Here is a 57,358-nt window from a genome sequence, read left to right as displayed (position 1 = left end):
GCGGCGGCAGCGGGCTCCTGGGGAGCGGCGGCGTCGCCGGGCGCGTCGGCCGGCTGTGCGGCCGTCACGCCGGAGGCGGCGGCCCCTCCCACCGGCGGCCCCGCGGGCCGGGACGCCGCACGGCGCCTGCGGCGCGGCGGCAGGGTGTCACTCGGTGTGCTGTTGTCGGAGCGGCTGTTCGCCGGCTCCGCGGATTCCGTGGGCTCAATGGGTTCGAGCATGCGGGCGGTTCTCCCGTCACGCTCCCGGGCGCCGCGTCCGGTTCCGGCCGCGGCCCGCATGTAAAGCGGTGCCGCGGTCCGGGGCGCGGGCGCCACACGGGAGCTCTAGTCTCGCTCGCCGGGCCCTGTTGTCCGGGACCGGCGAAAGTCTTCAGGTCAGTTCGTTCGCCGGACCGGGGTGGCTCCCTGGCTGATCGGCGACGCGACGACGGCAGTCCTACGCTGCGCCGTCCGCCGCTCCACCGCCTGCGGGCGGTGCCTGCGTCGCGGCAGTCAGCCCGGCGGCCGTGGGTGGGGCGGCCATGGCTGCGTCGCGGTCGGGCGCGAGCGGGTCGGTCACCGCGCCGGTCTCCTCATCGAGCAGCCCCTGCGCCAGCCTGGTCACCGCTGCGGGGACCGGCGGCGCCAGGTCGGCCGTAGCTCGGAGGCCGGACAGGACGTCGTCGGGTCGTACGGCAGGTGTCAGATGCCGAACAACCAGCCGCAGTATCGCACAGGCATCAGCTCCGGGCCTATCGGCCTCGCACGCACCCGCCTGGAGATCCGCGACCGCCGCACGCGCGTCGAAGGTGCGGATGCCCTTCTTCGTCGCCCGCTCGACGGGCACTTCCTCCGCCGCGAGGAACGCCGCGACGGCCCGCTCCGCGTCCGCGACGGACACGCCGTCCAGCCGCAGCTCCCACACCGATGCCTGCAGCCGGTCGGCGAGCCCGCTGGTGTGGGCCTCCACGGCGTCGATCACATCGAGATCGTCCGGCAGCGACTCGTCCAGCAGCGCGCGCAGCGCCGCCGGGTCCCGTCGCTCGGTGAGGGCGATCTCCAGGTACTCGGCCTCGCTGCCGGTGCCCGTGGGCGCGGCATTGGCGTACGACACCTTGGGATGCGGGGTGAAGCCCGCGGAGTACGCCATGGGCACCTCGGCACGGCGCAGCGCCCGCTCGAAAGCGCGCTGGAAGTCACGGTGGCTGGTGAACCGGAGGCGGCCGCGCTTGGTGTAGCGCAGTCGGATGCGCTGCACCGCCGGTGCGGGCGGCGGGCCTTCGGGCTGTCGCTTGCCCAGTGTCGTCAGTCCTTCGTCAGTGGGGTCGTACTGCTACCTAGAGTACGTGCCCGGCGGGCCGACGGTTCCCGCCGGGGTGCGCTCTGTCACCCGAAGAGCGCGAGCCGCACCTCGCGCGCCGCGGTGCGCGCGGCGGACAGCGCGGCCCGCACCGGCGGCCAGAGGACCGCCCGGATCGCGTGCCCCACGGGGGTGAGGATCCAGCGGTACGTCCAGCGCAGCGGCGCGACGACCAGCCACCGCCACAGGGCGGCAATGCCCCGGCCGACCGCCCGGGAAACGTACCCGGCGATCCGCCAGGCCCACGCGACGGCCGCGCCGACCGCCCGCAGGACGGGCCACAGCACGTACTCCCACACGGCCACGGCCGGGACGACGAGCAGGTAGTGCGCGAGCCACGCCAGCGCCCGTCCGATCGGCGCGAGCACCCACTGGTAGCACCACCGGACCGGCACCACCAGCAGGTAGTACGCCAGCCGGGCGAGGGCGTGCCCGATGGGCGTGAGGATCCAGCGGTACAGCCAGATCGCCGGTATCACCAGCAGATACCGGATCAGGAAGGTCAACGGGACGACGATCAGGTACTGGACCAGCCAGGCGATCGCCCGCCCGACCGGGGCGAGGATCCACCGGTACACCCAGCGCCCGACGGGCGCCAGCACATGGCGGCCGATCCAGCACAGCGCGTCCCAGAACAGCCGCAACGGGACGACGACGATCAGCACCGGGATCTTGATGACCTGGGCGAGGCAGCAGCCGCCGCCCGGCTCCCGCTCCCGTGCCAGGTGGTGGCCGCCGTACTGACTGCCACCGTCATGCTTGCCGCCGTACTGATTGCCGCCGTACGCCATGCCGCGCCGCTCCCCCGAGTACCGCTACGTTCTGTCGCTCACGTCTCCGCCCGCGTCGGCACCCAGTAGCGCAGCTTTCCGCCGCGCTCGTCCTCGAGGGTCCCGCCACAGGCCTCGATGACCTTACGTGACGCGGTGTTGGCGATGTCGCACGTGACCAGCGCCGACCTGATGCCGAGCGCGTGGGCCAGCGGCAGCGCGGCACGCAGCATGGCGGTGGCGTGCCCGCGGCGCCGGGCGGTGGGGCGCACGTCGTAGCCGATGTGGCCGCCGAGCTCCAGCAGGAATTCGTTCAGCTCGTGGCGCAGGCCGAGGCGGCCGAGGAAGGTGTCGCCGTCGACGTACCAGAGGTTGGTGCACGGCACCCAGCCCAGCGGCCGCACGATCTCTTCGCAGGTCATCGAGCGCAGCCAGTCGGTGTACCGGGAGAAGACGACCGGGTCGTCCCACCCCGCCGCGAACTCCCGGATCTCCCGGCCGACGGCCGAGTCGTCGCCGGCCTCGCCCCGGCCCTCGGCCCGGAGCTCCTTCATCGCCTCCAGAAACGAAGCCTGGACACGCAGGGTGGGTGCGATCAGCTGTGGCATCGCAACAGTGTGCGGCGTCCCCGCGGCCCCGGCCACCGATTTGCGGTGACCGGGCCGAACTGCCGCAGGTCTACTTCACGACCGTGAGCGGAAGCAGCTTCTTGCCGGTCGGGCCGATCTGGATCTCGGTGTCCATCTGCGGGCACACCCCGCAATCGAAGCAGGGCGTCCAGCGGCAGTCGTCGACCTCGGTTTCGTCGAGGGCGTCCTGCCAGTCCTCCCAGAGCCAGTCCTTGTCCAGGCCGGAGTCCAGGTGGTCCCAGGGGAGGACCTCTTCGTAGGTGCGCTCGCGGGTGGTGTACCAGGCGACGTCGACGCCGAAGTCGGGGAGCGTCTTCTCGGCGGCCTGCATCCAGCGGTCGTAGGAGAAGTGCTCGCGCCAGCCGTCGAAGCGGCCGCCGTCCTCGTAGACCGCGCGGATCACGGCGCCGATGCGGCGGTCGCCGCGGGAGAGCAGGCCCTCGACGATGCCGGGCTTGCCGTCGTGGTAGCGGAAGCCGATCGAGCGGCCGTACTTCTTGTCGCCGCGGATCTTGTCGCGGAGCTTGGTGAGCCGGGCGTCGGTCTCCTCGGCGCTCAGCTGCGGCGCCCACTGGAAGGGGGTGTGCGGCTTGGGCACGAAGCCGCCGATGGAGACCGTGCAGCGGATGTCGTTCTGGCCGGAGACCCGGCGGCCCTCGGCGATGACGTTGACCGCCATGTCGCCGATCTGCAGCACGTCCTCGTCGGTCTCGGTCGGCAGGCCGCACATGAAGTACAGCTTCACCTGCCGCCAGCCGTTGCCGTAGGCCGTGGAGACCGTACGGATCAGGTCCTCCTCCGAGACCATCTTGTTGATGACCTTGCGGATGCGCTCGCTGCCGCCCTCGGGCGCGAACGTCAGGCCCGAGCGACGGCCGTTGCGGGTCAGCTCGTTGGCCAGGTCGATGTTGAACGCGTCGACGCGGGTGGAGGGGAGGGAGAGGCCGATCTTGTCCTCTTCGTACCGGTCGGCGAGGCCCTTCGCGATGTCGCCGATCTCGGTGTGGTCCGCGGAGGACAGCGACAGCAGGCCGACCTCCTCGAATCCCGTGGCCTTCAGGCCCTTGTCCACCATGTCGCCGATGCCGGTGATGCTTCGCTCCCGTACGGGACGCGTGATCATGCCGGCCTGGCAGAAACGGCAGCCGCGGGTGCAGCCACGGAAGATCTCGACCGACATCCGTTCGTGGACGGTCTCGGCCAGGGGGACGAGCGGCTGCTTCGGGTACGGCCACTCGTCCAGGTCCATGACGGTGTGCTTGGACACGCGCCACGGGACGCCGGAGCGGTTCGGCACGACGCGGCTGATGCGCCCGTCGGCGAGGTACTCCACGTCGTAGAACCTGGGAACGTAGACGCTGCCGGTCTTCGCGAGGCGGAACAGCAGCTCGTCGCGGCCGCCGGGGCGGCCCTCGTCCTTCCAGGCCCGGATGATCTCGGTGATCTCCAGTACGGCCTGCTCGCCGTCGCCGACCACCGCGCAGTCCAGGAAGTCCGCGATCGGCTCGGGATTGAAGGCGGCGTGGCCGCCCGCGAGGATCAGCGGGTGGTCCTCCGTGCGGTCCTTGGCGTACATGGGGATGCCGGCCAGGTCCAGCGCGGTGAGCAGGTTGGTGTAGCCCAGCTCGGTGGAGAAGGAGACGCCGAGCACGTCGAACGCGTCGACGGGGCGGTGCGCGTCGACCGTGAACTGCGGCACACCGTGCTCGCGCATCAGCGCCTCGAGGTCGGGCCAGACGCTGTAGGTGCGCTCGGCGAGCACGCCCTCGCGCTCGTTCAGGACCTCGTACAGGATCTGGACGCCCTGGTTGGGCAGCCCTACCTCGTACGCGTCGGGGTACATGAGCGCCCAGCGCACGTCGCACGCGTCCCAGTCCTTGACGGTGGAGTTGAGCTCTCCACCGACGTACTGGATGGGCTTCTGGACATGCGGGAGAAGCGCTTCCAGGCGCGGGAAGACCGTCTCGACAGGCATCGCGGCGTTCTCTCTCAGATCGGGACAGCGTGAGCTGGGAAGGGTGACCCTCAAGCCTAACGCGCTCCCCGGGCGGTCCCCGAATCCGTGCTGACGCCGCTGGTCACCGCCGTGTGGAGGTCCGGTACGGCGATCGTGGCCCACAGGGTCGGCAGCTCGTGTTCGCGGGCGGTGGCGCGGGACTCCTCGCGGGCGTACAGGACGCCGTACGCGAAGGCGTTCTCGCCCGCCGCGTGGGCCTGGGCGGCCAGCTCGCGCAGCGCCTCGCGGGCCAGCACGCCGTCCTGGTGGTCGCCGAGCAGCTCCTGCAGCTCCGTCATCCGGGCGGCGAGCTCCTTGGCGGGGCGGCCCAGTTCCGGGCGGGCCGCCTCCGCCGCGTACCGGGTCCGCTTGGCGGCCTTGCGGGCCTCGTGGAGCGCCAGGTCGCGGTCGCGTCCGGGCGGCGCGGCCAGCGCGGTCGCCACGTGTCCGGCCAGCCGCCGGAAGTCCCGCTCGACCGCCTTCGGCAGTACCTGCGCGGCCGGGCGGGCGGCGGCCCGGGCCCGGGGCGGGTCGGTGAGCAGCGCGTCGAGGGACTCCAGCAGCGCGAGGTAGCGCGTGCCGTCCAGGACGGCGGTCAGGTGCCGGCGGGTACCGGAGCGGTGGGCCTGTGACCAGGTGCGCAGCCGGGTGCGTACCGGTCCGGGCCGCAGTTCCTTGGGGAGCGCGGCCAGTGCCTCCTGGAGGCGGGCGGTGAGCACCTCGGCGTCGCGGCCGACGCCCAGCTCCGTGGCGAGCCATTTCAGCTCGGCGCCGACGGGGTCGGTCGCGGAGCGGTCCAGGACGGTGGCGTACGAGCGCAGGGCGCTGCGCAGGCGGCGGGTGGCCACCCGCATCTGGTGCACGGCGTCGGGCAGGTCGCGGCGGACGGCGGGGTCGAGCTCGACGACGGCGCGGACCTGGCGGGCGAGGTAGCGGAGGACGACCTGCTCGGCGGAGGGCTCGCCGCCGCCGTCCGCTTCGGGGACCCTGGTGGGCGCCTTTCGCGCGCTTTTCGGTCCGGCTTCCTTCCGTTCGCCCTTGGGTGCCGTGTCGCGCAGTGCCCGGGCCGCTTTGGAGGCTGTGGAGGCGGGGCGCAGCCCGGCGTCCAGGAGACGGGCCTCGACGGCGTCGAGGAGGGTCACGTCGCCGTCCGGGGTGAGTTCGACTTCGGTCTCGGCCCATTCGGCGGTGCGGCCGGGGCCCGCCGGGCGGGTGGCGCGTACCTGGTCGGCGGCCACTTCGGCGAGGACCGTGCCGTCGGCGGCCAGCAGTTGCCGGGTCTCGCGGCGGGTCTCGATCCGTACGAGGGGGGCCAGTGCGGCGTCGCGGACGCGGGAGCGCAGCAGGCCGCGCAGGGCGCGCGGGACGGTGTCGGTGAGCGGGGCGCGGATCTCGTCGCGTACGTGCGTGGCGACGGGCAGTTTCAGGTGCCAGCCGGCGTCGTCGCCGCCGGTGCGGCGGCGCAGGGTGATGCCGTCGCGGGCCAGCCGCCGGTCGGCGGTGTCGTAGTAGGTGGCGTCCAGGGTGACCGCGTCCCGTTCCGTGACGGAGGCGATGCGGTCGACGCCGGTCAGGTCGGGGAGGCCGCCGGGCGGCAGGCCCGCGCCGTCGGCTTCGTACTTCCGCTCGATCTCGCGCACGGTGTCCGCCATGGGGCGAACGTACTGTCCTGTCCCGCTTTTGGGGAGCCCTCGCGCGGCCGGGAAGCGGCCCGGCAGGCGGCGCGGTGCGCGGCCCGGTGCGCGGCGGGCCGGGAAGCCTGCCGCGCACCGGGCCGGTGCTCAGAGCCTGTGTCTCACTCCACGACGATGAGCAGGTCGCCGCCCTCGACCTGGGCGACCGGGGAGATGGCGATGCGGGTGACCGTGCCGCCGGTGGGCGCGGTGATCGCCGCCTCCATCTTCATGGCCTCGATGGTGCCGATGGTGGCGCCCGCCTCGACCTGCTCGCCCTCCTCGACGGCGAGGGTGACCACGCCGGCGAACGGGGCGGGGAGGTGGCCGGGGTGGGTCTTGTCGGCCTTCTCCGCCGTCGGCACCTCGCTGGCCACCGCGCGGTCGCGGACCTGGATGGGCCGCAGCTGGCCGTTGAGGATGCACATCACGGTGCGCATGCCGCGCTCGTCGGCCTCGGAGATCGCCTCCAGGCCGATGAGCAGCTGGACGCCGGGGGCGAGCCGGACGACGTTCTCCTCACCGTGGTGCAGCCCGTAGAAGAACAGGTCGCTGGAGAGCGGGGAGGTGTCGCCGTAGCGCTCGCGGTGCGCCCGGAACTCCTTGTCCGGGCCGGGGAAGAGGAGTTCGTTCAGTACCTCTTGGCGTTCGGCGGAGGTGCCGGAGAGCCGCTTGCTCTCGGTGGCGCTCAGCTCGGTGATGCCGGGGGCCTCGGCGCGGCCTTCCAGAGCGCGGCTGCGCAGCGGCTCGGGCCAGCCGCCGGCCGGTTCGCCCAGCTCGCCGCGGAGGAAGCCGATGACCGAGCCGGGGATGTCGAAGCGGGCCGGGTCGGCGGCGAACTCCTCGGTGGAGACCCCGGCGCCGACCAGCGCCAGCGCGAGGTCGCCGACCACCTTGGAGCTGGGGGTGACCTTGACCAGGCGGCCGAGCAGCCGGTCGGCGCCCGCGTAGGCCTGCTCGATCTGCTCGAAGCGGTCGCCGAGGCCGAGCGCGATGGCCTGCTGGCGGAGGTTGGAGAGCTGGCCGCCGGGGATCTCGTGCGCGTAGACGCGTCCGGTGGGTGCCGGCAGGCCCGCCTCGAAGGGTGCGTAGACCTTGCGTACGGCTTCCCAGTACGGCTCCAGGGCGCAGACCGCGCCGAGGTCGATGCCGGTGTCGCGGTCGGTGTGCGCGGCGGCGGCCACGATCGCGGAGAGCGCGGGCTGGCTGGTGGTGCCGGCCAGGGCTGCCGAGGCGCCGTCCACCGCGTCCGCGCCGGCCTCCCAGCCCGCGAGGTAGGTGGCGAGCTGGCCGCCGGGGGTGTCGTGGGTGTGGATGTGGACGGGCAGGTCGAAGTTCTCGCGGAGCGCGGTGACCAGCTTCCTCGCGGCGGGGGCGCGGAGCAGTCCGGCCATGTCCTTGATGGCGAGGACATGGGCGCCGGCGTCCACCATCTGCTCGGCGAGGCGGAGGTAGTAGTCGAGGGTGTAGAGCTTCTCGCCGGGGCTGGCGAGGTCGCCGGTGTAGCTCATGGCGACCTCGGCGATCGCGGTGCCGGTCTCGCGCACGGCGTCGATCGCGGGGCGCATCTGGTCGACGTTGTTCAGCGCGTCGAAGATGCGGAAGATGTCGATGCCGGTGTCGGCGGCCTCCTGCACGAAGGAGCGGGTGACCTGCTCCGGGTAGGGGGTGTAGCCGACGGTGTTGCGGCCGCGCAGCAGCATCTGCAGACAGATGTTGGGGACGGCCTCGCGCAGCGCGGCCAGCCGCTCCCACGGGTCCTCGTACAGGAAGCGCAGCGCCACGTCGTACGTCGCGCCGCCCCACGCTTCGAGGGAGAGCAGCTCGGGTGTCGTACGGGCGACGTGCCCGGCGACCTCCAGCAGGTCCTTGGTACGGACGCGGGTGGCCAGCAGGGACTGGTGGGCGTCGCGGAAGGTGGTGTCGGTGACGCCGAGCGCGGGGCGGGCGCGCAGGTCGGCGGCGAAGCCCTCGGGGCCGAGCTGCCGGAGCCGCTGCCGGGAGCCGTCGGAGACCGGCGCGGAGGTGTCGATCGCGGGCAGCTTCTCGTGCGGCGCGATGCTGACGGGGCGGTCGCCGTGCGGCTTGTTGACCGTGACGTCGGCGAGGTATTCGAGGATGCGGGTGCCGCGGTCGGCGGAGCCGCGCTGGGTGAGCAGTTCGGGGTGCTGCTCGATGAAGGAGGTGGTGACCTTCCCGTCGCGGAAGTCCGGGGTGTCCAGTACCGCCTGGAGGAACGGGATGTTGGTGGCCACGCCGCGGATGCGGAATTCGGTGACGGCGCGTCGGGCGCGCCCGACGGCGGTGGCGAAGTCCCGGCCCCGGCAGGTGAGCTTGACCAGCATCGAGTCGAAGTGCGCGCCGACCTCGGCGCCGAGGTTGGTGCCGCCGTCCAGGCGGACGCCCGCGCCGCCCGGGGAGCGGTAGGCGGTGATCCGGCCGGTGTCGGGCCGGAAGCCGTTGGCGGGGTCCTCGGTGGTGATGCGGCACTGCAGCGCCGAGCCGCGCAGCACGATCTTGTCCTGGCTGAGCCCGAGGTCGGCCAGCGATTCACCGGAGGCGATGCGCAGCTGCGACTGCACGAGGTCGACGTCCGTCACCTCTTCGGTGACGGTGTGCTCGACCTGGATGCGCGGGTTCATCTCGATGAAGACGTGGTTGCCGCGGGCGTCGACGAGGAATTCGACGGTACCGGCGCAGGTGTAGCCGATCTGCCGGGCGAAGGCGACGGCGTCGGCGCAGATGCGTTCGCGCAGCTCGGGGGCGAGGTTGGGGGCCGGGGCCAGTTCGATGACCTTCTGGTGGCGGCGCTGGACGCTGCAGTCCCGCTCGTAGAGGTGGATGACGTTGCCGTGGGTGTCGGCGAGGATCTGCACCTCGATGTGGCGCGGGTCGACGACGGCCTGCTCCAGGAAGACGGTCGGGTCGCCGAAGGCCGACTCGGCTTCGCGGGCCGCCGCCTCGATCGCCTCGCGCAGCTGGGCGCGCTCGGCGACGCGGCGCATGCCGCGCCCGCCGCCGCCGGCCACCGCCTTCACGAAGACCGGGAACTCCATCGTCTCGGCCGCCGCCAGCAGCTCCTCGACATCGGAGGACGGCGCGGAGGAGGCGAGGACGGGCAGCCCGGCGGCCTTGGCGGCGGCGATGGCGCGCGCCTTGTTGCCGGTGAGCTCCAGGATCTCGGTGGAGGGTCCGACGAAGGTGATGCCCTGCTCGGCGCAGGCGGCGGCCAGGTCGGGGTTCTCGGAGAGGAAGCCGTATCCGGGGTAGACGGCGTCGGCGCCGGCCTGCCGTGCCGCGCTGACGACCTCGTCGACCGAGAGGTACGCGCGCACGGGGTGGCCGGGCTCGCCGATCTGGTAAGCCTCGTCCGCCTTGAGGCGGTGGCCGGAGTTGCGATCCTCGTGGGGGAACACCGCGACGGTCTGCGCGCCCAGCTCATAGGCGGCGCGGAAGGCGCGGATTGCGATTTCGCCACGGTTGGCGACCAGGACCTTCGAGAACATGGGAGCTGACTTCTCCTGACGGGGCGGCTTGGGGGCGCCTGCGTACGGATACGGAACTCTGGCTCACTGCTGTCCGCGACAGCATGCCGCCCGGACGGCGTTACCGCCACGTAAGACCCGTCACAGTCCGTGTCCGCGTGAAGTGGGTACGCGTACCGGAACGCCTGTGGCCCGGCCCCCTTCGCGGGGAACCGGGCCACGGCGGGATGTCGGCGGGTCAGGCGGAGACGGGCCGCTGCACTCTGATCGACTGCAGCAGTCCGATGGCGATCCACACGGCGAACATCGACGTGCCGCCGTAGGAGACGAAGGGCAGCGGCAGGCCGGTGACCGGCATGATCCCCAGCGTCATCCCGATGTTCTCGAAGGCCTGGAAGGAGAACCAGGCGATGATGCCGGACGCGACGATCGTGCTGTAGAGCTCGGAGGACTCCCGGGCGATCCGGCAGGCCCGCCAGAGCACCACGCCCAGCAGGAAGATGATCAGGCCTGCGCCGAGGAAGCCCAGCTCCTCACCGGCGACCGTGAAGATGAAGTCGGTCTGCTGCTCGGGCACGAACTGGCCGGTGGTCTGGCTGCCCTGGAACAGGCCCGAGCCGAAGAGCCCGCCGGAACCGATCGCGATACGGGCCTGGTTGGTGTTGTAGCCGACGCCCGCCGGGTCCAGGCTCGGGTTGGCGAAGGCCGCGAACCGGGCGATCTGGTAGTCGTCGAGGAGGTGCAGCTGCCAGACGCTCAGACAGCCCACGACGCCCAGGGTGAGCAGGCCGATGACCCAGCGGTTGGACGCGCCGGAGGAGAGCAGTACGGCGAGCACGATCGTGCCGAGCACCATGACCGAGCCGAGGTCCGGCATCAGCATGATGACCCCTATGGGGACCAGTGCGATGGCGAGCGCCTGGAGGACGGAGCGGTGGCCCGGGTGTTCCCGGTCGCCCGCGTCGACCCGTGCCGCGAGGACCATCGCCATGCCCAGCGTGATGGTGATCTTCGCGAACTCGGCGGGCTGCAGGGACAGTCCGCCGGGAATGGCCAGCCAGGACCGCGAGCCGTTGATGGTGGCGCCGAGCGGGGTCAGCACCAGCGCGGACAGCACCAGCGAGAGCCCGTACAGGATCGGGACGGCGCCGCGCAGCGTGCGGTGGCCCAGCCACACCGTGGCGGCCGCGAGGGCGAGGCCGATGCCGGTGTTGAGCAGGTGCTTGAGGACGTAGGAGTACTGGTCGCCGTGGTTCAGCTCGATGCGGTTGCGGGTGGCCGAGAAGACCAGGACCGCGCCGATGAGCGAGAGCGCCAGGCAGGAGAAGAGCAGTATCCAGTCCAGCCGCCGGACGACGGAGTCCCGGGCGGTGAGCTTGGACCAGACGCCGCGGTCGGGGGCGTAGCGCCGGATGGCGTAGCTGCTGCTGGTCACTGGACCGCCCCTTCCGGCTTCTTCTCGTCGTTGATGATCGGCTTGGTCAGCTTGCCGGACGTGATGTTGCCGTCCCGGTCGATCTTCGGCAGGCTCGCCTGCGGCCTGGACAGCAGCGCCTTGTCCTTGTGGACCTTGCCCTTGGCGTCCACGCCGTACAGCGCGTCGTAGATCTTGCGGACGGCCGGACCCGAGGCGCCGGAGCCCGTACCACCCTGGGAGATCGTCATGACGATCGTGTAGTCCTTGGTGTACGTGGCGAACCACGACGTCGTCTGCTTGCCGTAGACCTCGGCGGTACCGGTCTTGGCGTGCATCGGGATCTGCTTCTGCGGCCAGTTCTGGAACCGCCAGGCAGCGGTGCCGCGGGTGGCCACGCCGGCCAGCGCCTTGTCGATCTGCTTCAGCGTCTTGGGCGTGTCGGGGAGCTTGCCGTGCGCGTGCGGCGCGATGTCCCGGACCTTCTTGCCGTTGGCGCTGATGACCGCCTTGCCGATGGTCGGGTCGTACATCGTCCCGCCATTGGAGATGGCCCCGTAGATCGTCGCCATCTGGATCGGCGTCACGAGGGTGTCGCCCTGGCCGATGGAGTAGTTGACCGAGTCACCGGCGCGCATCTTCATGCCTTCGAGACAGCTCTCGTAGGCGAGGCGCTGGACGTAGCTGCCGCCCTTCTTGCCGGTCTTGCACCAGGAGTCCTTGTTGGCCTTCCAGAAGTCCTTCTTCCACTGGCGGTCCGGGACCCGGCCCTTGACCTCGTTGGGCAGGTCGATGCCGGTCTCCTTGCCGAGGCCGAACTGGTGCGCGGTCTTGTAGAACCAGTCCTTGGGGTCCTTGGGCTTGTTGCCGCCGTCCTTGAGCCACTGCTTGTAGGCCAAGTCGTAGAAGACGGTGTCGCAGGAGACCTCCAGCGCCCGGCCCAGGGTGATCGCACCGTGGCTCTCGGACTCGAAGTTCTTGAAGACCTGCCCGCCGACGTTGTACGAGCTGGAGCAGTTGTACCGGCCGTTGAAGTCGTACCCGGCGTTGACCGCGGCCGAGGACGAGATGACCTTGAAGATCGAGCCGGGGGCCGCCTGGCCCTGGATCGCGCGGTTCAGCAGCGGGTAGTTGGACTTCTTGCCGGTGAGCTTGTCGTAGTCCTTCCCCGAGATGCCGCCGACCCAGGAGTTCGGGTCGTAGTCCGGCTGGGAGGCCATCGCGACCACCCGGCCGGTCTTGGCCTCCATCACGACCACGGCGCCCGCGTCGGCCTTGTAGTTCGTGCCGGTGTTGCGGTCGTGCTGCTTGCGGGCGTCCAGCATCGCCTGGTGCAGCTGCTGCTCCGCCACGCCCTGCACGCGGGCGTCTATCGACGTCACGACGTTGTCCCCGGGCCGGGCCGGGTCGCTCTTGCCCTTGCCCATGACCCGGCCGAGGTTGTCGACCTGGTAGCGGGTGACGCCGGCCTTGCCGCGCAGCGCGCTGTCGTACGTACGCTCAAGACCCGAGCGGCCGACCATGTCCGAGCGCAGGAACGGCGAGTCGGTGTGCTCCGCCTTCTTGATCTCCTCGTCGGTGACCGGCGAGAGGTAGCCGAGCACCTGGGAGGTCGCGGCCTTGGCGGGGGCCGGGTAACGGCGTACGGCGGTGGGCTCGGCGGAGATGCCGGGGAAGTCCTCGGAACTCTCCCGGATCTTCAGCGCCTGCTGGGTGGTGGCCTCGTCGGTGATCGGGATGGGCTGGAAGGGCGAGCCGTTCCAGCAGGGCTGCGGGGTCTTGGCGTCGCAGAGCCGGACCTTGTTGCGGACATCCTGGTAGGACATGCCCAGGACATGCGCCAGCCGGGTCAGTACGGCCTTGCCCTCGTCGTCCATCTTCATCAGCGCGGTACGGCTGGCGGAGACGACGAGGCGGGTCTCGTTGTCGGCGAGCGGCACGCCGCGCGCGTCGAGGATCGAGCCGCGCACGGCCGGATCGACGACCTGCTGGACGTGGTTGCCGCTGGCCTCGGCGGCGTACTCGTCGCCGTTGCGGATCTGGAGGTACCACAGCCGGCCGCCGAGGGTCAGCAGCAGCGAGAAGACCAGTATCTGGATGGCGACGAGGCGGACGGTGACACGGGAGGTCTTGCCCGTCTCAGGAATATTGCTCACAGGCGCTTGACCCCCTTGATGCGTGCCGTCTTCGTGCGGTTCGCCTTGCCGCCGAGCAGGCCGCCGCGCTGGGTGCCGATCCGCGGTGTCCGGCCGCCGCGCCCGGGGCGGCTCATGCGCAGCCCGCTGCCGGTGGAGAGCCAGCCGTACGCGGCCTCGCCCGGCATCGGACCGGACTGCGTGCCGCCGGAACTCTCCCCGGCCAGCGGATCGTTGTCCGAGCGACGGGCCAGGGCCATCACGAGCGGGACGCTGAAGGGGGCGAGCACGAGGTCGTAGACGGTGGCGGTGAGCAGCAGGAGGGGGATGCCGACGGTGTGGCCCGCGTTGTCGCCGGCCAGCGAGCCGACGCCGGCGTAGAGCAGGGTCGAGCCGATGGCGGCGCAGACCACGACGATCAGCGGCATCGAGGCGGAGCGGTGCCGGCTCTTGTCGGGCCTGGTGAGCCCGGCGACGTAGCCGATGACGCAGAGCACGAGGGCGTAGCGGCCGATCGCGTGGTCGGAGGGCGGTGCCAGGTCGGCGAGGAGCCCGGCGCCGAAGCCGATGAAGGCGCCGGCGACGTGCCCGTAGACCATGGACAGACCGAGGACGACGAGGAGGAGCAGGTCGGGTACGGCGCCGGGGAGGTGGAGCCGTGCGAGCACACCCACCTGGACGACGAGGGCCACGGCCACGAGGGCGGTGGAGAGGAGGATCCGGTTGATGCGCATCGGGCTCAGCTCCTGGTAGCGCCGCTCGGAGAAGGCTTGGGCTTGGCGGTCACGGTGACCGTCGGGGTGGGCTTGGGCTTGGCGGGCTTGGGCGGCAGGACCGTGTCCCGGGGGTTGTCGCGCGGCGGCTGGACGACGACGCCGACGACGTCCAGGCGGGAGAAGCCGGCGAAGGGCTTGACCTGGACCGTGCGGGTGAGGTCGCCGTTGGCGCTGCCGACGTGGGTGATGGTGCCGACCGGCACGCCGGGCACGAAGGGCTTGCCCTCGCTGGAGCCGAAGGTGACCATACGGTCGCCCTTCTTCACGTTCGCCTTGCCGTTGAGGAGCTGGACGCGCAGTGGCCCGCCGCCCTGCCCGTTGGCGAAGCCGATCTCGTTGGTCTTCTCCATGCGGGTGCCGACGGTGAAGTCGGGGTCGATGGCGAGCAGGATGGTGGCGGTGTCCTTGCCGACGGTGGTGACCCGGCCGACGAGCCCGTCGCCGTTCAGTACGGTCATATCGCGGGCGATGCCGTCCTTGGAACCGGCGTCGATGGTGACGGTCCAGGAGAAGCCCTGGGCGGCTCCTATGGCGATGACCTGGGCGCCCTTGATGCCGTACTGGCCGGCGCCCGCGGTCTTGAGCATCTTGTCCAGCTCTCCGGCGCGCACGTGGTCGCGGCCGGAGGAGCCGAGCTTGGCCTTCAGGGCGGCGTTCTCGCGTTCCAGTTCGGCGATGCGGCTGTGCCGGCCGTCGGAATCACGGACGGCGTCGACGGCGTTGCCGACGGGGTCCACGACCGAGGCGACACCGGTCTCGACCGGCCCGAAGGCGGAGGCCGCGGCCTGCCGGGCACCCTGGAGCGGGGACTGCTCGCCGCCGCGGATGTCCACCGTGATCAGTGCGAACGCGATCGCGACCAGCAGCACCAGCAGGAGCCGGCTCTCTCGTGTGTCCCTCACGTGCGGCGGCCGTGTCCTTCCTCGTAGGACCGGCCGGCTGCGGGCCCGCGCCGGTCTCGCTGGGGATCTGGGTTGTGCCTTTACTTGAGTTGTGCGCGGACCGCCGCGCGGCGGCGGTACCGAAGGTGCGTGTACTGCCGGAACTGGCAGTACTGCCAGAACTGCCAGTACTGCCGGGACGTCGGGCGGGATGCGGAGGGCTGGGGGTGGGGGTGGGGGTTCGGGGGGGGGTACTACAGGAGTGCGTGGTGTCTGTTGTATATCAACGATCTGCCGTACGGGCTGGCAGGCGGCCGTACGGCAGATCGCCGACGGAGGTCATCTGCGCGGCTGCGAATCGAGGACCTGCTGAAGAGCCTCGAACTCCTCCACGCACTTGCCGGAACCGAGCGCGACGGAGTCGAGCGGGTCCTCGGCGATGTGGATCGGCATGCCGGTCTCGCGGCGGAGCCGCTCGTCCAGGCCGCGGAGCAGGGCGCCGCCGCCGGTGAGGACGATGCCGCGGTCCATCACGTCGCCGGAGAGCTCCGGCGGGCACTTGTCGAGCGTGGTCTTGACCGCGTCGACGATGGAGTTGACCGGCTCCTCGATGGCCTTGCGGACCTCGGCCGCGGAGATGACCACGGTCTTGGGCAGGCCCGAGACCAGGTCGCGGCCGCGGATCTCGGTGTGCTCGTCCTGGTCGAGGTCGTACGCCGAACCGATCGTGATCTTGATGCTCTCGGCCGTGCGCTCGCCCAGCAGAAGGCTGTACTCCTTCTTGATGTGCTGGATGATCGCGTTGTCCAGCTCGTCGCCGGCCACCCGGATGGACTGCGCCGTGACGATGCCGCCGAGCGAGATGACCGCGACCTCGGTCGTGCCGCCGCCGATGTCCACGACCATGTTGCCGGTGGCCTCGTGGACCGGCAGCCCGGAGCCGATGGCCGCGGCCATGGGCTCCTCGATGATGTGCACCTGGCGCGCGCCGGCCTGCGTCGACGCCTCGATGACGGCGCGGCGCTCGACGCCGGTGATGCCGGAGGGCACACAGACGACGACCCGCGGCCGGGCGAGGTACCGGCGCTTGTGGATCTTGAGGATGAAGTAGCGGAGCATCCGCTCGGTGATCTCGAAGTCGGCGATCACGCCGTCCTTCAGCGGGCGGACGGCCACGATGTTGCCAGGGGTCCGGCCGATCATCTTCTTGGCCTCTGCGCCCACGGCGAGGATGCCGCCGGTGTTGGTGTTGATGGCCACGACCGACGGTTCGTTCAGAACGATCCCTCGACCCCTGACGTACACCAGCGTGTTGGCGGTGCCGAGGTCGACAGCCATGTCACGGCCGATGAACGACATGTTGTTCCCCATGAGGATACGTCTGGCCTTCCCAACTGGAGCGAATGCTTACTGGAGGTCGGCAGGAGGTGATGCGCTGACGCGCGGAAGCCTTCATGGTAGTCCGGGAAGGCCCGTCCGCTCGAACGCGGTGCGGGGTTCCTCCGCCATTGTCAGCGGAACACGTGCCCGCCCCCCTTAATGGTGACGTCGTGTCGGGGTGATGCGTTCCCCCATTGGCTGTACGTATGCCAAAGGGCGACCGAATTTCTTCGGTCGCCCCAGGTGGCGGGCGGTTTGTGCCTGATGCCCCGTCAGGACAGGCCGGGGAAGAAAATCTTGATCTCGCGCTCGGCGGACTCCTCGGAGTCGGACGCGTGAATGAGATTTTCCCGGGTGATTGTCCCGAAGTCGCCCCGAATGGACCCGGGCGCTGCGGCAATCGGGTCGGTCGGACCCGCCAACTGGCGTACCCCTTCGATCACCCGCTCGCCCTCCACGACGAGAGAAACAACCGGACCGGAGGACATGAAGTCCATCAGGGGCTCGTAGAAAGGCTTGCCCTCGTGCTCCGCGTAGTGCTGCGCGAGCACGTCGCGGCCCAGCGAGCGCAGCTCCAGGGCGCTGACCGTCCAGCCGGCCTTCTTCTCGATACGGCCGATGATCTCGCCGATCAGACCGCGGCGGACCGCGTCCGGCTTCAGCAGGACGAGCGTGCGCTGGCTCACGAAGGGACTCCTAGGGTGCGTACGACAGTGAGCGGGTGCCCCGAGGCTACATGGACCACCGGAACCGCCCGTTCCCAGGCCCCGCAAGGGGTCGAGGGGGCGGGCGGTGGCGGGTCCCGCCAGGGGGCGGGGGCTCAGGGCGGGCCCGGTCGCGCGAGGGTCGGTCCGCGCCCCCCCGAGGGTCAGCCGAGGTCCGGCCCGCAGGGGGTGCGGGGCTCAGGCCAGGTCCGGGCCCGCGGCGTCGGCCTGGGCCGCCCAACGGGCCTTCGCCGCATCGATCTTGCGGCCGAAGTGGACCGAGGCCCACCACAGGGCGGCGAAGACCACGCCGAGGAAGTACATCGTCGGCACGATCACACCGCTGGCGATCAGCGCGATCTGCAGCACCCAGCCGAGCGCCACCCCGCCGGGCCGCGACAGCATCCCGCACAGCAGCACCGACAGCAGCATCGCGATGCCGCTGACCGTCCAGACCGTGGCCGTGGACAGGTCCGAGGTCTGCATGGCGACCAGCCCGGCGAAGCCGATGACGAAGAACTCGCCGATCAGCGTGCTCGCACACAGGGTGCGCATGTCAGTTCCTTCCCATGAGCAGCCGGGCCTCACCGACCGTGATCACGGAGCCGGTGACCAGCACGCCCGCGCCGCTGTACTCGCCCTCTTCCTCCGACAGCGTGATCGCCGCCTCCAGGGCGTCGTCCAGCCGCGGCTCGACCTGCACCCGCTCGGCGCCGAAGACCTCGACGGCCAGGGCCGCCAGCTCGTCCGGATCCATCGAACGCGGCGTGGAGTTCCGCGTCACCACGACCTCGGCGAAGATCGGCTCGAACGCCTCCAGCAGCCCGCGCACGTCCTTGTCCGCACTGGCCCCGACGACACCCACAAGTCGGCTGAAACCGAACGCCTCGGTCACCGCTTCGGCGGTCGCGCGGGCGCCCGCGGGGTTGTGCGCCGCGTCCAGTACCACCGTGGGGCTCCGGCGCACGACCTCCATCCGGCCCGGCGAGGACACCGAGGCGAACGCGGTCCGGATGGTGTCGATGTCCAGCGTGCGCGCGTGCTCCGTACCGACGCCGAAGAACGCCTCGACGGCGGCGAGCGCGACGGCCGCGTTGTGCGCCTGGTGCGCGCCGTACAGCGGCAGGAAGACGTCGGTGTACTCGCCGCCCAGGCCGCGCAGCGTCAGCAGCTGCCCGCCGACCGCGACCTCCCGCGCGAGCACGCCGAACTCCATGCCCTCGCGGGCGACCGTGGCGTCCACGTCGACGGCGCGCTTGAGCATCACCGAAGCGGCCTCCACCGGCTGCTGCGCGAGCACGACCGTGGCGTCCTTCTTGATGATCCCGGACTTCTCGCCCGCGATCGCCTCCGGCGTGTCCCCGAGCCGGTCGGTGTGATCGAGCGAGATCGGCGTCACGACGGCGACATCACCATCGATCACATTCGTGGCGTCCCACTTACCACCCATCCCGACCTCGACGACCGCGATGTCGACGGGCGCGTCCGCGAAGGCGGCGTACGCCATCCCGGTCATCACCTCGAAGAAGGACAGCCGGTAGTCCTCCCGCGCGTCCACCATCTCCACGTACGGCTTGATGTCCTCGTACGTCTCGATGAACTTCTCGGCGGAGATCGGCGCGCCGTCCAGGCTGATCCGCTCGGTGATCGACTGGACGTGCGGGCTGGTGTAGCGCCCGGTGCGCAGGTCGAAGGCGGCCAGCAGCGCCTCGATCATGCGGGCGGTGCTGGTCTTGCCGTTCGTGCCGGTGATGTGGATGGAGCGGTACGAGCGCTGCGGCTCCCCGAGGATGTCCATCAGCGCGGCGATGCGCTGCACCGACGGGTCGAGCTTGGTCTCGCCCCAGCGGGTCGCCAGCTCGGCCTCCACGGCGCGCAGCGCGCGGTCCACCTCGGGGTCCTCGGGGCGCGCCGGCACGTCGCTCGTCGGCGGTCCGGCCTGGGCCCGCAGCGTACGGCTGCCGGCCTCGATCACCGCGAGGTCGGGGTCTCGCTCGGTCTCGGCCTCGATCATCTCGTCGAAGGGGTCGCGGTCGGGACCGGGAATCAGGTCGGGGTCGATCGGGTCGGGGTCGTCGTTCTCGGGGCGCTCGCTCACAGCACCAGTCTAGGAGAACGCCCGCATTTCCCTCACAGGGCGTACAATTACAATATGTAATTGACCACGGGCACCTTCTCACCCTCGGTAATCGTTGCCGAAACAAAGAGAAGGAGGCCCACGCGGCACGGACGGGCCCCATTACCGCCGACGGCCGCGGCTGGGCGTGCGCGCACCTCCGGGTGACGGACACGGGCCGTGCCACACGGACATGGGCCTCGTCACCGCAACGGACACGGGCCTCCTCGCGGCGCATACGGGCCTCGATACTGCGACGGTCACGGGTCTCTTGGCTGTCGTTACTGTGATCCCGTGACCGCTGCCGACACGGGCCAAGGGCCCGACGCCCTGGACCGCCGGATCATCGCCGCGCTGCAGATCGACGGCCGGGCGTCCTGGCGCCGCATCGCCGCCGCGCTCGGCGAGCCGGAGCGCACCGTCGCGCGCCGCGGCCTGCACCTGCTGGGCAGCGGCCAGGTGACGGTCACCGGGCTGGTCGCCCGCGGCGAGACGGCGATCGTGCGGCTGGGCTGCCCGCCCGGTACGGCACGGGACGCGGCGCTGGCGATGGCGGACCGGGCCGGCACGGTCTTCAGTTACGTGCTGTCCGGGCCGCCGGACTGCGTGGCGGAGGTGCAGTGCCCGCCGGGCCGGCTGGCCACGCTGATGCTCGACGAGGCGCCGGCCGTGCCGGGCCTGACCGCCCAGCACGTCTCCCCCGTCCTGCGGTACCTCCGTACGGTCCACGACTGGCGCCCCGGCATCCTGGACGAGGCCGAGGCGGCCGCGCTGTCCCGCTTCCCGGCCCGCCCCGAGCAGGCGAGCGCGCCGGCCGAGGAGCTGGGCCCGGAGGAGCGGCGCATCGTGGAGGCGCTGGCCGAGGACGGGCGGCGCACGCACGAGGAGCTGGCCGCGCTGGCCGGGGTGTCCGAGGCGACGGCGCGGCGCCGGGTGGAGGCGCTGACCCGGTCGGGCGCGGTGTCGATACGGGCCGCGGTGGAGCCCGCGCTGCTGGGGCTGCCGGTCGAGGCGTTGCTGTGGATCAGGACGCGTCCGGACGCGGTGGAGGCCGTCGGACGGCTGCTGACGGAGTCGCCGCTGGTGCGGTACGCGGCGGTGGTGATGGGCGAGCACCAGCTGCTGGTGGACGTCACCCAGCCGTCGATGACGGCGCTGCACGCCTTTCTCACCGAGGGGCCGTGGGTACGGCACGTGGAGGCGGTCAGCTCGCACCTGGTGGTGGCGGCCCTGAAGCGCAGCGCCACACCTACGCCGCTGATGCGGTCACTGCGGGCGGCGGGCTGAGCCGCGGCTCGCGCGGGGGGCTACTCCTCGGCGCCTCAGGTCACCCGTGCGGCCGTAAGCGTCACTTGTTAAATCTGGGCGTCTAGAAGATTCATTCACGCAGGACTATTGACCACTTCCGGCAGCGGCCGCAGGATGAGCGCTCATCCAGCCCCGCCCAGGACGGATGGTCATGACTGACGAGATTGACGAGATCACGTACGCCCCCGCTACCGAGCTCGCCGCTCGGATCCGTAAGCGCGAGTTGTCGGCCCGGGAGGTCGTGCAGGCTCATCTGGACCGGATCGATGGCGTCAATCCGCAGGTCAACGCGGTCGTCACGGTCGATCCCGAGGGGGCGCTGGCGGCCGCGGCCGGCGCCGACGAGCGGCTCGTGCGCGGCGCGGAGACCGGTCCGCTGCACGGCCTGCCGATTGCCTTCAAGGACACGCACCTCACCCGCGGGATGCGCACCACCCACGGCTCGCCGCTCTTCGCCGACCATGTGCCCGATGAGGACGAGCTTCTCGTGGAGCGCGTTCAGGCGGCCGGGGCGATCCGGATCGGCAAGACCAACGTGCCGGAGTTCGCGGCCGGTTCGCACACGTTCAACCCGGTCTTCGGCGCCACCCGGAACCCGTACGACGTCACGCGCTCGGCCGGCGGCAGCAGCGGTGGCGCGGCCGCCGCGCTCGCCGCCGGGATGCACCCGCTCGCCGACGGCTCCGACATGGGCGGCTCGCTGCGCAACCCCGCCTCCTTCTGCAACGTGGTCGGCCTGCGCCCGACGCCGGGCCGGGTGCCGTGCCACCCCGCGAGCGACCCGTGGGACACGCTGGCCGTCGCCGGGCCGATGGGCCGCACCGTCGCCGACGCCGCGCTGCTGCTGTCGGTCATGGCCGGGCCCGACCCGCGCTGTCCGCTCTCCCTGGACACCCCGGGCGCGGCCTTCCGCGCCCCGCTGGCGGCGGATCTGCGCGGGCTGCGGGTCGCCTGGACGCCGGACCTCGGCGGGCGGGTGCCGGTCGACGCGGAGGTCACGGCCGTTCTGGAGCCGCAGCTGCGGGTCTTCGAGGAGCTGGGCTGCCGGGTGACCGAGGACTGCCCGGATCTGGCCGGCGCCGAGGACGTCTTCCGTACTCGGCGGGCGCAGCTGTTCGCCCAGGGGCTCGGTGAGCTCCTCGACGCGCACCCCGGGGCCCTCAAGCCCAGCCTGGTGTGGAACATCGAGGAGGGCCGGAAGCTGACCGGCGCCGACCTCGCCCGCGCGACCGCGGCGCACGCCCGTATCCACCTGGCGGCGACGGACTTCTTCTCCCGTTACGACGTGCTGCTCGCGCCCGTCAGCCAGGTCGTGCCCTTCGACGCGGATCTGGAGCACCCGGCCGTGGTCGGGGGCCGGGAGCAGCACACGTACCTGGACTGGATGCGTTCGGCGTACTTCGTCACCGTCATGGGTACGCCCGCGCTCTCCGTGCCGGCCGGGTTCACGCCCGGCGGGCTGCCGGTCGGCCTCCAGGTCGTCGCCGCGCCCCGCGCCGAGCTGACCGCCCTGCGTGCCGCGCACGCCTACGAAACCGCCACCGGCCACGGCCTGCGCCGCCCCGTCCTGTAGCGCCGGTCCCTGCAGCTGAGCCCTCGCGCCCCTCCCCTCCTCCCTCGGGATTCCGACATGAGCCAGCGTCATCTGGCGTACCTCGCCGTGCCCACGGCCGGGTTCTTCGCCACCCCGTATCTGCCCTTCGTCAACACCACCACGCTGTGGCTGGGGCTGCCGGCCGTCCTGGTGTGGTGCGTGCTGTGGACGGTGGGCACCACCGTCGCGCTCGCGCTGTACGAGGCGCGCGCCGCGCATCCCGAGGACGCCGATGAGGAGGCCGCGGCATGAGCACGACCATGGCGGTCACTCTCATCGGCATCCTCGCGATCGCCGCCGTCGGCCTGTCCGGTCGCCGTAATACTGGGCACGACCTGGGCGAATGGGCCGTCGGCGGGCGCCGTTTCGGTGCCGTGACGATGTGGTTCCTGCAGGCCGGCGAGTCGTTCACGACGTTCAGCTTTCTGGGGCTGGCCGGGCTCGCGTTCAGCGACGGCGTCGCGGCCACGTACGCCTTGGGGTATCTGTCGCTCTGTCTGATCGGCCAGTACCTCACCGGGCCGCGGCTGTGGCGGCTCGGCAAGGAGAACGGGTACCTCACCCAGGCCGACTTCTTCGCCGACCGGTTCAGCAGCCCGCTGCTCGGGAAGGTCGTGGCGGTGGTCGGGGCCGTCTTCCTGCTGCCGTATCTGCAGCTGCAGATCACCGGGCTCGGCCTGATCGTGCAGCTGGCCACCGGCAGCGAGTCGGGCGCGACCGGTTCGATGATCCTGGCGACGGTGCTCACCGTCGGCTTCGTCCTGTGGTCCGGCCTGCGGGGCATCGCCCGCGCCGCGTACTTCAAGGACGTCCTGATGGTGCTGGCGCTGCTGATCCTGCTGGTCGCCGTGCCGATCGGGCTCGACGGCGGGCTGAGTGGTCTCTTCACCGCCGTCCGGGAGAGCCGGCCCGACCTGCTGACTCTGCACGGCGGCGGTACGGACGCGACGTGGTTCACCACGGCGATGCTGATCAGCGCGATCGGTGCGGGTCTGAACACGATGCCGCATCTGTGGTCGGCGATCCTGTCCGCGGGCAGTTCCCGGGCCCTGCGCCGCAATTACATCTGGCTGCCGCTGTACCAGGTCGCCATCGCCGTGCCGGTCGTGGTGGGCTTCGCCGGGGTGCTGACCCTGAAGCCGGGCACCGACAGCAAGGCCGCGCTGCTCACGGTGGCCGGCGGCGCGCTGCCGGGCTGGCTGGTGGGCGTGGTCGCGGTGGCCGCGGCGGCGACGGCGATGGTGCCGTCGGCGGCGCTGCTGCTCGGGATCTCCACGTTGGTGTCGCGCAATCTGCTGCCTGCGCGCAGCCCGCGCACCACAATGCGGATCAACCATGTGTGCGTACTGCTGGCCTCCGGTCTGGCTCTGGTACTGGGCCTGGCCCGGCCCGCGCTGCTGGCCAATCTGCTGCTGCTGACCTATGGCGGGCTCGCGCAGCTGGCACCCGCGACGGTGGCCGCATTGGCGCGGCGCAACCGGTTGCGGGCGGTGCCGGCCCTGCTCGGCATTGTCACGGGTGTGGTGACGCTGGGCTGGCTGACGTTCGGCGGGGTGGATATCGGGACGGTCGATGCCGGGTTGCTGTCGCTGGTGCCGAACGTTGTGGTGACGGTGGGGGCGCAGGTGCTGTGGCGCGGGCGGGCGGGTGGTGGCGCGGAGCGGCTGCCCGCCGGTGGGGTGCCGCTGCGCCCACCCGTGCCGCCCAGCGGCACGACTGCCCGCAGCTAGGTTAAGAAAGGGCAGCCTTCATCATTGCCTTGGCGACCGGGCCTGCCAGGCCGCCGCCCGAGATGTCGCCGCGGGCCGCGTCGCTGTCCTCGACGACGGATGCCACGGCGACCTGGTTGCCGTGGGCGTCCTCGGCGTAGGAGACGAACCAGGCGTAGGGCATGCCGCTGTTGTCCACGCCGTGCTGGGCCGTTCCGGTCTTGCCGCCGACGGTCAGTCCGTCGATCTTCGCGCCGGAGCCGGTGCCCTTCTCGACGACGGTCTGCATCGCGGACTGCAGTTGCTCGGCGTTGGCCTTGGACATCGCGGTCTTGTACGTCTTGGGCGCGTTCTCCTGGACGGTGTTGCCGCCGCCGTCGGTGATCTTGTCGACCTCGTACGGGGTCTTCAGGTCACCGTCATTGGCGATCGCCGAGACGACCATGGCCATCTGCAGCGGGGTGGCCTGGTCGTCGAACTGGCCGATGCCGGAGAGGGCGGTCTGCGCGGAGTCCATGCCGGAGGGGTAGACGCTCTTGGCGGCGCGCACCGGGACGTCGATCTTCGCGTCGTTGAAGCCGAACTTCTCCGCCTGCTCCTTGACCTTCTTCTCCCCCAGGTCGGCGGCCAGCTTGCCGAAGACGTTGTTGCAGGAGTACTGGAGCGCGGTGCGGATCGTGGCGTTCTCGCAGGGCGCGGCGGCGTTCTCGTTGGTCAGGTCGGTGCGGGTGTTCGGCAGCCGGTACGGGTTGGGGCTGTCGGTGCGCTCGTCCACGGAGGAGTACAGGCCGTTCTCCAGCGCGGCGGCGGCGACGACCAGCTTGAAGGTGGAGCCGGGGGGATAGGTCTGGCGCAGCGCGCGGTTCAGGTGCGGCTGGTCCTTGTCGCCGGTCATCCGGGCCCATGCCTTCTGGTCGGCGCCGGCCTGGCCGGCGAACTTCCCCGGGTCGTACGAGGGCGTGGAGACCATGCCGAGGATGCGGCCGGTGGCGGGGTCGAGGGCGACGGCGGCGCCGGTCTTGTTGCCGAGCGCCTCGTAGCCGGCCTTCTGGACCTTGGCGTCGAGGGTGGTCGACACGTCGCCGCCCTTGGCCCGCTCCCGGGAGACCAGGTTGACCGGGGACTGGAGCCGGCTGTCGGAGCCGTCCAGTACGTCGCCGTAGAGGTTCTCCAGCTGGGTGGAGCCGTAGATCTGGGAGGAGTAGCCGGTGAGCGGGGCGTACAGCGGGCCGTCGGTGTAGGTCCGCTTGTAGGCGAGGGGGCCGTCGGTCGCCGTCGAGCCGGTCACGGGGTGGCCGTCGACGAGGATGTTGCCGAGCGGGCGGGAGTACTTCTCGATGTTGACCCGCGGATTGTGGTCGTCGTCCGCGAGGGAGTCCGCCTTCGCGCCCTGGATCCAGGTGGCCCAGCCCATCAGGGCGAGGACCAGGGCGATGCAGAAGACGGAGACGCGTCGCAGGGGTTTGTTCATGACTTCGAGCGTCGCGCGGCTCGATGAGAGGCGGATGAGAAATCAGTACGCGTATATCGACAATCCGGCTGCTTTGTGCCGGTGACGCACGGCCCCCTCCGTGCCGACGGCCTGCGGAGCACCTGTCCGTGCCGGTGACGCGCGGGGCCCCCGTCCGTGCGGACGGGGCCCCCGGCGGTGAGCGGTACCTGCGTTACGCCTTCGGCAGCCGTTCCAGCTGGGCGGTGATGCGGACGATGTCCGCCTCGGCCGTCTCCAGTCGGGTGCGGATCTTGTCGACGACCTTCTCGGGCGCCTTGGCCAGGAACGCTTCGTTGCCGAGCTTGCCGGTCGCCTGTGCCTTCTCCTTCTCGGCGGCGGCGAGGTCCTTGGCCAGGCGCTTGCGCTCGGCCTCGATGTCGATCGCGCCGGAGAGGTCCAGCGCGACGGTCGCGCCGGCCACCGGCAGCGAGGCGGTGGCGGCGAAGTCCTCGCCGGCGGGCTGCAGGCGGAGCAGCGAGCGCATCGCGGCTTCGTGCGCGGCCAGTGCGGTGCCCGCCAGGTCGAGCCGGGCCGGGACCCGCTGGCCGGGCTGGAGGCCCTGGTCGGAGCGGAAGCGGCGGACCTCGGTGACGACCTGCTGGACCGTCTCGATCTCCTTCTCGGCCGCCTGGTCGCGGAAGCCGCTGTCGGCGGGCCAGTCGGCGACGACGACGGACTCCTTGCCGGTGAGCGTGGTCCACAGCGCTTCGGTGACGAAGGGCACGATGGGGTGGAGCAGGCGGAGGGTGACGTCGAGGACCTCGCCGAGCACGCGGGCCGAGACCTTGGCCGCGTCGCCGCCGCCCATGAAGGTGGTCTTGGACAGCTCGACGTACCAGTCGAAGACCTCGTCCCACGCGAAGTGGTAGAGCGCGTCGGAGAGCTTCGCGAACTGGAAGTCGTCGTAGTACGCGTCGACCTCGGCGACCGTGGCGTTGAGCCGGGAGAGGATCCAGCGGTCCGTCGCCGACATCTGGGCCGGGTCCGGGAGCGGGCCCTCGACCGTCGCGCCGTTCATCAGCGCGAAGCGGGTGGCGTTCCAGATCTTGTTGGCGAAGTTCCGGGACGCCTGGACCCAGTCCTCGCCGATCGGCACGTCCGTACCGGGGTTGGCGCCGCGGGCGAGGGTGAAGCGGACGGCGTCGGAGCCGTACTCGTCCATCCAGTCCAGCGGGTCGACGACGTTGCCGAAGGACTTCGACATCTTCTTGCCGCGCTCGTCGCGGACCAGGCCGGTCAGCGCGATGGTCTTGAACGGCACCTCGCCGTCCATCGCGTACAGGCCGAACATCATCATCCGGGCGACCCAGAAGAAGATGATGTCGTGGCCGGTGACCAGCACGTCGGTGGAGTAGAACTTCTCCAGGTCCGGGGTCTTCTCCGGCCAGCCCAGGGTGGAGAAGGGCCACAGGCCGGAGGAGAACCAGGTGTCCAGCACGTCGGTGTCCTGGGTCCAGCCCTCGCCGCTCGGCGGCTCCTCGTCGGGGCCGACGCAGACGACTTCGCCGTCGGGGCCGTACCAGACGGGGATGCGGTGGCCCCACCACAGCTGGCGCGAGATGCACCAGTCGTGCATGTTGTCGACCCAGTCGAAGTAGCGCTTCGACATGTCCTCGGGGTGGATCTTGACCCGGCCGTCGCGGACCGCGTCACCGGCGGCCTGCGCGAGCGGGCCGACCTTGACCCACCACTGCATCGACAGCCGCGGCTCGATCGTGGTGCGGCAGCGCGAGCAGTGGCCCACGGAGTGGGTGTACGGGCGCTTCTCGGCGACGATGCGGCCCTGCTCGCGCAGCGCGGCGACGATCGTGGAGCGCGCCTCGAAGCGGTCCAGGCCCTCGAAGGGGCCGTGCACGGTGATGACGCCGCGCTCGTCCATGACAGCCTTGGACTCCAGGCCGTGGCGCTGGCCGATGGCGAAGTCGTTCGGGTCGTGGGCGGGGGTCACCTTGACGGCGCCGGTGCCGAACTCCGGGTCGACGTGGGTGTCCGCGACGACGGGGATGGTGCGGTCGGTCAGCGGGAGCTTGATGCGCTTGCCGACGAGGTGGGCGTAGCGCTCGTCGTCCGGGTGCACCGCGACGGCGGTGTCACCGAGCATCGTCTCGGCGCGGGTGGTGGCCACGACGAGGGTCTCGTCGCCCTCGCCGTACTTGATCGAGACGAGCTCGCCGTCGTCCTCCTGGTACTCCACCTCGATGTCGGAGATGGCGGTCAGGCAGCGCGGGCACCAGTTGATGATGCGCTCGGCGCGATAGATCAGCTCGTCCTCGTAGAGCCGCTTGAAGATGGTCTGGACGGCCTTGGAGAGGCCCTCGTCCATCGTGAAGCGCTCGCGGGACCAGTCGACGCCGTCGCCGAGGCGGCGCATCTGACCGAGGATCTTGCCGCCGTACTCTTCCTTCCACTGCCACACGCGGTCGACGAACGCCTCGCGGCCCAGGTCGTGGCGGGACTTGCCCTCCTCGGCGAGCTGCTGCTCGACCTTGTTCTGGGTGGCGATGCCGGCGTGGTCCATGCCGGGCAGCCACAGCGCCTCGAAGCCCTGCATGCGCTTGCGGCGGGTGAGGGCGTCCATCAGCGTGTGCTGGAAGGCGTGGCCGAGGTGGAGTGAACCCGTGACGTTCGGCGGCGGGATCACGATCGTGTGAGCCGGCTTGTCGCTCTTGGCGTGGGCCTCGAAGTAGCCGCGCTCTACCCAGCGCTCGTACAGCGGCCCCTCTACGTCGGCCGGCGCGTACTGGGTCGGCAGTTCTGCGGGGGTGCTGTTCGGCCCGGAAGCAGGGCTCTTCTGAGGTGTCTCGGTCACGCCGTTCAGTGTACGGGCGCGCATGTAGCAGTCTCGAATCGGTTTGGCCCCCGGGGCTTCGGTGACGCCTGGTGTCGTACAGGATGTGAGCAACGCATAAAGCTGTCCGTTGTTCTGTTGTCACGAGGGGAAACCGCTCCATGAGCTACAACCAGCCGCCACCCGGCCCGTACGGGCAGCCTCAGCAGCCGGGCCCGTACGGGCAGCCGCAGCAGCCGCAGGGCCCGCAGCCGGGTTACGGCTACCCGCAGCAGGGCGGCCCGGTGCCCCCGCAGCAGGGTTACGGCGGTCAGCCCCAGGCGCCGTACGGACAGCCCCCGCAGGCCCCCCAGCAGCAGCCTTACGGACAGCAGGCGCCGTACGGGCAGCCGCAGGCCCCGTACGGTCAGCAGCAGCCCGGCCAGTTCCCGCAGCAGGCCCCCTACGGCCAGCAGCAGCCGCAGTACGGCCAGGTCCCGCCGCCCCCGCCCGCCGGCGGCAGCGGCAAGGGCAAGAAGGTCGCCCTGATCGTCGGCGCCGTCGTGGTCGTGGCCGCGATCGCGGGCGGCGCGATCGCCGTGTTCGGCGGGGGCGGCGGCCTGGAGAACGACGGTCCGCACAAGCTCGCCACCCCGGGCTCGGCCGCCGGGTACACGCTGGTGCCGGGTTCGAGCCGGACCTCCGCCGGCAAGAACGGCATGGCCAAGAACCTGCCGATGAAGGACCCGACCTCGGTGCAGGGCGTGTATTCCCCCGGCGCCGACGCGCGCAAGGGCCTGGTGCTGCAGGGCTCCTACGGCACGATGGACGACCCGGGCACGGCCCTGGACGCCTTCTTCCTGTACATGCAGAAGCAGGCCACCAAGAACGGCAGCGACGCCGACCTGGTGGGCACGCCGGAGGAGTTCACCCCCGAGGGCGGCGAGGGCGCGCTGGTGAAGTGCCAGCTGGCGAAGGCGAAGGACCCGAAGCCGGGTGAGGTGTCCGCGGCCCCGATCTGCGCCTGGGCCGACTACAGCACCTTCGGCGTCGTCCTGCCGGGCGAGAAGAACGCGGCGCGCGACCTGGACGCCGCCGCCGAGCTGCTCGGCAAGGTCCGCAAGGACGTCCGCGTCGAGAAGAAGTGACCTCGCGGACCGCCTCCCCGGAGCGGTGCCGCCAGAGGTGACCTGACACGAAAGGGGGGCTCCCGGCCGGTGCCGGGAGCCCCCTTTCGTGTGTCCGGGTGCGGGCTACGCGCTCTTCTCGTGGTGCTCGCCCGACTCGCCGCCGCGGTTGCGCGGGACCAGCGTCGGGTTCACGTTCGAGTGGACGGCCTCCTCGGTGATGACGACGCGGGCGACGTCCTTGCGGGACGGCACCTCGTACATCACCGACTGGAGCACCTCCTCCATGATCGCGCGCAGGCCGCGCGCGCCCGTGCCGCGCAGGATCGCCTGGTCGGCGATGGCCTCCAGCGCCGGGCGGTCGAAGTCGAGCTCGACCCCGTCCAGTTCGAAGAGCCGCTGGTACTGCTTGACCAGCGCGTTCTTCGGCTCCATCAGGATCTGCAGGAGCGCCTCGCGGTCGAGGTTGTGCACCGAGGTGATCACGGGGAGGCGGCCGATGAACTCGGGGATCATCCCGAACTTCACCAGGTCCTCCGGCATGACCTCCTGGAACTGGTCCTTGGCCTCGATCTCGCGCTTGGAGCGGATCGTCGCGCCGAAGCCGATGCCCTTGGCGCCGGCCCGGGACTCGATGAGCTTCTCCAGGCCCGCGAACGCGCCGCCCACGATGAACAGCACGTTCGTCGTGTCGATCTGGATGAATTCCTGGTGCGGGTGCTTGCGGCCGCCCTGCGGGGGGACCGAGGCGGTGGTGCCTTCCAGGATCTTCAGCAGGGCCTGCTGGACGCCCTCGCCGGAGACATCGCGCGTGATCGAGGGGTTCTCGCTCTTGCGGGCGACCTTGTCGATCTCGTCGATGTAGATGATGCCCGTCTCGGCCTTCTTGACGTCGTAGTCGGCGGCCTGGATGAGCTTGAGGAGGATGTTCTCCACGTCCTCGCCGACGTACCCCGCCTCCGTCAGCGCCGTCGCGTCGGCGATGGCGAACGGGACGTTCAGCATCCGGGCGAGCGTCTGCGCGAGCAGCGTCTTGCCGGAGCCGGTCGGGCCGAGCAGCAGGATGTTGGACTTGGACAGCTCGATGCCCTCGTCGTTGCCGCGCGCTCCGCCGTTCTCGCCCGCCTGCACCCGCTTGTAGTGGTTGTAGACCGCTACCGAGAGCGCCTTCTTGGCGGACTCCTGGCCTACGACGTAGCCCTCCAGGAACTCGTAGATCTCCCGGGGCTTGGGCAGTTCCTCCCAACGCACCTCGGAGGTCTCGGCGAGCTCCTCCTCGATGATTTCGTTGCAGAGGTCGATGCACTCGTCGCAGATGTACACACCAGGACCCGCGATGAGCTTCTTCACCTGCTTCTGGCTCTTCCCGCAGAACGAGCACTTGAGCAGGTCGCCGCCGTCACCGATGCGTGCCACGAGGTGCTTCCCCTTCGCCTGGGATCCGCATTGCTCCTACGGACCCGGGTGCTTGCCTATCGACGGTACCTTGCCGGGCCCCCGCTGCGGGCCCCCCTTGAACCGACTCGGCCGACTCGGTCCAAGGGGGAGCCACTCCGGCTCAAGTCGCGACCAGCGCGATCAATCGAACGGTCAAACCGAAACGGAAGTCTTCCGGGTCGACACGATCTGGTCCACAAGACCGTACGCGAGGGACTCCTCGGCCGTAAGAATCTTGTCGCGCTCGATGTCGTCGCGGATCTTCTCGATCGGCGTGGTGGAGTGCTTGGCCAGCATCTCCTCCAGCTGCGTGCGCATGCGCAGGATCTCGTTGGCGGCGATCTCCAGGTCGGAGACCTGACCGCGGCCCGTCTCGCTGTACGGCTGGTGGATCAGGATGCGGGCGTTGGGCAGCGCCATCCGCTTGCCGGGGGTGCCGGCCGCGAGCAGCACGGCGGCGGCGGAGGCTGCCTGGCCCATGCACACGGTCTGGATGTCCGGCTTCACGAACTGCATCGTGTCGTAGATCGCGGTGAGCGCCGTGAAGGAGCCGCCGGGCGAGTTGATGTAGATGGAGATGTCACGGTCGGGGTCCATCGACTCCAGGCACAGCAGCTGCGCCATGACGTCGTTGGCCGACGCGTCGTCGATCTGCACGCCGAGGAAGATCACGCGCTCCTCGAAGAGCTTCGCGTACGGGTCGTACTCCCGAACGCCCTGCGAGGTGCGCTCCACGAAGCGCGGAACGATGTAGCGCGACTCGGCCTGAGGGCCCTCGTACAGGCCGCTGCCGGAGGAGTTGTTCATCTGGGTGTTCACCGTCCTGGTGGCGATCAAGTGGGCTGGGGTCGGCTGCGGGGTGCGCGGTCCGGGCCGTCAGGCGCCGGTGCCGCCCCCGCCCGGGACGCCGGCGGCGGAGCCCATGACGTCGTCGATGAGGCCGTACGCCTTGGCCTCGTCGGCCGAGAACCAGCGGTCGCGGTCCGAGTCGCGGGTGATCTGCTCGACGGTCTGGCCGGTGTGGAAGGCGGTCAGCTCCGCCATCCGCTTCTTGGTGTGCAGCAGCCGCTCGGCGTGGATCTTGATGTCCGACGCGGAGCCCGCCAGGCCCGCGGAGGGCTGGTGGATGAGGATCTCGGCGTTCGGCAGCGCGAAGCGCTTGCCCGGCGTACCGGCACTCAGCAGGAACTGGCCCATCGAGGCCGCCAGGCCCATGGCGATGGTGACCACGTCGTTCTTGATGTACTGCATGGTGTCGTAGATCGCCATGCCGGCCGAGATCGAACCGCCCGGAGAGTTGATGTAGAGGAAGATGTCCTTCTCCGGCTCGGCGGCCAGGAGGAGCAGCTGCGCGGTGATCTTGTTGGCGATGTCGTCGTCGACCGGCTGGCCGAGGAAGATGATCCGCTCGCCGAGCAGCCGGTTGTAGACCTGGTCGCCGAGGCCACCGAAGGTCGGCTCAGCGGCGGCGGAAGGCATCGGGATCGTCACGTGTCCACCTGCTCGTTGTCGGACGGCTTTTCAGGACCGTCTCAGCGTCGTCGTCTGGGGCGCGGGACTCGGCGCCGCGTTGGTGCCCCGGCGCGGTGTCGGAAAGTCCCCTGCCCACGTATCTACGGACCCTAACGCGCAGGTCGCCGGGCGCCATCCCGCATCGAGAACTGTTCGCTCTGAGCGCAGGTGCCCGGGGCGCTCCCGGGGCCCTGGGGACACGCCGGTACGCGACGGGCCCGGACACGCGCGCTCGCGTGTCCGGGCCCGTACGCCGACGTGCTGTGGCGGCTGCGGGAGCCGCCTCGGCCGGTGCGGAACCGGCCGGGGGACTTACTTGGCCTCGTCCTCGGCCTGCTCGTCCTTGGCCTCGGCGGCCTCGGCGGTGGCCTCCTCGACGGACTCGGCGGCCTCGACGGTCTCGGCCGTCTCGTCCTCGTCGTCCAGGTCGACGACCTCACCGTTGGTGTCCTTGACCGTGGCGGCCTCGACGACGACCGCGAGGGCCTTGCCGCGGGCGACCTCGCCGACGAGCATCGGCACCTGGCCGCCCTCGACGACGGCCTGCGCGAACTGGTCGGGGGACATGCCGGAGGACTGCGCGCGGCGCATGAGGTGCTCGGTGAGCTCCTCCTGGCTGACGTTCAGCTTCTCCTTGTTGACCAGCTCGTCGAGGACGAACTGGGTCTTGATGCCCTTCTCGGCCTGCTCCTTGGTCTCGGCGTCGAACTCCTCCTCGCTCTTGCCCTGGATCTCCAGGTACTTCGCGAGGTCGAGGCCCATCTGGCCGAGCTGGTGGTTCACGAGGTTGTGCTTGCGGGTCTCGATCTCGTCCGCGAGCAGCTTCTCGGGGAGCGGGACCTCGACGAGCTTGAGCAGCTCCTCCAGGACCTTCTCCTGGGCCTGGGTGGCCTGGTCGTACTTCTTCATCTGCGCGAGGCGCTTGCGGCTGTCGTCCTTGAGCTCGTCAAGGGTGTCGAACTCGCTCGCCAGCTGCGCGAAGTCGTCGTCCAGCGCGGGCAGTTCCTTGGCCTTGACCTCGGTGACCTTCACCTCGACCTCGGCCTCCTTGCCCGCGGCGGAGCCGCCCTTGAGCTCGGAGGTGAAGGTGGCGGTGGAGCCGGCCTCGAGGCCGGTGACGGCGTCGTCGATGCCGTCGAGGAGCTCGCCGGATCCGATGGTGTAGCTGACGCCCTCGGCGACGCCGTCCTCCAGGACCTCGCCGTCGACCTTGGCCTGCAGGTCGATCGTCACGACGTCGCCCTCGGCGGCGGCGCGCTCGACGGCGGAGGTGGAGGCGAAGCGCTCACGGAGCTGCTCGACCGACTTCTCGATGTCCTCGTCCGACACCTCGATGGCGTCGACCTCGACCTCGATGCCGGAGTAGTCCGGGATCTCCAGGGCCGGGCGGATGTCCACCTCGGCGGTGAAGGCCAGCAGCTCGCCGTCCTTCAGCTCGGTGATGTCCACCTCGGGCTGGCCGAGGACGTTGAGCTCACCCTCGTTGACCGCCTCGGTGTAGAACTTCGGGAGCGCGTCGTTGACGGCTTCCTCGAGCACGGCGCCGCGACCGAACCGCTGGTCGATGACGCGGGCCGGGATCTTGCCCTGGCGGAAGCCCTTCACCGTGACCTGCTGGTTGATCTTCTTGTACGCCGCGTCGAGGCTGTCCTTGAGCTCCTCGAAGGGCACCTCGACAGTGAGCCGAACCCGGGTCGGGTTCAGGGTCTCCACGGCGCTCTTCACGGTTCGGTCTCCTTGGGGCTGACTTCTGGGGTTTCGCTGGAAGATCCCCCGGCCTCGGGACGCTCGTGGCGTATCGGGCCCGGCGGATCGCGCCCGGGAGACCTGGAAACGAGGCACACGGACGCGCAGCTTGCATAGTAACCGCAAGCACGACGCGCCCCACAATGCGATCTTGGGATCCCCCGTCCGGGCAGGCCGGGCAAGGGGTGGTACTGCGATCATGAGGATGGCTGGAAAGCCGCATGATGGTCGGGGTGGCCGGATTCGAACCGACGACCTTCCGCTCCCAAAGCGGACGCGCTACCAAGCTGCGCCACACCCCGTCGGTGCGACACGTAGGGTACATGGCCGCAGGCCATGCGGCTGCCAGTTATCCGAGGGACGAGTGGGGTGTGCGGCGAACCGCCCCGACCCGCTACGATGCTCACCGTGCCGGAGGCCGCTCGACGGTCCACGGCGCATGCGGGCGTAGCTCAATGGTAGAGCCCTAGTCTTCCAAACTAGCTACGCGGGTTCGATTCCCGTCGCCCGCTCCACGACGAAAGGCCCGGCCGCACGCAGGACAGCGCGGCCGGGCCTTCGGCGTATCCGGGGGTACGCGGCAGGCGGACCGGGCCGGGCGTGCGCTGGCTAAGGTGCGCGCATGGAGATCTGGGTCAATCCCGCGTGTTCGAAGTGCCGGTCCGCTGTGCAGCTGCTGGACGAGGAGGGCGCGCAGTACACCGTGCGCCGCTATCTGGAGGACCCGCCGAGCGCGGCGGAGCTGCGGGCCGTACTGGACCGGCTCGGGCTGGAGCCGTGGGACATCACGCGTACGCAGGAGGCCGCGGCGAAGGAGCTGGGCCTGAAGGACTGGGAGCGGTCGGCGGACGCGCGGGAGCGCTGGATCGAGGCGCTGGCCGCGCACCCGAAGCTGATCCAGCGGCCGATCATCACCGCGGACGACGGCAGTGCCGTGGTGGGCCGCAGTGAGGACGCCGTACGGGACGCGCTGGGCCGCGGCGGGCGCTGAGCGGCGCGCGTACGGGGCGAGCGGCGCCGGGCCGCGGGGAGCCGGTCCGGTGCCCGTTCGCGGTGGTCAGAAGGTGATGTTGTTGATCGTGTCCGCGACGGAGGTGAAGAACCGGTTGACGGACGGGGCTATGCCGGTGGACGCGAGGAAGAAGCCGAAGAGTATGGCGACGAGCGCGGGTCCCCACTTCAAGGCCTTGTTGCGGAGCAACACGATCAGAATGATCGCCAACAGCAGCACCACAGACAGCGAAAGTTCCACAACTGATCACACCCTTGGTCGGAATGCCACACCGGCCCTGGAAGCATGCAGCCGCGCACACCCCCGCCGGCACCCATCGTGCCACCAACTCTCTTCCCGGTGGAGGCGAGTGACGAATCATCGGCCAAGGCTTTACGCACTTCCCGTGCCCCTATGCCTTCCGGACGGCTCTGCGGCACCGGCCCGCGCACGGCAATGAAGCAACCCTGCCGCGACCCCCGATTCGGCCTGATCATTTCCGTCCGGCCGGATTCCGCTGCCGCGCGTACACCCACCTCACGCCCGCGAATTCGAATTCCGGGGACATGATTTCGTGAGCCGCGCCACTCGAACGGACCACCGCAGAGTAGGACATTCCCTCCGGGTCGTTCGCGGCACCTATGCCCCGATTAGTCGGGATGATTCAGTACAGAACGGGCGCTCGGGCACCCGCGGCCGGCCGGCACAAGAACGGCCGGATCTTCTCGGCTACCCGGAATCTCCGCGGGTAGCTGCAGAAATAGCCGAGAAATAAGAAGACGGTTTTACGCAATCTCCGGTTGACCACTAGGGTGCCTCAGATGTTCCACGGCGATCAGCGAAGTCCGCTCCCCCCGGCCAAGGAATCGACCGCCACGGCCGCGCCCCCGGCCGAGAAGCCGGCCACCCCTGCCGCACCGGCGGGGAAGCCGGCCGGCCCGGCCGCACCCCAGCAGAAGAAGGCCCGTGACCCCTTCTTCGACAACGCCAAGTACCTGGCGATCGTGCTGGTCGCGATGGGCCACTCCTGGGAGCCGCTGACCGACGGCAGCCGCGCCGCCGAAGCGCTCTACATGGTCGTTTACACGTTTCACATGCCGGCGTTCATCATCATCTCCGGTTACTTCTCGCGCAGCTTCGACATGCGCAAGGACCGGCTGCAGCGGCTGATCACCGGCGTCGCCGTGCCGTACGTGCTCTTCGAGGTCGCCTACAGCTTCTTCAAGCGCTGGGCCGACCACGACCCCGGCCACCCGATCAGCCTCCTCGACCCGTGGTTCCTGACCTGGTTCCTGGTCGCGCTGTTCATCTGGCGGCTCACCACTCCGCTGTGGAAGATCGTGCGCTGGCCCGTCCCGCTGGCCCTGGTCATCGCGATGCTGGCGTCCGTCTCGCCGGACATCGGCGACGACCTGGACCTCCAGCGGGTCCTGCAGTTCCTGCCGTTCTTCGTCATCGGGCTCTTCATGAAGCCCGAGCACTTCCAGTGGGCGCAGCGCCGCGCGGTGAAGTGGGCCTCGCTGCCGATCTTCGCGTCGGCGCTGGTGATGGCGTACTGGGCCGGGCCGCGGATGACCTCGGCGTGGTTCTACCACCGGGACAGCGCGCAGGAGCTGGGCGCGCCCTGGTGGGCGGGCCTGGTGATGACGCTGGCCCTCTTCGGCTGCTCGGCGGTGCTGGTGACCTGCTTCTTCGCCTGGGTGCCGAAGCGCCGGACGTGGTTCACGGTGCTGGGCGCCGGCACGCTGTACGGCTATCTGCTGCACGGCTTCCTGGCGAAGGGCTCGCGCTTCTGGGGCTGGTTCGACGACTACCAGTGGCTGCACACGCCGCTGGGCGAGATCGCGGTGACGGTCATCGCGGGGGCCGTGGTCACCGCGCTGTGCACGCCGCCGGTGCAGCGGGCCTTCCGGTGGGCGATGGAGCCGAGGATGGCCTGGGCGTTCAAGAAGGACCCGGCCGAGACGGCGCGGGCGCGCGGCTCGGCGAGGACGCCGACGTAGGCGCAGGAGTCCTGGGACATCAGGGTGCGGGGCGGCAGCGATGCCGCCCCGCACCTTTTTCGTGCGCGCGCGGGCTCCGCCCCGTCGGCGGCAAGGGCCGGTGAGCGCGGCCAGAGAGCCTCCAGTAATCATTTGGTAAACTAACTACTGGCGCTTTCTTGACCAACCCTTGACTCTTTTTTCTCTCCCTTGCCCGTCGCCGAGCCCTGGAGGAGCCATCGGACACACGGAGACCCTCATCGCCATGGGCGGCGCCTTCCTGGCCGCCGCCGTCCTCGCCCGCGTCGGCAACCGCATCGGTCTGCCGACCATCCCCCTGTTCATCCTGGCCGGGATCCTCCTCGGCCCGCACACCCCCGGCATCGTCCTGGTCGCCGACCCGCACGACCTGGAGATGCTCTCCCTCCTCGGCCTGGTGCTGCTGCTCTTCTACCTGGGCCTCGAGTTCCATCTGGACGACCTCAAAACGGGCGGCCGCAAGATGGCCCTCGCGGGCGGCGCGTACCTCGCGCTGAACGTCGGCGCCGGCCTCGGCTTCGGCTTCGCGCTCGGCTGGGGCACGGCGGAGGCGCTGGTACTGGCCGGCGTGCTCGGCATCTCCTCGTCGGCGATCGTCACGAAGGTCCTGGTCGACCTGGGCCGGCTCGGCAACCCCGAGACCCGCCCGATCCTCGGCATCATCGTGGTCGAGGACATCTTCCTCGCGCTGTACCTCGCGGCCCTCCAGCCGGTCATCTCCGGCGCCGACTCGATGGCCGCGGCGGCCGGGGACGCCGGCAAGGCGTTCGGCTTCCTGCTGCTGCTCGCGGCGGCGGCCCGCTGGGGCACGAAGCTGATCGGCCGCCTGATCGCCACCCGCGACAACGAACTCCTGGTCATCTCCTTCCTCGGCGCCGCCGTCCTGGTGGCCGGGGTCTCGGAGTGGTTCGGCGTGGCCGACGCGATCGGCGCGTTCATGGTCGGCCTGATGCTGGGCAGCACGAGCTCCGGCGCGCGCATACGGGAGCTGGTGCACCCGCTGCGGGACGCGTTCGGCGCGATCTTCTTCTTCGCCTTCGGGCTGTCCATCGCCCCTGGCGACCTGCCGACGGTGCTGTGGCCCGTACTGGCAGCGGTCGCGGTGACGCTGCTGATGAACGTCCTCGCGGGGATCGTCGTCGCCCGCCTCTACCGGTTCGGGCCGCGGCCCGCCGCGAACATCGCCACGTCGCTGCTGGCCCGCGGCGAGTTCGCGCTGATCCTCGCGACGATGGCCGCGACGGCGGGCCTGGACGAGCGGCTGTCGCCGTTCATCGCGGGGTACGTGCTGATCCTGGCGGTACTGGGGCCGCTGGCGGCGGGCCGGGCGAATTGGCTGGCGCGCGTTCTTCCGGGCCGTGCGGCGAGCCCCGCGGGGGCACCGGCCGAAGCGGAGCCGGTGGGGGCCGGGCGCGGCGCGTGACCGTGGCGCGGGCCGGCGGGCCCGCGGCAGGTGGCGCTCAGTCCCGGCAGATCAGCAGCAGTGCGCGGTCGTCGTGCACGTCCTTGGCGACCGCCTCGATCAGATGCCAGGCGGCACCGGCGAAGCCGGCGGTCACATAGCGGTCGGCCTCGCCGGTGAGGCGGTCGATGCCCTCGGCGATGTCCCGGTCGGACGCCTCGACCAGCCCGTCGGTGAAGAGCATCAGCACGTCACCGGGGCGCAGCGTGCCCTTGATCGGGTCGAAGTGGGCGCCGTCCATGATGCCGAGCAGCGGGCCCTCGGCCGCCTTCTCCTCCCAGCGGCCGCTGCCCGCGCTCAGCTGGAGGGCCGGCGGATGCCCGGCGGAGAACAGCTCGTAGTCCCCGGACTCCAGGTCCAGTACGAGGTGGATGGCGGTCGCGAAGCCCTCGCTCCAGTCCTGGCGGAGCAGGTAGCCGTTGGCCGCGGGGAGGAAGCCGTGCGGCGGCAGCGAGCCGAGCAGGCCGCCGAACGCGCCGGACAGCAGCAGCGCGCGGGACGCCGCGTCCATGCCCTTGCCGGAGACGTCCGTGAGGACGACCTCCAGGATGTGGCCGCCGTGCGTGCGCGAGGCGACGACGAAGTCGCCGGAGAAGGACTGGCCGCCGGCCGGGCGCAGCGACATCTCCCGGTGCCAGCCCGGCGGCAGCGGCGGCAGCGCGCTCTGTACGCGGATGCGTTCACGCAGGTCGAAGAGCATCGTGCCGCCGCGCCGCCAGGGCACCCCGACCCGGCTGCGGAACTGCGCGATCAGCAGCCCGAAGAGGCCCACGGCGGCGACCACCAGGACCGTGCCGGGCGTGATGCGGTCCGGGCCCTGCTCGTACGGGCCGAGGACCGCGGCCTCCACGATCAGGGCCATCGCCGCCGTGCCGTACAGGGCCAGCAGGCTGGCGGGCCGCAGCAGCAGGCCGCCCGCGACGATGGGCAGGACCAGGGCTGCCGGGGCGATCCAGTCGGGGTGCCAGACGGTGCCGCCCGTGATGGCCGGTACGGAGATCAGCAGGGCGGCCAGCGCGACCCAGTCGGAGCCGTCGCCGCGGAAGTAGTCGACCATGGCCTTGCGCACGCCGATGCGAGCCCGGTGCATCGCCTTGCGCACCCGGGCCGTCAGGGTCTCCGCTGCCGCGCCGCTCGCCATTGCTCCGCGACCATATCCACCCCTTTGGCGGCGCGTCGATTCGCGGCACGCCGCCGAAGGCAATTGCCAGGAAAATGTGTTCGAAATCCAGTCGCGTCCGCGAGGGGTCGGCTGCTACGCATGGCGTATGACGACACAGGTACGGACGCTGCGCGCGGCCGAATGGGACGGCTGGTACGGCAAGTTGGAGCGCGCCTTCGGCGGCGCGCCCGAGGCTCCCGAGGAGCGCGGGCTCTTCCGGGACCTCACCGAGGTGGACCGGTCGCTCGGGGTGTGGGACGGGTCCGAAGTGGTGGGCACGGCGGGCGCGTTCTCCTTCCGGATGAACGTGCCGGGCGGGGCGCTGCTGCCCGCGGCCGGCGTCACGATGGTCAGCGTGCAGCCGACGCACCGGCGGCGCGGGCTGCTGACGGAGATGATGCGGCATCAGCTCGCCGACGTACGCCGCCGGGAGGAGCCGCTCGCCGTACTGACCGCGTCCGAACCGGTGATCTACGGCCGGTTCGGATACGGCATGGCCACCCGCCAGGCCCAGCTGCGGGTGGAGACGAAGCGGGTCACGCTGTCGCTCCCGGACGGCACGGACGACGTACGGCTGCGGCTCGTGCCGCCCGCCGAGGCAGTGGCCGACTGCGAGCGGGTGTACGCGGCGGTGGCCGCGGGACGCCCCGGGATGCTCGCCCGGCAGCCCGGCTGGGAGCGGCTGCCGCTGCTGGACCCGCCCGGTGAGCGGGAGGGCGCGGGGGAACTGCTGTGCGTGCTGGCGGAGGTGGGCGGCGAGGTGCGCGGGTACGCGCGGTACTCGGTCAAGGCGGAGTGGAGTTCGAGCGGCCCGGACGGCATCGTCCAGCTGCGCGACATCGAAGCGCTGGACCCCGTCGTCCGGGCGGCCCTATGGGACTACCTGTTCTCCATCGACCTGACGTCCCGGCTGGTGAGCCACAACCGGCCGGTCGACGACCCGCTGCTGCACATGGTCTCCGACCTGCGGCGGTGCGAGCTGCGGGTGCGGGACGGGCTGTTCCTGCGCCCGGTGGAGGTCGGCGCCGCGCTCTCGGGGCGTACGTACGCGACGCCGGTCGATGTCGTCCTGGACGTCGAGGACGCGTTCTGCCCGTGGAACCAGGGGCGGTGGCGGCTGTCCGGCGACGCGAAGGGGGCGTCCTGCGAGCGGACGACGGACGCGGCGGATCTGGCGCTGTCGGTACGGGAACTGGGCGCGGCGTATCTGGGCGACACGTCACTGAGCGCGCTGGCGGCGGCGGGACGGGTACGGGAGCTGCGCGCTGGGGCGCTGGCCGAGGCGTCTGGAGCCTTTGGCTCCGATGTGGCGCCGTGGCTGCCGCACGGGTTCTGAGGAAGCGGCAAAATCAAGCCCGTCCGGCGATTGAGGACCGGGGTCCGGGGCGGAGCCCCGTGCAGGGCCCCCGCAGTCGGGGGACGGCAGCCGGACGGGCGCGCGTCAGCGCGTTTGGCAGGTCGGACACCAGAAAAGGTTCCGGTTGGCCAGGTCCGTCGTGCGGATGTCTGCCCCGCAGACATGGCAAGGTTGCTGCGCCCGCCGGTAGACGTACACCTCGCCGCCGTGGTCGTCGACGCGCGGCGGGCGGCCCATGGCCTCCGGCTCGTGTTCCGGCCGTACGGTGTCGATGCGGTTGTTGCGGACGCCTTCGCGCATGAGGAGGACCAGGTCCGACCAGATCGCATCCCATTCGGAGCGCGTCAGATCGCGGCCGAGGCGGTACGGGTCGATTCCGTGCCGGAAGAGGACCTCGGCGCGGTAGACATTACCGACGCCGGCGATGACCTTCTGGTCCATCAGGAGCGCGGCCACCGACGTACGGCTGCGGGAGATCCGCCGCCAGGCCCGCTCACCGTCGTCGGCGGCGCGCAGCGGGTCGGGGCCGAGCCGGTCGTGTATCGCCTGCTTGTCGGCGTCGGTGACCAGCGCGCAGGCCGTGGGCCCACGCAGGTCCGCGTAGTACCGCTCGTTCAGCAGCCGCAGCCGCACCGTGTCGGTGGGCGGCGGGGCCGGCGCCGTGCCGAAGCCGAGCTTGCCGAAGAGCCCGAGGTGGATGTGGACCCAGCCGGTCGCCGCGAAGCCCAGGAAGAGGTGCTTGCCGTGCGCCTCGGCGGCCTCCAGTACCTGCCCGTCGACCAGCGCGGCGCCGTCGGCGAACTTGCCCTGCGGGCTGGCCGCACGCACGGCCCGGCCGCCGAACCTCTCGAAGTGGTCGGCGGCCAGCCGGTGGATCGTGTGCCCCTCGGGCATCGTGGGGTCAGTCCTGCTGCGGGTGGTGCGCCGGGATCGCGGGCAGCTCGCCGGTGGTCTCGTACGCGGAGAGCATCTCGATGCGGCGGGTGTGCCGCTCCTCGTCGCTGTACGGCGTGGCGAGGAACGCCTCGATGAACTTGGTGGCCTCGTCCTGGGTGTGCATCCGGCCGCCGACGGAGATCACGTTGGCGTTGTTGTGCTCACGCCCGAGCTTGGCGGTCTCCTCGCTCCAGGCCAGCACGGCCCGTACGCCCTTGACCTTGTTGGCGGCGATCTGCTCGCCGTTGCCCGAGCCGCCGATCACGACGCCGAGCGCTGCCGGGTCGGCGGCGGTCTTCTCCGCGGCCCGGAGGCAGAACGGCGGGTAGTCGTCCTGGGCGTCGTAGATGTGCGGACCACAGTCGACGGGCTCGTGGCCATTGGCCTTCAGCCACTCGACGAGGTGGTTCTTCAGTTCGAAACCGGCATGATCGGAGCCGAGGTACACGCGCATGCGACGAGTGTGACACGGCGGGGTCCGGGTAGGCGCCGTTGGGTCTCCCTATGGGTCTACGGGCGGAAACTCCCGCGTTACGCGTCGTACATACATTCGTCGTACAAGTGCACGGAACCGCTAACGATCCGGAGTCGGGATCTTCCCGAACCCGGGTTACCGCAGATCTAATGCGGGAGCTCCAATCCATGAACCACACAAGGACGGTGCACATGGGCGCGCACCCGCCGACCACGACCGCAGAGCCGGCCACCGGCGACCCCGCCGACGGCCGGTCGCCGGAGGGCCTGCAGGCAGGTCTCAAGAACCGCCACCTGTCGATGATCGCCATCGGCGGGGTGATCGGCGCCGGCCTCTTCGTCGGCTCCGGCGCCGGCATCGCGGCCGCCGGGCCCGGCATCCTCCTCTCCTACGCGCTGACCGGCCTGCTGGTCGTCCTCGTGATGCGGATGCTCGGCGAGATGGCCGCCGCCTCGCCCACCTCCGGCTCCTTCTCCGCCTACGCGGACCGGGCGCTGGGCCGCTGGGCGGGCTTCACGATCGGCTGGCTGTACTGGTTCTTCTGGTCGGTCGTGCTGGCCGTCGAGGCGACCGCGGCGGCCGCGATCCTCACCAACTGGGTCCCGGCCGTCCCGCAGTGGGCCTGGGCGCTGCTGGTGATGATCGTGCTGACCGGTACGAACCTGATCTCCGTCGGCTCCTTCGGCGAGTTCGAGTTCTGGTTCGCCGGGATCAAGGTCGCCGCGATCGTGATCTTCATCGTGGCCGGCGCGCTGGCGATCTTCGGGCTGCCGCCGGGTGACGAGGCCGTGGGCATGGCCAACCTGACCGGACACGGCGGCTTCCTGCCGCACGGGCCGGGCGCGATCCTCTCCGGGATGCTGCTGGTCGTCTTCTCCTTCATGGGCAGCGAGATCGTCACCCTGGCGGCCAGCGAGTCGCCCAACCCGGTGCAGGCCGTCCGCAAGGCCACCAACAGCGTCATCTGGCGGATCGCGATCTTCTACCTCGGCTCGATCGCGGTGATCGTCACGCTGCTGCCGTGGGACGACAAGGCCGTGGAGGCGAGCCCGTACGTCGCCGTGCTGCAGTCGCTGGACATCCCGTACGCGGGCACGGTCATGGACGTCGTCGTGCTCACGGCCGTGCTGTCCTGTCTGAACTCCGGCCTCTACACCGCGTCCCGGATGGCCTTCTCGCTCGGCGAGCGGGGCGACGCGCCGAAGTCCTTCACCCGCGTCAACAAGGGCGGCGTCCCCGCGGTCTCCATCTGGGCCTCGGTCGCCTTCGGCTTCGTCGCGGTGATCTTCAGCTACACCTCGAAGGACACGATCTTCCAGTTCCTGCTGAACTCCTCGGGCGCGGTCGCGCTCTTCGTGTGGCTGGTCATCTGCTTCTCGCAGCTGCGGATGCGCCGCACGATCGAGCGTGACATGCCGGAGCGGCTGACCGTCCGGATGTGGCTGTACCCGTACCTCACGTACGCCACGATCGCGCTGATCCTCTTCGTCGTGGGCTACATGTTCTACAACCCCGAGGGCCGCCAGCAGATGATCATGTCCGTCATCGTCGGCCTCCTGGTCCTGGCAGTCGGCATCCTGCGCGACCGTCGGCGTACACGCTAGCTGTGGGCATTCGTTCCGCAGGGCGGAACGGGTGGGCACAGCGGAACCGGCCACCGGGCCGCACCCGGAAACGCACCGGGCCCCGCACCCCCAAGAGGAGGCGCGGGGCCCGTCCGCGTACGGGAAGGACGCTCAGCCCCGACGACCGGCCAGCCGCCAGGCGCCCGGCAGCGCCCCCATCGCCAGCGCCGCCTTCAGCGCGTCACCGATCAGGAACGGCACCAGCCCGGCCGCGACCGCCTGCCCGAGCGACATGCCCGTCGCCATCGCCAGGTACGGCACGCCGACCGCGTACGTGAGCGCCATGCCGACGACCATCGTGCCGGCGGTGCGCCACACCCCACGGTCCCCACCGCGCCGGGCCAGCGCGCCGACCACGGTCCCGGCCAGCAGCATGCCGAGGACGTACCCGAAGGACGCGCCGCCCGCACCGGCGGACGCGCCCGCGAACCACGGCACGCCGGCCATGCCGACCAGCGCGTACAGCGCGAGCGAGAGGAAGCCGCGGCCGGCCCCGAGCGAGGCGCCGACCAGCAGCGCGGCGAAGGTCTGGCCGGTCACCGGCACCGGGGAGCCCGGAACCGGTACGGCGATCTGGGCGGCGACGCCGGTGAGCGCGGCACCGCCGAGCACCAGCGCGGCGTCGCGGACGCGGGCGCGCGGGGCGGTGGCGGCGGGCAGCAGGTCGGCGAGGACAGCGCCCGGGCGGCTGGAGGCGGCGGCAAGGCTCATCGGGACTCCGCGGGGGTGAGAGACAACAGGGACGGACAACACGGTCGGTGCGAAGCATGCTTCGAACGGCGCTTTGAATCTAGACCAGCGGCGGTGGACTGATCATCGTGCGACGGCGACAAACGCGTCACACCGCACTTGGCGGCTTCCGCACTTCTCCCACGTCCGGCCGCGGACCGGCCAATTGGCCGTTTCTCCAGGTCACGTGATGCTCGTCACGACCGACGGGCCGATCGTCCGGGCATTTTGTGCTAGTGCGGCCCCGCCGGGGACACTGTGGAGTCCCCCCAACGTCTCCTGTGAGAGTACGAGCGCATGCACGACGCACCGACCACCTCCGGCACCGGCCCGACCGGTGGCGCGGACAGCGGCGAACCCCTGGCCGGCGGACTGAAGCAGCGTCATCTGACGATGCTGGGCCTGGGCGGCGTGATCGGCGCGGGCCTGTTCGTGGGCTCCGGCGCCGGCATCAAGGTGGCGGGCCCCGGCATCGCGCTGTCGTATCTGATCGCGGGCGCGCTGGCGATGCTGATCATGCGGATGCTGGGCGAGATGTCCTCGGCGATGCCCGCCTCGGGCGCGTTCTCGGTGCACGCGGAGCGGGCGCTGGGCCGCTGGGCGGGGTTCAGCGTGGGCTGGCTGTACTGGTTCATGCTCGTGGTCGTGCTCGCCGTCGAGGCGACCGGCGCGGCGCAGATCGCGAGCGGCTGGGTGCCGGCGGTCCCGCAGTGGGGCTGGGTGCTGCTCTTCATGCTGTTCTTCACCGCCGCCAACCTCGCCGCCGTCCGGAACTTCGGCGAGTTCGAGTTCTGGTTCGCCACGCTCAAGGTCGGCGCGATCGTGCTCTTCCTCGTACTGGGGCTGCTGGCGGTCTTCGGGGTGCTGCCGGCCTCCGGCGCGTACGACGGTGACCCGGTGGGCCTGGCGCACCTCACCGGCGACGGCGGGTTCCTGCCCAACGGCTGGTCCGGGGTGGTCTCCGGGGTGCTGGCCGTGGTGTTCGCGTTCGGCGGGCTGGAGGTCGTGACGATCGCGGCGGCCGAGTCCGACGACCCGGCGCGCGCGGTGGGCCGCGCGGTGCGCAGCGCGGTCTGGCGGATCCTGTTCTTCTACGTCGGCTCGATGCTGGTCATCGTCACCCTTCTGCCCTGGTCCTCGATCGAGCCGGGGAAGAGCCCGTACGTGGCGGTGCTGGACCGGCTGGGGGTGCCGGGCGCGGGCCAGATCATGAACGTGGTGGTCTTCGTGGCGCTGCTCTCCGCGCTGAACGCCAACCTGTACGGCTCCTCGCGGATGGTGTTCTCGCTGGCCGAGCGGGGCGAGGCGCCGCGTGGGCTGCTGAAGGTGTCGGGCGGCGGGGTGCCGCGCCGGGCCGTACTGGCCTCGGTCGCCTTCGGCTTCATCTCGGTCCTGCTCAATCTGAAGTGGCCGGATTCAGTCTTCCTCTATCTGCTCAACGCCGTCGGTGCGGTACTGCTCTTCGTCTGGGGCCTGATCGCCGTCTCGCAGCTGCGGCTGCGCCGCCGGCTGGAGCGCGAGGCGCCCGAGAAGCTCACTCTCCGTATGTGGGGTTTCCCCTGGCTCACCTGGGTGGCGCTGGCCGGCATGGCGGCCGTGATCGTGCTGATGCTGACCGACGCGACGGCCCGCCCGCAGCTGCTGTGGTCGGCCGGCGCGACCGCGCTGGTACTGCTGATCGCGGGCGCGCGCGAGGTGCGGGACCGGCGCCGGGCGTCGGCCTGACCAATGCCCGCGGGTGAGACGCCGGTCACCCTCCGTCGCTGTCGATCACGCCTCGGACGCGGTCGGTCACGATTCAGTCTGAATATCGAACAACAAGTGCACGACTGTTGTCCTGAGCGGACGCCCCGCCCAAACTGAGCGGGCTCAAATTGGAATTGCGTCAGCTCCGCTCTCACATCTTGGGACAGGTACGACCATGAATCGGACACCTTCGTCCACTGCGCCCGAGCGCGGGCCGGCCGACCAGGCCGCGGGCGCCGGACCGGACGGCGGCACCCCGCTGTCCAACGGGCTCAAGCAACGCCACCTCTCGATGATCGCGCTGGGCGGCGTGATCGGTGCCGGGCTCTTCGTCGGCTCCCGCGAGGGCATCGCGGCGGCCGGGCCCTCCATCGTCATCGCGTACGCCATATCCGGCTGCCTGGTCATGTTGATCATGCGCATGCTGGGCGAGATGTCCGCGGCCAACCCCGCCTCCGGCTCCTTCTCCGTGCACGCCGAGCGGTCGATCGGCTCCTGGGCCGGCTTCACCGCGGGCTGGATGTTCACCGCGCTGCTGTGCGTGGCCGTCGCCGCCGAGGCGCTGGGCGCCGCCGACATCATGGTGAGCTGGTTCCCCGGCAGCGAGCCGTGGATGTGGGTCCTCCTCTTCATGGTGATCTTCTGCGGCACCAACCTCGCCGCGGTCGCCAACTTCGGCGAGTTCGAGTTCTGGTTCGCCACGCTCAAGGTCGCCGCGATCGGCCTCTTCCTGATCCTCGGCCTGCTCGCCATCCTCGGCCTGCTGCCCGGTACGGACGCACCCGGCGCCACGCACCTCACCGGTGACGGCGGCTTCCTGCCCAAGGGCACGGACGGCCTGATGGTCGGCCTGCTCGCCTCGGTCTTCGCGTACGGCGGCCTGGAGACGGTGACCATCGCGGCCGCCGAGTCCAAGGACCCGGTGCGCGGCGTGGCGCGCGCGGTGCGCACCGCGATGTGGCGGATCGCCCTCTTCTACGTCGGCTCGATGGCGATCATCGTCACCGTCATCCCGTGGAGCGCGCCGGAGATCGCCAAGACCGGCCCGTACGTCGCGGTCCTGGACTACCTGGAGATCCCGGCGGCCGGCCAGATCATGAACGTGGTCATCCTGGTCGCGCTGCTCTCCGCGATGAACGCCAACATCTACGGCGCGTCCCGGATGGCGTACTCGCTCACCTCCCGCGGCCAGGGCCCGAAGTTCCTGAGCAGGGTCAGCGGCGGCGTGCCGCGCTTCGCCGTGCTGCTCTGCTCGGGCTTCGGCTTCCTCACCGTGGTGTTCAGCATCCTGTGGCCGGACACGGTCTTCCAGTGGCTGCTGAACATGGTCGGCGCGGCCGTGCTGGTGGTCTGGGGCTTCATCTGCGTGGCCCAGCTGCGGATGCGCCGCCGGCTGGAGCGGGAGGCGCCGGAGCGGCTGGTCGTGCGGATGTGGGCGTTCCCGTTCCTCACCTGGGTGGCGCTGGCCGGCATCGCGGCCGTGCTGCTGCTGATGCTGCGGGACGAGGCGCAGCGAGTGCAGCTGTACTTCACCGGCGGCTTCGGGCTGGTGCTGGCCGCGATCGGTCTCGTACGGCAGAAGGCGCGCGCCCGCGACTGAGCGCGGCGCTTCCCCTTGAGGCGGGGCGGGACTCCTACCGGGGTCCCGCCCCGCCTCCGTCTTTGGGACCGGGACCCCGCCCCTTACCCGGCTTCCCCGCGTTCCTGCTGTTAGCCTGCTCTTGCAACTTAATTGCAACTACTGCTTTTGAGCAGCTTGGAGGCTCGGCGCACATGGCGACCTACACACTTCCTGAACTCCCCTACGACTACTCGGCGCTGGCGCCCGTCATCAGCCCCGAGATCATCGAGCTGCACCACGACAAGCACCACGCGGCTTACGTGAAGGGCGCCAACGACACCCTCGAGCAGCTCGCCGAGGCCCGCGACAAGGACCAGTGGGGCTCGATCAACGGCCTGGAGAAGAACCTGGCCTTCCACCTCTCCGGCCACATCCTGCACAGCATCTACTGGCACAACATGACCGGTGACGGCGGCGGCGAGCCGCTGGAGAAGGACGGCGTGGGCGAGCTCGCCGACGCGATCGCGGAGAGCTTCGGCTCCTTCGACAAGTTCAAGGCGCAGCTCACCAAGGCCTCCGCCACCACCCAGGGCAGCGGCTGGGGCGTCCTCGCCTACGAGCCGGTCACCGGCCGCCTCATCGTCGAGCAGATCTACGACCACCAGGGCAACGTCGGCCAGGGCTCGGTCCCGATCCTGGTCTTCGACGCCTGGGAGCACGCCTTCTACCTCCAGTACAAGAACCAGAAGGTCGACTTCATCGAGGCCATGTGGCGCGTCGTCAACTGGCAGGACGTCGCCAAGCGGTACGCGTCCGCGAAGGAGCGCGCGCACAACCTGCTCCTGGCGCCGTAGGCGCCGGAGCGCCGGTAATCGTCCTGCCTCGTGATCGTCTTCTCAACCTTCACTCGGCAGGCGGATAAAGGGAAACCCCCGCGAGGACGTGACTCGCGGGGGTTTTCTGTACGGCGACGGAAAGCGGGATCAGTCGAAGCTCGGGGCCGCCGTGCGGGTGCGCTTGATTTCGTAGAAGCCCGGGATGGAGGCGACCGCCAGGGTGCCGTCCCAGAGCTTGGCGGCCTGTTCGCCCTTCGGGGCCGGGGTGACGACCGGGCCGAAGAAGGCGATCTGCTCGCCGTCGGAGCCGGGCACGGCGATCACCGGGGTGCCGACCTCCTGGCCGACCAGGTCGATGCCCTCCTTGTGCGAGGCGCGCAGCCGCTCGTCGTGCGCGTCGGTGTCGGCGGCGTCCGCCAGCTCGGCGGGCAGCCCCGCCTCCTCCAGCGCCGCGAGGATCGTCTCGCGGGTGCGCGGCAGCCCCTGGTTGTGGAAACGGGTGCCGAGCGCGGTGTACAGCGGGGCCAGGACCTCGCTGCCGTACTTCTCCTCCGCCGCGATGCAGACCCGGACCGGGGCCCACGCCTCGGTCCGCATCATTTCCTGGTACTGCTCCGGCAGGTCGTCGAGCTTGTCCTCGTTGAGCACCGCGAGGCTCATCACGTGCCAGCGCACCTCGACCGGCCGCACCTTCTCCACTTCGAGCATCCAGCGGGAGGTCAGCCAGGCCCAGGGGCACAGCGGGTCGAACCAGAAGTCTGCCGGGGTCTTACCGGTGTCGGACACGGTCTCTCCTTGAGGTCTGCCGAGAGGGTCGGTAGCCGGTTCAACCCACGCGCGCCGTGCCATGATTCCCAGTGTTCGATATGCGAGACGAAGAGATCGCCACGAAGACGAGAACGAAGACGAAGGAGTCACGTCGTGCCCGGTGAGAATCTGTCCCGAGACGAGGCCCGTGAGCGGGCCCGGCTGCTGGCCGTCGACGGGTACGAGGTGGCGCTGGACCTGCGGTCAGCGGTGGCCGAGGGGGCGGCGGCCCGTACCTTCCGGTCCGTCACCACCATCCGTTTCCGCAGCTCGCAGCCGGGCGCCGACACCTTCGCCGACCTCATCGCGCCCGAGGTCAGCCGCGTGACCCTGAACGGCCGCGAGCTGGACCCGGCGGCCGTCTTCGACGGCGCCCGCATCACCCTGCCGGACCTGGCGGTGGAGAACGTCCTCGTCGTTGACGCGCAGTGCGCCTACAGCCGCACCGGCGAGGGCCTGCACCGCTTCGTCGACCCCGAGGACGGCGAGGTCTACCTCTACACGCAGTACGAGCCGGCCGACGCCCGCCGGGTCTTCGCGAACTTCGAACAGCCCGATCTGAAAGCGCCTTTCGAGTTCGAGGTGACCGCGCCCGAAGGCTGGGTCGTGCTCAGCAACGGCGCGGAAGAGGGCACCGGCGACGGCGGGGTGCACCGTTTCGCCCGTACGAAGCCCATCTCCACGTACATCACGGCCGTGGTCGCCGGCCCGTACCACTACGTCTCCGACACCTACCGGCGTACGTTCGCCGACGGCACCGAGCTGGAGGTCCCGCTCGGCGCGCTCTGCCGCAAGGGGCTGGCCCGCCACTTCGACGCCGACGACGTCTTCACCGTCACCAAGCAGGGCCTGGACTTCTTCCACGACCACTTCGACTACCCGTACCCCTTCGGGAAGTACGACCAGGCGTTCGTGCCCGAGTACAACATCGGCGCGATGGAGAACCCGGGCTGTGTGACGTTCCGCGAGGAGTTCATCTTCCGGGGGAAGGTGACGCAGGCGTCGTACGAGCGCCGGGCCAATGTGATCCTGCACGAGATGGCCCACATGTGGTTCGGGGACCTCGTCACCATGGAGTGGTGGGACGACCTGTGGCTCAAGGAGTCCTTCGCGGACTTCATGGGCGCCCTGTCGCTGGTGGAGGCGACCCGGTTCAGCAACGGCTGGATCACCTTCGCCAACGGGCGGAAGGCGTGGGCGTACCGTGCCGACCAGCTGCCCTCGACGCACCCGATCACGGCCGACATCCGCGATCTGGAGGACGCCAAGCTCAACTTCGACGGGATCACCTACGCCAAGGGTGCGTCGGTGCTCAAGCAGCTGGTGGCGTATGTCGGGCGGGACGCCTTCCTGGACGGGGCGCGGCGCTACTTCAAGCGCCACGAGTACGGCAACACCACGCTGACCGACCTGCTGACCGCGCTGGAGGAGACCTCGGGCCGCGACCTGGCCGCCTGGTCCCGCTCCTGGCTGCAGACGGCCGGCGTCAACGCGCTCACCCCGCAGCTCACCTACGACGCCCAGGACCGCATCACCGAGCTGGCCGTCCTGCAGGAAGCCTCCCCCGCGCGGCCCGAGCTGCGGCCGCACCGGGTCGCGGTCGGCCTGTACCGCCGCCAGGGCGCTGACGGCTCGCTGGTCCGGTACGCGCGCGCCGAGCTGGACGTCTCCGGGCAGCGCACGGTCGTCGCGGAGCTGGCCGGGGCCGAGCGGCCCGACCTGGTCCTGGTCAACGACGAGGACCTGACGTACTGCAAGGTCCGCTTCGATGAGCGGTCGCTGGCCACCCTGCGCGGCCACCTCGGCGAGATCGCCGATCCGATGGCGCGCGCCCTGTGCTGGTCCGCGCTGTGGGGCCTGACCCGCGACGGGCTGATGCCGGCCCGCGACTACCTCGACATCGTGCTGCGGTTCGCCGGGCGGGAGTCCGACATCGGCGTGCTGCAGACGCTGCACGCCCAGGCCCGCACCGCGCTGCACCACTACGCGGCGCCCGACTGGCGGCAGTTCGGCGCTCAGCAGCTGGCCCAGGGCGCCCTGCACGAGCTGCGCGTCGCCGAGCCCGGCAGCGGCCACCAGCTCACCTGGGCCCGCTTCTTCGCCTCCGTCGCCTCCACCGAGGCCGACCTGCAGCTGCTGGGCGGCCTGCTGGACGGCACCGCGAAGATCGACGGCCTGGGCGTGGACCAGGAGCTGCGCTGGGCGTTCCTGGAGCCGCTGGCCTCGCACGGCGCCGCCGACGCGCGGCGCATCGACGCCGAACTGGCCCGCGACGACACCGCGTCCGGCAAGCGCCACCACGTACGCTGCCTGGCCGCCCGTCCCGACGCCGCGGTCAAGGCGCGCGCCTGGGCGGACGTGGTGGAGTCCGACGCGCTCTCCAACGCCCTGGTGGAGGCCACGATTTCGGGCTTCGACCAGGCCGGGCAGCGCGACCTGCTGGCCCCGTACGCGCCGAAGTACTTCGAGGAGATCGGGCGGCTCTGGCAGGAGCGATCGATCGAGATCGGGATGGCCGTGGTCCGCGGCCTCTTCCCGGCGCTGCAGAGCAGTCAGGAGACGCTGGACGCGGCCGACGCCTGGCTCATCGGGCACGCGGACGCGCCGCCCGCGCTGCGCCGGCTGGTGTCGGAGTCGCGGGACGACCTCGCGCGGGCGCTGCGGGCACAGGCTTGTGACGCAAACATCGGCGCGAAGCCGTAACCCTCAGTAGGACCAGCACTTATCGGCCGTCGAACGCCCGTACTTTAGGCCGTGCTTGTGCGGAAACGTCGACGGATCGGTAACAGCGGTTAGGGGGCGGCGCGGGCGCGGGAATGGCGGGGGCATGAACCACAACACCCCGCTCTCGCCCCGCCCGCTCCACCACCTCGCCGATGTACGCCACCGTGTCCTCACGTCCCGGCAGTTGCGCGAGCACGGCATCGCGCCGTCCGACCTCGCCGAGCGCTGCCGGCCCGGCGGCCCCTGGCAGCAGATCCTGCCGGGCGTCCACCTGCTCCACCCCGGCCCGCCCACCAGCGAGGAGCGGCTGCACGCCGTCCTGCTGTACGCGGCCCGGCGCACGCCGGCGGCCGCCACGAACCCGGACGGCGAACCGGCCGTGCCGGCCCAGGGCGGCGGCGCCGACCGCCACGAACCCGAGGCGATGATCACCGGGCTGGCGGCGCTCGCCCTGCACCGCTTCTCCTCGGCTCCCCCGCTGCTCTCCCTGGACCGCATCGAGGTGCTCGTGCCGCGCTCGCGGCGGCTGCGCTCGGCGGGCTTCGCGCAGGTCGTACGGGCCCAGACGCCGCCGCCCGCGGTGGCGGTCACCGGCCTGCCGGTGGCCCCGGTCCCCAGAGCGCTGGCCGACGCGGTGGCCCGGCTGACCGGCCCGCAGACCACCAGGGCCGGAATGGGGGAAGCGGAGATGACCGCGCTGGAGGCGGTCGGCGGGCCGACGGCGATCCGCCGGCTGCTGTCCGAGGCGGTGCGCGGCGGGCACTGCGACCCGACGGCCGTGGTGCGGGAGCTGAGCCGGGCGCGGCTGCTGGGCAGGCCGCAGGTGATGGACGCGGTGGACGGCCTGCTGGCGGAGGGCCGGGCGCTCGCCGAGGGCCTGCTGTACGCGCTGGTGCGCGAGTACCGGCTGCCGGACCCGGTGTGGAACGTGGACCTGCGGCTGCCGGGCGGCCCGTACCTCGGCGGCGTGGACGCGTTCTGGCCGGTGCAGGCGGTGGCGCTGACGATCGACGCGCGGTCCCCGAAGTACGCCGACCAGACGCTGTGGCCGGAGCACACCCGCACCCGTGAGCGGCTGGAGCGCCTCGGCATCACGGTCGTGCAGGTGACGCCGAAGAAGCTGCGCGAGGCCCCCGAGCAGCAGGCGGTGGTGGTGCGGACCGCCCTGATGGCGGCGGCGGACCGGGAGCCGAGCGCGTACGTGGCGGTGCTGCCGAAGTAGCGCCCGCTCGTGGAGCAGCGGAGGGGCGGGTCCGGTGCCGGACCCGCCCCCGCGCGCGTTTCAGGAGTACGTTCCCCGGCTCACTTGCCGCCGCAGAACTCCGCCTCGACCACCTGCTCGCCGTCGCCGGTCCAGTCCGCGTTGGAGTTGAACGCCGCGGCGTGCCGGCCGTCGCGGGTGCTGACGGCCTCCGAGGTCGAGCCGTGGATGCCGCCGCCGTGGCCGTAGAGCCGGACCCCGCAGGACAGCTTCTGGGTCATCAGGCCCAGCCCGTACCGGATGCCGGGCGCCTGCGCGCCGACCGGGACGGTGGTCAGCATCTCCTTCAACTGCCGCTGCGGGAAAAGCTTTCCGCGCAGCACCGCCGCGTAGAAGCGGTTGAGGTCCCCGGCCGTGGAGATCATCTCGCCGGCGGAACCCCCGAGCGAGGGGTTCAGCTCGGTGGCGTCGTAGATCTTCGGCCCCGGCTTCTCCACCAGCAGCTTGGAGTACGCGATGCCGTGCGGCCCGGGCATCCGCGAATCGGTGCCGGGCACGACGGTGTGGCGCAGGCCGAGTGGTTCGAGGATGCGCCGCTGGACCTCGGTGCCGTACGGCTTTCCGGTCGCCTTCTCGACGACCATGCCGGCCAGTACGTAGTTGGTGTTGGAGTAGCTCCAGGACGTGCCCGGCTCGAAGGTGGGCTTTCCCTTCATGGCGAGGCGGACGAGCTGCCGGGGCGTCCAGGTGTCGTAGCGGTGCTTCAGGAAGCCGGGCCCGGTCACCTTGTCGCGGAACTCCTTCTCCTCGAAGATCTCGCGGACGCCGCTGGTGTGGTTGAGCAGCTGCCGCAGCGTGATGCGGCTGCCGTCGTGGCCGTGCCCGTGAACGACGCCCGGCAGCCACTCCTCGACCGGGTCGTCCAGGTCGAGCCGGCCCTCCGCCTCCAGCTGGAGCAGGACGGTGGCCACGAAGGTCTTGGTGATGCTGCCGACGCGGAAGGCGTCGGCGGCGCCGCGCGGCTCGCCGGTGTCGAGGTTGCCGACGCCGGCGGTGGCCTTCCAGACCCGGCGCCCCTCGGCGACCTGGCCGATCATGCCCGGGACGCCCTTGGCGACCTGGGCTTCCATGGCGGCCCTGGTACGCGCGTGGCCGTCGTGGCCCGGTCCGGCGGCGGTGGCCGCGGGCGCGGTGAGCAGTGCCGTACCCGTGATGGCTGCGGCCAGGGCCCCGGCCAGTGCGGTCCGTGTTCTCATCGTCGTTCCCCCTCGCTGCGGCGCGCGCGGCGCCTGCTGCTGACTGCGGTCGGGGGAGGGGACCGCGCACCCCGGCCCGGAGTTGAGGGGCCGGCCGGGGTTGAGCGTCAATCAGCCACGCTTCACCAGCAGTTCGGTGTTGCGGTCGCCCGGCTGCCCCGCCAGGTCGGTGCGGGCCTGCGGCGCGTTGAAGGAAAGCTCCCGGTAGAGGGCGGACAGGCCGGTCTGCGAGAGGTCGTGGAAGTCGGTGCGGTGCGGCGCCGCGGACTCCACGAGCGTGGTGAAGAGCGACAGCGTCCCGTCATGGTTGTCCACCACCTCGATCACGCGCGCGAGCTGCGGGAAGTCGATGTGGGAGGCGGTGGAGACCTCCCAGAAGCCGTCGTGCGGGGTGATGTCGTTCTTGTGGCTGTGGCCGTTGATCCAGGCCAGAACGTTGCGGTGGCCGGACAGCAGCCTTACCAGCTCCTCGCCCCCGTGGCGGCCCTCGTCGGGCCGGGCCGGGTCCGGGCGGGTGTTGTCCATGGTCTTGCTGGTGTGGTGGCTGAAGACCAGGACGTAGGAGTCCTTGTGCTCCTTCAACTGCCGCTCCAGCCAGCGCAGCTGGGCGGTGCCGACGGAGCCGGTGTAGTGGCCGCCGGGGTCGGTGGTGTCCAGGCTGATGCCGATCACGTCGTCGGACACCGGGAAGGTGTAGTACAGCCGGTCGTCGTGGAGGTTGGCGTCGGTGAAGCCGTGGCCGTGCGGGCCCGCGCCGGTGTGGGCGGGGTCGAGGTGGGCGCGTACGTACTCGGCGCGGGTGAACGGCGCACGGCGCGGGTCCGGCGTCACCTGCCGGGTGTGCCGGCGGTTCGCCTGCATCAGCGCCTTGAAGTCGGCGCCCGTGGGGTCCAGGCCCTTCTTCACGGCCGTCCAGACCCGCTTCGCCTGGTCCGCCGGCAGCGTCTCCAGCTTCCGGCCGCCGGTCGCGACCTCCGTCCAGTACGAGTCGCCGGGCGCGTAGCAGCCGCCGGGCAGCTGGTCGTGGTTGCCGACGGTGGTGTACCAGGGGATGTCCAGCCCGGGACTGTGCACGGTGCGCAGCGCGGCGTCCAGGAAGCCGGGCAGCCGCGGGAAGCCCAGCTGCTTGTCGGCGTCCCGCAGGTCGCTGCCCGGCTGCCAGTACAGCTTCAGGCCGCTGTCCTGCACGCCTTCGTAGTGCCGCGGGTCGCCGGTGTTCGGGACGATGCGGCCGCCGCTCATCGCGCCGAGGAACCACTCCAGTTCGATCTTGGAGTTGTTGTCGGTGTTGTCGCCGGTGGTCATGACGAAGCCGAGCGGGGAGCCGGTGGCCGGGCCGCCCTTGAGCGCGTTGACCCGCTCGATGAGCGAGACCATGCCGGCCACCGACAGCGCCTCCTGCGGGCGCCAGGCGCTCGCGGTCTGCGCGCGGAGGTACTCGTACCGCAGCGGGCTCTGCACGTCGACCAAGTGCAGATCGGTGAACTGGGCGAAGGACGCGAGCGTGGTGCGCCGCTCGTCCCGGCCCGAGCGGGCGGCGGCCAGCTCGGTACGGACGACGCGGGACCAGGCCGGGCCGTCGCCGAGGCGGCGGTAGCCGGTGGTGCCGCGCGGGGTGGCGACGGAGTCGAGGGTGGTGCCGCGGCGGAACGGCACGGGCGGCACGGCGGGCGCGGCGACCGGCTGCGGCGCGAAGGGCGCGGGCCCGGTGGGCCGGGTGGGCACGGCGGTGGCCTGCCCGCCGCTCAACCCGAGGGTCAGCCCGGCACCGGCGGCGGCGCCGGCCACTCCGGTGGCGGCGAGGAAGGTACGGCGGTCGAGGGTGGCGGCGGCGGACCGTGTGCGGGACATGCGCGGACTCCCCGAGTGCGGACGCGGTGGTGTCGGGGCGGGCCGGCCGCCCCCTCACCGGGGATGTTTCGCACCGGGGGTGGACTGTGCGTGAACATGACCACAACGTGCGTCGCCGATCTCCGCACAGGGATCACCCGGGCGTCCGGCGTGGCCCGCCCGCCACCGGACGCTCGGAGATCCGGCGCCCGCGCTTCATGTGACGTTCACGTCATGGGGTAGCGGCAAGCGCACGGACACACGCGTCCTGTACTCGGGCACACGCGGTCTGTACTCGGGGCGGCGCGTCACCACCAGTACATCGGATAGCGGCGGCCGGTCAGGCGGTGCAGGCACAGGCCGACCAGGGTGAGGAGCACGGTGGCCGCCACCAGCAGGGGCAGGAACGCCAGCGGGTCGGGCCCCTCGAAGCCGACGATCACGGACGTGGCGACGCCGGGCGAGTGCGGCGCGCGGGCCAGGGACGTCGCCCCGAACGCCAGCGCGCCGGCCGCGGCCGCGCTCCAGACGCCGGGCCCCGCGACGGCCACCACGGCGAAGCCGGCGGTGGCCCCGAGCAGGTGGCCGCCGATGACGTTGCGCGGCTGCGCGAGCGGCAGCGCCGGGGCGCCGGCGATCAGCGCGGC

The 57,358-nt window shown here is 71.0% G+C and carries 45 protein-coding genes and 2 tRNA genes; 16 read left to right on the top strand and 31 right to left on the bottom strand.

Annotated elements, in window-relative coordinates:
- The 15 genes from ABT381_RS11370 to folC all read right to left on the bottom strand — a co-directional run.
- Positions 1-221: hypothetical protein (locus ABT381_RS11370; protein WP_351591243.1), on the bottom strand; the 221-nt coding region annotated here is incomplete at its 3' end.
- A gap of 217 nt (positions 222-438) precedes the next feature.
- Complete coding sequence (locus ABT381_RS11365) at positions 439-1,239, bottom strand: TIGR03936 family radical SAM-associated protein (RefSeq protein WP_351591240.1); 801 nt, start codon at positions 1,237-1,239, stop codon at positions 439-441.
- 128 nt (positions 1,240-1,367) lie between these two features.
- Complete coding sequence (locus ABT381_RS11360) at positions 1,368-2,132, bottom strand: hypothetical protein (RefSeq protein ID WP_351591238.1); 765 nt, start codon at positions 2,130-2,132, stop codon at positions 1,368-1,370.
- Between the two features lie 38 nt (positions 2,133-2,170).
- Entirely contained in the window at positions 2,171-2,719 is a 549-nt protein-coding gene (locus ABT381_RS11355) for a GNAT family N-acetyltransferase (protein ID WP_351591236.1), read from the bottom strand.
- Between the two features lie 70 nt (positions 2,720-2,789).
- A complete protein-coding gene (locus ABT381_RS11350) occupies positions 2,790-4,715 on the bottom strand; it encodes a TIGR03960 family B12-binding radical SAM protein (RefSeq protein ID WP_351591233.1) in 1,926 nt (641 codons plus the stop codon).
- Positions 4,716-4,771: 56 nt separating this feature from the next.
- A complete protein-coding gene (locus tag ABT381_RS11345) occupies positions 4,772-6,388 on the bottom strand; it encodes a CYTH and CHAD domain-containing protein (protein ID WP_351591230.1) in 1,617 nt (538 codons plus the stop codon).
- A 143-nt stretch (positions 6,389-6,531) separates the two neighbouring features.
- Positions 6,532-9,915: a pyruvate carboxylase gene (locus ABT381_RS11340; RefSeq protein ID WP_351591227.1), complete on the bottom strand. Its 3,384-nt coding sequence runs from the start codon at positions 9,913-9,915 to the stop codon at positions 6,532-6,534.
- Positions 9,916-10,132: 217 nt separating this feature from the next.
- Complete coding sequence (rodA, locus tag ABT381_RS11335; RefSeq protein ID WP_351591224.1) at positions 10,133-11,329, bottom strand: rod shape-determining protein RodA; 1,197 nt, start codon at positions 11,327-11,329, stop codon at positions 10,133-10,135.
- Entirely contained in the window at positions 11,326-13,464 is a 2,139-nt protein-coding gene (mrdA, locus tag ABT381_RS11330) for a penicillin-binding protein 2 (RefSeq protein ID WP_351591221.1), read from the bottom strand. Before mrdA ends, rodA begins: the two co-directional genes overlap by 4 nt.
- Positions 13,461-14,177 (bottom strand): rod shape-determining protein MreD, encoded by a 717-nt coding sequence (gene mreD, locus ABT381_RS11325; RefSeq protein ID WP_351591218.1) that lies wholly within the window; start codon positions 14,175-14,177, stop codon positions 13,461-13,463. The genes mrdA and mreD overlap by 4 nt, the downstream gene beginning before the upstream one ends.
- A gap of 5 nt (positions 14,178-14,182) precedes the next feature.
- The gene (mreC, locus tag ABT381_RS11320; protein WP_351591215.1) at positions 14,183-15,121 is read right to left on the bottom strand and encodes a rod shape-determining protein MreC; all 939 of its coding nucleotides are present in this window, start codon (positions 15,119-15,121) and stop codon (positions 14,183-14,185) included.
- Positions 15,122-15,439: 318 nt separating this feature from the next.
- Positions 15,440-16,459 (bottom strand): rod shape-determining protein, encoded by a 1,020-nt coding sequence (locus tag ABT381_RS11315; protein WP_030249658.1) that lies wholly within the window; start codon positions 16,457-16,459, stop codon positions 15,440-15,442.
- A gap of 293 nt (positions 16,460-16,752) precedes the next feature.
- Complete coding sequence (gene ndk, locus ABT381_RS11310; RefSeq protein ID WP_351591212.1) at positions 16,753-17,166, bottom strand: nucleoside-diphosphate kinase; 414 nt, start codon at positions 17,164-17,166, stop codon at positions 16,753-16,755.
- A 216-nt stretch (positions 17,167-17,382) separates the two neighbouring features.
- Positions 17,383-17,739 carry a DUF4233 domain-containing protein gene (locus ABT381_RS11305; protein ID WP_351591209.1) on the bottom strand — a complete coding sequence of 119 codons (357 nt, stop codon included), beginning with the start codon at positions 17,737-17,739 and terminating at the stop codon, positions 17,383-17,385.
- Between the two features lies 1 nt (position 17,740).
- A complete protein-coding gene (folC, locus tag ABT381_RS11300; protein WP_351591206.1) occupies positions 17,741-19,282 on the bottom strand; it encodes a bifunctional tetrahydrofolate synthase/dihydrofolate synthase in 1,542 nt (513 codons plus the stop codon).
- A 312-nt stretch (positions 19,283-19,594) separates the two neighbouring features.
- Here folC and ABT381_RS11295 point away from each other — a divergent pair, with 312 nt between their 5' ends.
- The 4 genes from ABT381_RS11295 (at position 19,595) to ABT381_RS11280 (ending at position 23,932) form a co-directional block, all read left to right on the top strand.
- Positions 19,595-20,587 (top strand): Lrp/AsnC family transcriptional regulator, encoded by a 993-nt coding sequence (locus ABT381_RS11295; RefSeq protein WP_351591203.1) that lies wholly within the window; start codon positions 19,595-19,597, stop codon positions 20,585-20,587.
- A 172-nt stretch (positions 20,588-20,759) separates the two neighbouring features.
- Positions 20,760-22,181 (top strand): amidase, encoded by a 1,422-nt coding sequence (locus tag ABT381_RS11290; RefSeq protein ID WP_351591200.1) that lies wholly within the window; start codon positions 20,760-20,762, stop codon positions 22,179-22,181.
- A 57-nt stretch (positions 22,182-22,238) separates the two neighbouring features.
- Positions 22,239-22,454 carry a hypothetical protein gene (locus ABT381_RS11285; protein WP_351591197.1) on the top strand — a complete coding sequence of 72 codons (216 nt, stop codon included), beginning with the start codon at positions 22,239-22,241 and terminating at the stop codon, positions 22,452-22,454.
- The gene (locus tag ABT381_RS11280) at positions 22,451-23,932 is read left to right on the top strand and encodes a sodium:solute symporter family protein (protein ID WP_351591194.1); all 1,482 of its coding nucleotides are present in this window, start codon (positions 22,451-22,453) and stop codon (positions 23,930-23,932) included. The genes ABT381_RS11285 and ABT381_RS11280 overlap by 4 nt, the downstream gene beginning before the upstream one ends.
- A 1-nt stretch (position 23,933) precedes the next feature.
- On the opposite strand, the gene ABT381_RS11275 is transcribed toward ABT381_RS11280, so the two are convergent.
- Together ABT381_RS11275 and ABT381_RS11270 are read right to left on the bottom strand one after the other, a co-directional pair.
- Entirely contained in the window at positions 23,934-25,382 is a 1,449-nt protein-coding gene (locus tag ABT381_RS11275; RefSeq protein WP_351591191.1) for a peptidoglycan D,D-transpeptidase FtsI family protein, read from the bottom strand.
- Between the two features lie 193 nt (positions 25,383-25,575).
- Positions 25,576-28,212: a valine--tRNA ligase gene (locus ABT381_RS11270; protein WP_351591188.1), complete on the bottom strand. Its 2,637-nt coding sequence runs from the start codon at positions 28,210-28,212 to the stop codon at positions 25,576-25,578.
- Between the two features lie 140 nt (positions 28,213-28,352).
- Between ABT381_RS11270 and ABT381_RS11265 the strand changes: the two genes are divergently transcribed.
- Positions 28,353-29,318 carry a hypothetical protein gene (locus tag ABT381_RS11265; protein ID WP_351591185.1) on the top strand — a complete coding sequence of 322 codons (966 nt, stop codon included), beginning with the start codon at positions 28,353-28,355 and terminating at the stop codon, positions 29,316-29,318.
- Between the two features lie 105 nt (positions 29,319-29,423).
- On the opposite strand, the gene clpX is transcribed toward ABT381_RS11265, so the two are convergent.
- The 5 genes from clpX to ABT381_RS11240 all read right to left on the bottom strand — a co-directional run bounded on the left by clpX (position 29,424) and on the right by ABT381_RS11240 (position 34,294).
- Positions 29,424-30,713, bottom strand: coding sequence for an ATP-dependent Clp protease ATP-binding subunit ClpX (gene clpX / locus ABT381_RS11260; RefSeq protein ID WP_351591182.1), 1,290 nt, complete (start codon positions 30,711-30,713; stop codon positions 29,424-29,426).
- Positions 30,714-30,887: 174 nt separating this feature from the next.
- A complete protein-coding gene (locus ABT381_RS11255) occupies positions 30,888-31,553 on the bottom strand; it encodes an ATP-dependent Clp protease proteolytic subunit (protein WP_351591247.1) in 666 nt (221 codons plus the stop codon).
- 57 nt (positions 31,554-31,610) lie between these two features.
- Positions 31,611-32,213: an ATP-dependent Clp protease proteolytic subunit gene (locus ABT381_RS11250; RefSeq protein WP_031062215.1), complete on the bottom strand. Its 603-nt coding sequence runs from the start codon at positions 32,211-32,213 to the stop codon at positions 31,611-31,613.
- 345 nt (positions 32,214-32,558) lie between these two features.
- Positions 32,559-33,971, bottom strand: a complete 1,413-nt coding sequence (gene tig, locus ABT381_RS11245) for a trigger factor (protein ID WP_351591179.1) — start codon at positions 33,969-33,971, stop codon at positions 32,559-32,561.
- Positions 33,972-34,217: 246 nt separating this feature from the next.
- Positions 34,218-34,294 (bottom strand) — tRNA-Pro (locus tag ABT381_RS11240).
- 139 nt (positions 34,295-34,433) lie between these two features.
- On the opposite strand from ABT381_RS11240, the gene ABT381_RS11235 reads away from it, so the two are divergent.
- Both ABT381_RS11235 and ABT381_RS11230 read left to right on the top strand, forming a co-directional pair.
- Positions 34,434-34,507: transfer RNA gene (locus ABT381_RS11235), tRNA-Gly, on the top strand.
- A 107-nt stretch (positions 34,508-34,614) separates the two neighbouring features.
- Positions 34,615-34,983, top strand: coding sequence for an arsenate reductase family protein (locus ABT381_RS11230; protein ID WP_351591176.1), 369 nt, complete (start codon positions 34,615-34,617; stop codon positions 34,981-34,983).
- Positions 34,984-35,049: 66 nt separating this feature from the next.
- On the opposite strand, the gene ABT381_RS11225 is transcribed toward ABT381_RS11230, so the two are convergent.
- On the bottom strand, positions 35,050-35,244 hold the full coding sequence (locus ABT381_RS11225) for a hypothetical protein (protein ID WP_351591173.1): 195 nt from the start codon (positions 35,242-35,244) through the stop codon (positions 35,050-35,052).
- 560 nt (positions 35,245-35,804) lie between these two features.
- On the opposite strand from ABT381_RS11225, the gene ABT381_RS11220 reads away from it, so the two are divergent.
- Together ABT381_RS11220 and ABT381_RS11215 are read left to right on the top strand one after the other, a co-directional pair.
- Positions 35,805-36,986, top strand: coding sequence for an acyltransferase family protein (locus tag ABT381_RS11220; RefSeq protein WP_351591170.1), 1,182 nt, complete (start codon positions 35,805-35,807; stop codon positions 36,984-36,986).
- A 244-nt stretch (positions 36,987-37,230) separates the two neighbouring features.
- Complete coding sequence (locus ABT381_RS11215) at positions 37,231-38,427, top strand: cation:proton antiporter (RefSeq protein ID WP_351591166.1); 1,197 nt, start codon at positions 37,231-37,233, stop codon at positions 38,425-38,427.
- Positions 38,428-38,464: 37 nt separating this feature from the next.
- Here the strand turns inward: ABT381_RS11215 and ABT381_RS11210 are convergent, their stop codons facing one another.
- Positions 38,465-39,607 carry a SpoIIE family protein phosphatase gene (locus ABT381_RS11210; protein WP_351591164.1) on the bottom strand — a complete coding sequence of 381 codons (1,143 nt, stop codon included), beginning with the start codon at positions 39,605-39,607 and terminating at the stop codon, positions 38,465-38,467.
- A 127-nt stretch (positions 39,608-39,734) separates the two neighbouring features.
- Between ABT381_RS11210 and ABT381_RS11205 the strand changes: the two genes are divergently transcribed.
- Positions 39,735-40,964 (top strand): GNAT family N-acetyltransferase, encoded by a 1,230-nt coding sequence (locus ABT381_RS11205; protein WP_351591161.1) that lies wholly within the window; start codon positions 39,735-39,737, stop codon positions 40,962-40,964.
- A 105-nt stretch (positions 40,965-41,069) separates the two neighbouring features.
- Here ABT381_RS11205 and ABT381_RS11200 read toward each other — a convergent pair whose 3' ends face one another.
- Positions 41,070-41,879 carry an Fpg/Nei family DNA glycosylase gene (locus ABT381_RS11200; RefSeq protein WP_351591158.1) on the bottom strand — a complete coding sequence of 270 codons (810 nt, stop codon included), beginning with the start codon at positions 41,877-41,879 and terminating at the stop codon, positions 41,070-41,072.
- Between the two features lie 7 nt (positions 41,880-41,886).
- Positions 41,887-42,375, bottom strand: coding sequence for a ribose-5-phosphate isomerase (locus ABT381_RS11195; RefSeq protein ID WP_351591155.1), 489 nt, complete (start codon positions 42,373-42,375; stop codon positions 41,887-41,889).
- Positions 42,376-42,587: 212 nt separating this feature from the next.
- On the opposite strand from ABT381_RS11195, the gene ABT381_RS11190 reads away from it, so the two are divergent.
- Complete coding sequence (locus ABT381_RS11190) at positions 42,588-44,000, top strand: amino acid permease (RefSeq protein ID WP_351591245.1); 1,413 nt, start codon at positions 42,588-42,590, stop codon at positions 43,998-44,000.
- Positions 44,001-44,132: 132 nt separating this feature from the next.
- Here ABT381_RS11190 and ABT381_RS11185 read toward each other — a convergent pair whose 3' ends face one another.
- Positions 44,133-44,732 (bottom strand): biotin transporter BioY, encoded by a 600-nt coding sequence (locus ABT381_RS11185; RefSeq protein ID WP_351591152.1) that lies wholly within the window; start codon positions 44,730-44,732, stop codon positions 44,133-44,135.
- A 315-nt stretch (positions 44,733-45,047) separates the two neighbouring features.
- Here ABT381_RS11185 and ABT381_RS11180 point away from each other — a divergent pair, with 315 nt between their 5' ends.
- The 3 genes from ABT381_RS11180 to ABT381_RS11170 all read left to right on the top strand — a co-directional run bounded on the left by ABT381_RS11180 (position 45,048) and on the right by ABT381_RS11170 (position 48,911).
- Positions 45,048-46,475, top strand: coding sequence for an amino acid permease (locus tag ABT381_RS11180; RefSeq protein WP_351591149.1), 1,428 nt, complete (start codon positions 45,048-45,050; stop codon positions 46,473-46,475).
- A 196-nt stretch (positions 46,476-46,671) separates the two neighbouring features.
- Positions 46,672-48,096: an amino acid permease gene (locus tag ABT381_RS11175; RefSeq protein WP_351591146.1), complete on the top strand. Its 1,425-nt coding sequence runs from the start codon at positions 46,672-46,674 to the stop codon at positions 48,094-48,096.
- 173 nt (positions 48,097-48,269) lie between these two features.
- Complete coding sequence (locus tag ABT381_RS11170) at positions 48,270-48,911, top strand: superoxide dismutase (RefSeq protein WP_351591143.1); 642 nt, start codon at positions 48,270-48,272, stop codon at positions 48,909-48,911.
- A gap of 129 nt (positions 48,912-49,040) precedes the next feature.
- Here the strand turns inward: ABT381_RS11170 and ABT381_RS11165 are convergent, their stop codons facing one another.
- On the bottom strand, positions 49,041-49,679 hold the full coding sequence (locus ABT381_RS11165) for a mycothiol-dependent nitroreductase Rv2466c family protein (protein WP_351591140.1): 639 nt from the start codon (positions 49,677-49,679) through the stop codon (positions 49,041-49,043).
- 135 nt (positions 49,680-49,814) lie between these two features.
- On the opposite strand from ABT381_RS11165, the gene pepN reads away from it, so the two are divergent.
- A complete protein-coding gene (gene pepN / locus ABT381_RS11160) occupies positions 49,815-52,403 on the top strand; it encodes an aminopeptidase N (RefSeq protein ID WP_351591137.1) in 2,589 nt (862 codons plus the stop codon).
- Positions 52,404-52,527: 124 nt separating this feature from the next.
- Entirely contained in the window at positions 52,528-53,646 is a 1,119-nt protein-coding gene (locus ABT381_RS11155) for a hypothetical protein (protein WP_351591134.1), read from the top strand.
- Positions 53,647-53,726: 80 nt separating this feature from the next.
- On the opposite strand, the gene ABT381_RS11150 is transcribed toward ABT381_RS11155, so the two are convergent.
- From ABT381_RS11150 to ABT381_RS11140, 3 genes are all read right to left on the bottom strand, one after another.
- Entirely contained in the window at positions 53,727-54,881 is a 1,155-nt protein-coding gene (locus ABT381_RS11150; protein WP_351591131.1) for a serine hydrolase domain-containing protein, read from the bottom strand.
- A gap of 111 nt (positions 54,882-54,992) precedes the next feature.
- On the bottom strand, positions 54,993-56,732 hold the full coding sequence (locus ABT381_RS11145) for a TIGR03767 family metallophosphoesterase (protein ID WP_351591128.1): 1,740 nt from the start codon (positions 56,730-56,732) through the stop codon (positions 54,993-54,995).
- A gap of 287 nt (positions 56,733-57,019) precedes the next feature.
- Positions 57,020-57,358, bottom strand: a 339-nt coding sequence (locus tag ABT381_RS11140; RefSeq protein WP_351591125.1) for an HPP family protein, incomplete at its 5' end; no start/stop codon positions are given.

Origin of the sequence: Streptomyces sp. NPDC000151, from assembly GCF_040301705.1 — a bacterium.
Classification (GTDB): domain Bacteria; phylum Actinomycetota; class Actinomycetes; order Streptomycetales; family Streptomycetaceae; genus Streptomyces.
Note: the sequence above shows the minus strand (reverse complement) of the source record. Positions and strands in the feature narration are given on the sequence as shown.

Excerpts from the sequence above, each read along its gene's own strand:
- ABT381_RS11360 (WP_351591238.1), bottom strand. The coding sequence starts at position 2,132 with ATGGCGTACGGCGGCAATCAGTACGGCGGCAAGCATGACGGTGGCAGT.
- ABT381_RS11355 (WP_351591236.1), bottom strand. The coding sequence starts at position 2,719 with ATGCCACAGCTGATCGCACCCACCCTGCGTGTCCAGGCTTCGTTTCTG.
- ABT381_RS11350 (WP_351591233.1), bottom strand. The coding sequence starts at position 4,715 with ATGCCTGTCGAGACGGTCTTCCCGCGCCTGGAAGCGCTTCTCCCGCAT.
- ABT381_RS11345 (WP_351591230.1), bottom strand. The coding sequence starts at position 6,388 with ATGGCGGACACCGTGCGCGAGATCGAGCGGAAGTACGAAGCCGACGGC.
- ABT381_RS11340 (WP_351591227.1), bottom strand. The coding sequence starts at position 9,915 with ATGTTCTCGAAGGTCCTGGTCGCCAACCGTGGCGAAATCGCAATCCGC.
- mreD (WP_351591218.1), bottom strand. The coding sequence starts at position 14,177 with ATGCGCATCAACCGGATCCTCCTCTCCACCGCCCTCGTGGCCGTGGCC.
- ABT381_RS11315 (WP_030249658.1), bottom strand. The coding sequence starts at position 16,459 with ATGTCGTTCATCGGCCGTGACATGGCTGTCGACCTCGGCACCGCCAAC.
- ABT381_RS11305 (WP_351591209.1), bottom strand. The coding sequence starts at position 17,739 with ATGCGCACCCTGTGTGCGAGCACGCTGATCGGCGAGTTCTTCGTCATC.
- ABT381_RS11290 (WP_351591200.1), top strand. The coding sequence starts at position 20,760 with ATGACTGACGAGATTGACGAGATCACGTACGCCCCCGCTACCGAGCTC.
- ABT381_RS11285 (WP_351591197.1), top strand. The coding sequence starts at position 22,239 with ATGAGCCAGCGTCATCTGGCGTACCTCGCCGTGCCCACGGCCGGGTTC.
- ABT381_RS11280 (WP_351591194.1), top strand. The coding sequence starts at position 22,451 with ATGAGCACGACCATGGCGGTCACTCTCATCGGCATCCTCGCGATCGCC.
- ABT381_RS11275 (WP_351591191.1), bottom strand. The coding sequence starts at position 25,382 with ATGAACAAACCCCTGCGACGCGTCTCCGTCTTCTGCATCGCCCTGGTC.
- ABT381_RS11265 (WP_351591185.1), top strand. The coding sequence starts at position 28,353 with ATGAGCTACAACCAGCCGCCACCCGGCCCGTACGGGCAGCCTCAGCAG.
- ABT381_RS11250 (WP_031062215.1), bottom strand. The coding sequence starts at position 32,213 with ATGCCTTCCGCCGCCGCTGAGCCGACCTTCGGTGGCCTCGGCGACCAG.
- ABT381_RS11230 (WP_351591176.1), top strand. The coding sequence starts at position 34,615 with ATGGAGATCTGGGTCAATCCCGCGTGTTCGAAGTGCCGGTCCGCTGTG.
- ABT381_RS11220 (WP_351591170.1), top strand. The coding sequence starts at position 35,805 with ATGTTCCACGGCGATCAGCGAAGTCCGCTCCCCCCGGCCAAGGAATCG.
- ABT381_RS11215 (WP_351591166.1), top strand. The coding sequence starts at position 37,231 with ATGGGCGGCGCCTTCCTGGCCGCCGCCGTCCTCGCCCGCGTCGGCAAC.
- ABT381_RS11210 (WP_351591164.1), bottom strand. The coding sequence starts at position 39,607 with ATGGCGAGCGGCGCGGCAGCGGAGACCCTGACGGCCCGGGTGCGCAAG.
- ABT381_RS11205 (WP_351591161.1), top strand. The coding sequence starts at position 39,735 with ATGACGACACAGGTACGGACGCTGCGCGCGGCCGAATGGGACGGCTGG.
- ABT381_RS11200 (WP_351591158.1), bottom strand. The coding sequence starts at position 41,879 with ATGCCCGAGGGGCACACGATCCACCGGCTGGCCGCCGACCACTTCGAG.
- ABT381_RS11195 (WP_351591155.1), bottom strand. The coding sequence starts at position 42,375 with ATGCGCGTGTACCTCGGCTCCGATCATGCCGGTTTCGAACTGAAGAAC.
- ABT381_RS11190 (WP_351591245.1), top strand. The coding sequence starts at position 42,588 with ATGGGCGCGCACCCGCCGACCACGACCGCAGAGCCGGCCACCGGCGAC.
- ABT381_RS11185 (WP_351591152.1), bottom strand. The coding sequence starts at position 44,732 with ATGAGCCTTGCCGCCGCCTCCAGCCGCCCGGGCGCTGTCCTCGCCGAC.
- ABT381_RS11180 (WP_351591149.1), top strand. The coding sequence starts at position 45,048 with ATGCACGACGCACCGACCACCTCCGGCACCGGCCCGACCGGTGGCGCG.
- ABT381_RS11175 (WP_351591146.1), top strand. The coding sequence starts at position 46,672 with ATGAATCGGACACCTTCGTCCACTGCGCCCGAGCGCGGGCCGGCCGAC.
- ABT381_RS11170 (WP_351591143.1), top strand. The coding sequence starts at position 48,270 with ATGGCGACCTACACACTTCCTGAACTCCCCTACGACTACTCGGCGCTG.
- ABT381_RS11155 (WP_351591134.1), top strand. The coding sequence starts at position 52,528 with ATGAACCACAACACCCCGCTCTCGCCCCGCCCGCTCCACCACCTCGCC.
- ABT381_RS11150 (WP_351591131.1), bottom strand. The coding sequence starts at position 54,881 with ATGAGAACACGGACCGCACTGGCCGGGGCCCTGGCCGCAGCCATCACG.
- ABT381_RS11145 (WP_351591128.1), bottom strand. The coding sequence starts at position 56,732 with ATGTCCCGCACACGGTCCGCCGCCGCCACCCTCGACCGCCGTACCTTC.